The organism is Nonomuraea sp. NPDC052129, from assembly GCF_040680095.1.
GTDB lineage: Bacteria > Actinomycetota > Actinomycetes > Streptosporangiales > Streptosporangiaceae > Nonomuraea.
Genome location: NZ_JBFAVX010000051.1, coordinates 1 through 57,671 on the forward strand (window position 1 = coordinate 1; position 57,671 = coordinate 57,671).

General features: G+C 71.0%; 49 protein-coding genes, 1 pseudogene and 2 riboswitches (1 of these 52 running past the window's edge). Of the genes and pseudogenes, 28 read left to right on the top strand and 22 right to left on the bottom strand.

What is annotated here, in order from left to right; genetic code table 11:
• Positions 1–396 precede the first annotated feature (396 nt).
• Positions 397–1,815 carry a S8 family serine peptidase gene (locus AB0L53_RS55345; protein ID WP_364013891.1) on the bottom strand — a complete coding sequence of 473 codons (1,419 nt, stop codon included), beginning with the start codon at positions 1,813–1,815 and terminating at the stop codon, positions 397–399.
• A 1,650-nt stretch (positions 1,816–3,465) separates the two neighbouring features.
• Positions 3,466–3,855, bottom strand: coding sequence for a hypothetical protein (locus AB0L53_RS55350; protein WP_364013894.1), 390 nt, complete (start codon positions 3,853–3,855; stop codon positions 3,466–3,468).
• A gap of 253 nt (positions 3,856–4,108) precedes the next feature.
• On the opposite strand from AB0L53_RS55350, the gene AB0L53_RS55355 reads away from it, so the two are divergent.
• Positions 4,109–6,106, top strand: coding sequence for a transposase (locus AB0L53_RS55355; RefSeq protein ID WP_364013897.1), 1,998 nt, complete (start codon positions 4,109–4,111; stop codon positions 6,104–6,106).
• Between the two features lie 497 nt (positions 6,107–6,603).
• Here AB0L53_RS55355 and AB0L53_RS55360 read toward each other — a convergent pair whose 3' ends face one another.
• From AB0L53_RS55360 to AB0L53_RS55370, 3 genes are all read right to left on the bottom strand, one after another.
• Complete coding sequence (locus AB0L53_RS55360) at positions 6,604–7,422, bottom strand: NAD(P)H-binding protein (RefSeq protein WP_364013900.1); 819 nt, start codon at positions 7,420–7,422, stop codon at positions 6,604–6,606.
• Positions 7,423–7,579: 157 nt separating this feature from the next.
• Positions 7,580–7,813, bottom strand: coding sequence for a hypothetical protein (locus AB0L53_RS55365; protein WP_364013903.1), 234 nt, complete (start codon positions 7,811–7,813; stop codon positions 7,580–7,582).
• Positions 7,810–8,865 carry a LacI family DNA-binding transcriptional regulator gene (locus tag AB0L53_RS55370; protein ID WP_364013906.1) on the bottom strand — a complete coding sequence of 352 codons (1,056 nt, stop codon included), beginning with the start codon at positions 8,863–8,865 and terminating at the stop codon, positions 7,810–7,812. The genes AB0L53_RS55365 and AB0L53_RS55370 overlap by 4 nt, the downstream gene beginning before the upstream one ends.
• A gap of 69 nt (positions 8,866–8,934) precedes the next feature.
• Between AB0L53_RS55370 and AB0L53_RS55375 the strand changes: the two genes are divergently transcribed.
• Together AB0L53_RS55375 and add are read left to right on the top strand one after the other, a co-directional pair.
• Positions 8,935–9,909 carry a nucleoside hydrolase gene (locus AB0L53_RS55375; protein ID WP_364013909.1) on the top strand — a complete coding sequence of 325 codons (975 nt, stop codon included), beginning with the start codon at positions 8,935–8,937 and terminating at the stop codon, positions 9,907–9,909.
• Entirely contained in the window at positions 9,906–10,850 is a 945-nt protein-coding gene (gene add, locus AB0L53_RS55380; RefSeq protein ID WP_364013912.1) for an adenosine deaminase, read from the top strand. Before AB0L53_RS55375 ends, add begins: the two co-directional genes overlap by 4 nt.
• A 13-nt stretch (positions 10,851–10,863) precedes the next feature.
• On the opposite strand, the gene AB0L53_RS55385 is transcribed toward add, so the two are convergent.
• On the bottom strand, positions 10,864–12,003 hold the full coding sequence (locus tag AB0L53_RS55385; protein ID WP_364013915.1) for an NAD(P)/FAD-dependent oxidoreductase: 1,140 nt from the start codon (positions 12,001–12,003) through the stop codon (positions 10,864–10,866).
• A gap of 114 nt (positions 12,004–12,117) precedes the next feature.
• Between AB0L53_RS55385 and AB0L53_RS55390 the strand changes: the two genes are divergently transcribed.
• The 5 genes from AB0L53_RS55390 (at position 12,118) to AB0L53_RS55410 (ending at position 15,604) form a co-directional block, all read left to right on the top strand.
• A complete protein-coding gene (locus AB0L53_RS55390) occupies positions 12,118–12,816 on the top strand; it encodes a TetR/AcrR family transcriptional regulator C-terminal domain-containing protein (RefSeq protein WP_364013918.1) in 699 nt (232 codons plus the stop codon).
• A gap of 154 nt (positions 12,817–12,970) precedes the next feature.
• The gene (locus AB0L53_RS55395) at positions 12,971–13,423 is read left to right on the top strand and encodes a CBS domain-containing protein (RefSeq protein ID WP_364013921.1); all 453 of its coding nucleotides are present in this window, start codon (positions 12,971–12,973) and stop codon (positions 13,421–13,423) included.
• Positions 13,420–14,712 carry an ArsB/NhaD family transporter gene (locus AB0L53_RS55400; RefSeq protein WP_364013924.1) on the top strand — a complete coding sequence of 431 codons (1,293 nt, stop codon included), beginning with the start codon at positions 13,420–13,422 and terminating at the stop codon, positions 14,710–14,712. Before AB0L53_RS55395 ends, AB0L53_RS55400 begins: the two co-directional genes overlap by 4 nt.
• 176 nt (positions 14,713–14,888) lie before the next feature.
• The gene (locus tag AB0L53_RS55405) at positions 14,889–15,356 is read left to right on the top strand and encodes an ATP-binding cassette domain-containing protein (RefSeq protein WP_364013927.1); all 468 of its coding nucleotides are present in this window, start codon (positions 14,889–14,891) and stop codon (positions 15,354–15,356) included.
• On the top strand, positions 15,278–15,604 hold the full coding sequence (locus AB0L53_RS55410; RefSeq protein ID WP_364013930.1) for a hypothetical protein: 327 nt from the start codon (positions 15,278–15,280) through the stop codon (positions 15,602–15,604). Before AB0L53_RS55405 ends, AB0L53_RS55410 begins: the two co-directional genes overlap by 79 nt.
• Here the strand turns inward: AB0L53_RS55410 and AB0L53_RS55415 are convergent.
• The 6 genes from AB0L53_RS55415 to crcB form a co-directional block, all read right to left on the bottom strand.
• Positions 15,552–15,980: a DUF1232 domain-containing protein gene (locus tag AB0L53_RS55415; protein WP_358543334.1), complete on the bottom strand. Its 429-nt coding sequence runs from the start codon at positions 15,978–15,980 to the stop codon at positions 15,552–15,554. The two genes, AB0L53_RS55410 and AB0L53_RS55415, sit on opposite strands and share 53 nt — an antisense overlap.
• Entirely contained in the window at positions 15,977–16,627 is a 651-nt protein-coding gene (locus tag AB0L53_RS55420) for a Chromate resistance protein ChrB (protein ID WP_364013933.1), read from the bottom strand. Before AB0L53_RS55420 ends, AB0L53_RS55415 begins: the two co-directional genes overlap by 4 nt.
• 177 nt (positions 16,628–16,804) lie before the next feature.
• On the bottom strand, positions 16,805–17,626 hold the full coding sequence (locus AB0L53_RS55425; protein WP_364013936.1) for a sulfite exporter TauE/SafE family protein: 822 nt from the start codon (positions 17,624–17,626) through the stop codon (positions 16,805–16,807).
• A gap of 5 nt (positions 17,627–17,631) precedes the next feature.
• On the bottom strand, positions 17,632–17,994 hold the full coding sequence (locus AB0L53_RS55430) for a CrcB family protein (protein ID WP_358543928.1): 363 nt from the start codon (positions 17,992–17,994) through the stop codon (positions 17,632–17,634).
• 8 nt (positions 17,995–18,002) lie between these two features.
• Positions 18,003–18,356 (bottom strand): DUF190 domain-containing protein, encoded by a 354-nt coding sequence (locus AB0L53_RS55435; protein WP_364013939.1) that lies wholly within the window; start codon positions 18,354–18,356, stop codon positions 18,003–18,005.
• The gene (crcB, locus tag AB0L53_RS55440) at positions 18,353–18,832 is read right to left on the bottom strand and encodes a fluoride efflux transporter CrcB (RefSeq protein ID WP_364013942.1); all 480 of its coding nucleotides are present in this window, start codon (positions 18,830–18,832) and stop codon (positions 18,353–18,355) included. Before crcB ends, AB0L53_RS55435 begins: the two co-directional genes overlap by 4 nt.
• Before the next feature lie 360 nt (positions 18,833–19,192).
• On the opposite strand from crcB, the gene AB0L53_RS55445 reads away from it, so the two are divergent.
• The 8 genes from AB0L53_RS55445 (at position 19,193) to AB0L53_RS55480 (ending at position 28,312) form a co-directional block, all read left to right on the top strand.
• Positions 19,193–20,686, top strand: coding sequence for a phosphoesterase (locus AB0L53_RS55445; protein WP_364013945.1), 1,494 nt, complete (start codon positions 19,193–19,195; stop codon positions 20,684–20,686).
• Between the two features lie 197 nt (positions 20,687–20,883).
• Complete coding sequence (locus tag AB0L53_RS55450) at positions 20,884–22,422, top strand: M28 family peptidase (protein ID WP_364013948.1); 1,539 nt, start codon at positions 20,884–20,886, stop codon at positions 22,420–22,422.
• 37 nt (positions 22,423–22,459) lie between these two features.
• A riboswitch (cobalamin riboswitch) is annotated at positions 22,460–22,589 on the top strand.
• 34 nt (positions 22,590–22,623) lie between these two features.
• Positions 22,624–22,812 carry a CbtB-domain containing protein gene (locus AB0L53_RS55455; protein WP_357960438.1) on the top strand — a complete coding sequence of 63 codons (189 nt, stop codon included), beginning with the start codon at positions 22,624–22,626 and terminating at the stop codon, positions 22,810–22,812.
• Positions 22,813–22,820: 8 nt separating this feature from the next.
• Positions 22,821–23,558: a CbtA family protein gene (locus AB0L53_RS55460; RefSeq protein ID WP_364013951.1), complete on the top strand. Its 738-nt coding sequence runs from the start codon at positions 22,821–22,823 to the stop codon at positions 23,556–23,558.
• Positions 23,559–23,564: 6 nt separating this feature from the next.
• Positions 23,565–24,170, top strand: coding sequence for a histidine phosphatase family protein (locus tag AB0L53_RS55465; protein WP_364013954.1), 606 nt, complete (start codon positions 23,565–23,567; stop codon positions 24,168–24,170).
• Positions 24,171–24,189: 19 nt separating this feature from the next.
• The gene (locus AB0L53_RS55470) at positions 24,190–26,316 is read left to right on the top strand and encodes a VWA domain-containing protein (protein ID WP_364013957.1); all 2,127 of its coding nucleotides are present in this window, start codon (positions 24,190–24,192) and stop codon (positions 26,314–26,316) included.
• 2 nt (positions 26,317–26,318) lie between these two features.
• The gene (gene cobO / locus AB0L53_RS55475) at positions 26,319–26,921 is read left to right on the top strand and encodes a cob(I)yrinic acid a,c-diamide adenosyltransferase (protein ID WP_364013960.1); all 603 of its coding nucleotides are present in this window, start codon (positions 26,319–26,321) and stop codon (positions 26,919–26,921) included.
• A complete protein-coding gene (locus AB0L53_RS55480) occupies positions 26,921–28,312 on the top strand; it encodes a cobyrinate a,c-diamide synthase (protein WP_364013963.1) in 1,392 nt (463 codons plus the stop codon). Before cobO ends, AB0L53_RS55480 begins: the two co-directional genes overlap by 1 nt.
• On the opposite strand, the gene cobN is transcribed toward AB0L53_RS55480, so the two are convergent.
• Entirely contained in the window at positions 28,267–31,890 is a 3,624-nt protein-coding gene (gene cobN / locus AB0L53_RS55485) for a cobaltochelatase subunit CobN (protein WP_364013966.1), read from the bottom strand. The two genes, AB0L53_RS55480 and cobN, sit on opposite strands and share 46 nt — an antisense overlap.
• Before the next feature lie 34 nt (positions 31,891–31,924).
• A riboswitch (cobalamin riboswitch) is annotated at positions 31,925–32,113 on the bottom strand.
• Positions 32,114–32,141: 28 nt separating this feature from the next.
• On the opposite strand from cobN, the gene cobG reads away from it, so the two are divergent.
• The 3 genes from cobG to AB0L53_RS55500 are packed head-to-tail and all read left to right on the top strand — an operon-like array spanning position 32,142 to position 35,600.
• A complete protein-coding gene (cobG, locus tag AB0L53_RS55490) occupies positions 32,142–33,455 on the top strand; it encodes a precorrin-3B synthase (protein ID WP_364013969.1) in 1,314 nt (437 codons plus the stop codon).
• A 37-nt stretch (positions 33,456–33,492) separates the two neighbouring features.
• Positions 33,493–34,113 (top strand): precorrin-8X methylmutase, encoded by a 621-nt coding sequence (locus tag AB0L53_RS55495; RefSeq protein ID WP_364013972.1) that lies wholly within the window; start codon positions 33,493–33,495, stop codon positions 34,111–34,113.
• A 5-nt stretch (positions 34,114–34,118) separates the two neighbouring features.
• Positions 34,119–35,600 (top strand): precorrin-2 C(20)-methyltransferase, encoded by a 1,482-nt coding sequence (locus AB0L53_RS55500; protein ID WP_364013975.1) that lies wholly within the window; start codon positions 34,119–34,121, stop codon positions 35,598–35,600.
• On the opposite strand, the gene AB0L53_RS55505 is transcribed toward AB0L53_RS55500, so the two are convergent.
• The 4 genes from AB0L53_RS55505 to AB0L53_RS55520 form a co-directional block, all read right to left on the bottom strand.
• A complete protein-coding gene (locus AB0L53_RS55505; protein ID WP_364013978.1) occupies positions 35,591–36,400 on the bottom strand; it encodes a cobalt-precorrin-6A reductase in 810 nt (269 codons plus the stop codon). The genes AB0L53_RS55500 and AB0L53_RS55505 overlap by 10 nt on opposite strands.
• A 73-nt stretch (positions 36,401–36,473) precedes the next feature.
• Positions 36,474–37,229: a precorrin-4 C(11)-methyltransferase gene (cobM, locus tag AB0L53_RS55510; RefSeq protein WP_364013981.1), complete on the bottom strand. Its 756-nt coding sequence runs from the start codon at positions 37,227–37,229 to the stop codon at positions 36,474–36,476.
• Positions 37,230–37,260: 31 nt separating this feature from the next.
• The gene (gene cbiE, locus AB0L53_RS55515) at positions 37,261–38,583 is read right to left on the bottom strand and encodes a precorrin-6y C5,15-methyltransferase (decarboxylating) subunit CbiE (protein ID WP_364013984.1); all 1,323 of its coding nucleotides are present in this window, start codon (positions 38,581–38,583) and stop codon (positions 37,261–37,263) included.
• Entirely contained in the window at positions 38,580–38,966 is a 387-nt protein-coding gene (locus AB0L53_RS55520; RefSeq protein ID WP_364013987.1) for a pyridoxamine 5'-phosphate oxidase family protein, read from the bottom strand. The genes cbiE and AB0L53_RS55520 overlap by 4 nt, the downstream gene beginning before the upstream one ends.
• Positions 38,967–39,029: 63 nt before the next feature.
• Here AB0L53_RS55520 and cobF point away from each other — a divergent pair, with 63 nt between their 5' ends.
• Positions 39,030–39,788, top strand: a complete 759-nt coding sequence (gene cobF / locus AB0L53_RS55525; RefSeq protein ID WP_364013989.1) for a precorrin-6A synthase (deacetylating) — start codon at positions 39,030–39,032, stop codon at positions 39,786–39,788.
• Between the two features lie 57 nt (positions 39,789–39,845).
• On the opposite strand, the gene AB0L53_RS55530 is transcribed toward cobF, so the two are convergent.
• The gene (locus AB0L53_RS55530) at positions 39,846–41,384 is read right to left on the bottom strand and encodes a xanthine dehydrogenase family protein molybdopterin-binding subunit (RefSeq protein ID WP_364014051.1); all 1,539 of its coding nucleotides are present in this window, start codon (positions 41,382–41,384) and stop codon (positions 39,846–39,848) included.
• Between the two features lie 23 nt (positions 41,385–41,407).
• On the opposite strand from AB0L53_RS55530, the gene AB0L53_RS55535 reads away from it, so the two are divergent.
• Positions 41,408–42,022: a DJ-1/PfpI family protein gene (locus tag AB0L53_RS55535; RefSeq protein ID WP_364013992.1), complete on the top strand. Its 615-nt coding sequence runs from the start codon at positions 41,408–41,410 to the stop codon at positions 42,020–42,022.
• 352 nt (positions 42,023–42,374) lie between these two features.
• Positions 42,375–43,547, top strand: coding sequence for an MFS transporter (locus AB0L53_RS55540; RefSeq protein ID WP_364013995.1), 1,173 nt, complete (start codon positions 42,375–42,377; stop codon positions 43,545–43,547).
• Between the two features lie 480 nt (positions 43,548–44,027).
• Here AB0L53_RS55540 and AB0L53_RS55545 read toward each other — a convergent pair.
• From AB0L53_RS55545 to AB0L53_RS55555, 3 genes and pseudogenes are all read right to left on the bottom strand, one after another.
• Positions 44,028–44,547 (bottom strand): annotated as a pseudogene (locus tag AB0L53_RS55545) (response regulator transcription factor); the annotation flags it as partial.
• Positions 44,548–44,839: 292 nt separating this feature from the next.
• Positions 44,840–45,688, bottom strand: a complete 849-nt coding sequence (locus AB0L53_RS55550; RefSeq protein WP_364013998.1) for a MauE/DoxX family redox-associated membrane protein — start codon at positions 45,686–45,688, stop codon at positions 44,840–44,842.
• Positions 45,685–47,589, bottom strand: a complete 1,905-nt coding sequence (locus AB0L53_RS55555) for an ABC transporter ATP-binding protein (RefSeq protein ID WP_364014001.1) — start codon at positions 47,587–47,589, stop codon at positions 45,685–45,687. The genes AB0L53_RS55550 and AB0L53_RS55555 overlap by 4 nt, the downstream gene beginning before the upstream one ends.
• Positions 47,590–47,881: 292 nt before the next feature.
• Here AB0L53_RS55555 and AB0L53_RS55560 point away from each other — a divergent pair, with 292 nt between their 5' ends.
• From AB0L53_RS55560 to AB0L53_RS55585, 6 genes are all read left to right on the top strand, one after another.
• Positions 47,882–48,058 (top strand): SflA family class IV lanthipeptide, encoded by a 177-nt coding sequence (locus AB0L53_RS55560; RefSeq protein ID WP_364014004.1) that lies wholly within the window; start codon positions 47,882–47,884, stop codon positions 48,056–48,058.
• Positions 48,059–48,173: 115 nt separating this feature from the next.
• Positions 48,174–50,933 carry a class IV lanthionine synthetase LanL gene (gene lanL / locus AB0L53_RS55565; RefSeq protein ID WP_364014007.1) on the top strand — a complete coding sequence of 920 codons (2,760 nt, stop codon included), beginning with the start codon at positions 48,174–48,176 and terminating at the stop codon, positions 50,931–50,933.
• A gap of 554 nt (positions 50,934–51,487) precedes the next feature.
• Positions 51,488–52,909: an alpha/beta hydrolase gene (locus AB0L53_RS55570; RefSeq protein WP_364014010.1), complete on the top strand. Its 1,422-nt coding sequence runs from the start codon at positions 51,488–51,490 to the stop codon at positions 52,907–52,909.
• Between the two features lies 1 nt (position 52,910).
• Positions 52,911–53,987 carry a sensor histidine kinase gene (locus tag AB0L53_RS55575; RefSeq protein WP_364014013.1) on the top strand — a complete coding sequence of 359 codons (1,077 nt, stop codon included), beginning with the start codon at positions 52,911–52,913 and terminating at the stop codon, positions 53,985–53,987.
• A complete protein-coding gene (locus tag AB0L53_RS55580; RefSeq protein WP_364014016.1) occupies positions 53,981–54,682 on the top strand; it encodes a response regulator transcription factor in 702 nt (233 codons plus the stop codon). The genes AB0L53_RS55575 and AB0L53_RS55580 overlap by 7 nt, the downstream gene beginning before the upstream one ends.
• A gap of 150 nt (positions 54,683–54,832) precedes the next feature.
• Positions 54,833–55,549, top strand: coding sequence for an alpha/beta hydrolase (locus AB0L53_RS55585; RefSeq protein ID WP_364014019.1), 717 nt, complete (start codon positions 54,833–54,835; stop codon positions 55,547–55,549).
• Positions 55,550–55,601: 52 nt separating this feature from the next.
• Here AB0L53_RS55585 and AB0L53_RS55590 read toward each other — a convergent pair whose 3' ends face one another.
• On the bottom strand, positions 55,602–57,671 hold the 3' portion of the coding sequence (locus tag AB0L53_RS55590) for a BTAD domain-containing putative transcriptional regulator (RefSeq protein ID WP_364014022.1). 789 nt of this gene lie beyond the right edge of the window; 2,070 of the gene's 2,859 nt are visible here — the last part of the coding sequence; its start codon lies off the right edge, out of view; its stop codon occupies positions 55,602–55,604.

The following is a 57,671-nucleotide window of genomic DNA, read 5'->3' on the forward strand; positions in this document are numbered from 1 at the left end:
GAGTCGAACTCCCAGCAGCCCGCCGGCTGCGACCATCAGCCTGCCGTACTCGACGCAGCCGCGTAACCCCCGAGAGATTTACGCAGATGACCACTAAGCCTCAGAGGCCAGGCTCGCGGTAAGGCCCGGGTTCCGAGTCCGGATTCGCCTTCACGGGTATGTCGATTGCCTCCAGCCTGGCGGAGAGATCATGCGGCCCTCGGGCGTACACGACCTTCTCGCCTGGGCCGAGCGGCACCGGGTCAAGGTCACGTAGCGTGCAGCCGACTGCGGATAGTCTGGCCGCTAGGCTGTCCAGGTCGGTGTCGGCGGGCACCGTCAGAAGCCAATCCATAGTCAGCATCCCCTCATCGCGCGGCCCTCGGAGGGTACGGCGCCACCCTTGTGATCCAGCCCTCAAGCCTTCTCCCGCAGCATGTACGAATAGGATGCCGCCGCGTTCAGGATCCCGTGCCCGTAGTCGCGGTCCCAAGGCCTGCCCGTCGTGTTAACCAACCCGGCCAGCAGAGCCGCGCGCAGCTCCGCTGGGGTCAGCTCGGGAAACGCGGACAATAGCAGTGCCGCCACACCAGCCGCGACGGGCGTCGCCGCCGAGGTCCCGCTGTCGAAGGGCGCCTCCTCCGCCCCACCGGGACGGTCCGGCCCGAAGTTGCCGAAAAAGTGAGAGTACGCGGCGAAGTCCGGTTTGTTCGCCTCGAACATACCGGGCCCCTGGGAGGAGTACCCGATGCGCTCGTTTCGGCTGTTGACTGCGGCGACGGTGATGACCTCGACGAGACTGTTGGAGCCGTGGACGGATTTCCCCGGGCCGATACTGCTCAGGTCGCAGTTGGGAGTGGGGCACGGGGTACCGCAGTTTCCCGCGGCGAAGAACACTGCCGCGCCGGAGGCCACGACCTCGCGCACCTTGCGGTGGAGCGGGTGGTCGATGTCCCAGACCTCGTGCCTGGGAGCCTCCTCGCGGGAGGGTGCGCCGTAGAACCCGTAGCTGTTGGTGGTTAGGTGCGGGGTCCCGTCGACCCTCCGCTGGTCGAGTACCGCCTGGAACATCGCCAGGGCGCCGCCGGAGTTCGGCACGCCGAGGAAGGGGTAGTCGTACAGCCGGGCGGCGGGAGCTGCGAGGAGGACGTCAGCGGCGCACATGGAGCCGTGGCTGGTGACGGGGGCCGCGCCCGGCTGGAGTTCGGCTGCGGGACGGGCGAACCCGCCGGAGACCGGGTAGACCCCGCCGTTGACGCCTTCGTCGATGATGCCTACGGCGACGTTCTGCCCGCGGAAGCCGTCCTGCCATACTTTGGAGACCCCGAGCAGGGTCCGGATGACGTCGAGGGCGACCCCTGGCCGGAACGGCCTGCAGTCGGTTGCCACGCGCGAGCGGGCGAGGTCGAACGGCGCGAAGTCGGCGGCCTCCGCCGGGTCTAGCTCTCCCAGAATCTCCCAGTGCCCGTACAGGTACTGCCGCGAGTTCAGCCACACGGTGACACCGTCGCGTCCGCGCAGATCCTCCAGCCTGGTGTGGTCGACCTCCACGGGCATTACCACCGTGGTCGGGGCCATGTCTTCGTTCGTCTCCGAGGAGGCGAACTCTCTCAGCTCGGGCATCGGCTCGTAGGTTCCGTCCGCCGCTCGGTGGGCGGCGAACATCGGGACGGGCACCAGGTTCTCGTCCGGTTCGACGCCGAGTCCGGCGACCGCGTCCAGGACACGGTCCGCCTGGCCGTACGCTTCGGTTTCGGAGCCCAGCGCCGCGCGGAAGGCTCCGAAGCCCTCAACACGGGGCGCCTCGACCTCCAGAAGTACCTTGACCTTGGCCATCTCTGCTGTCCATTCCTAATCGGTCACATATGGTGACGTGGATGGTCTAGATATCGCCGCTTGTGATCTCGACCGGTCCCGGAGGGGCCACGGGGACAAGTAGCGCCTGGCGGGGACATCACGGTTGATCGGTGGTTCGCTGCGGGCTTCCTGTCTGTCCTTAACGATTTCTGCCTCGTTCTCCGCCAAACCCGCATGAGGGTTTCATCACCCGTCCCCCGGTGTAGCAGCATGCGGGCTACGTCTGCCGTACGGCCACGGAGCTATGAGGAGGCGGCCGGTATCGAACGTCCCAGGGGACTTCGCCGAGGGCTTCTCGTCGTCCTCCCCACACCTGTGGGGGGTGAGCCGGAAGCCGGAAGACGGCCAACTTCGTCGTCGCCGATCTCGATGGCCTGGTTCGCATCGTGAAACGCAGGCTAAAAAAAGATCAGGTACCGGTCGTATCTGCCCGATGGATTCCTTGCCGCGACCGGGTTGACCATAAACCATGGTGATCGCTGAAGTGGACCCTCCGAATACCACTAGAGTGGCCTTCAGAAAACGGGCGCAGGTCTTTCTGCCGCCCGAATTTTGTTCGGTTCACACGGCAACCTACGCCCGCTGTCTTTTGCGCCACATCTCGAACGCCATTCATGATCTTGAAGGTCACACTTGTTCGTTTACTTCTATGGTTGCCGCGGCGTATCGGCCTCATGTCCTGAACCGGGCACCATGCTCGTCAACGCAAATTTGCCCGGAGCCCTGCCGGTCGGTGCTGATATATTCAGCACCTGCCGAAACACTGTTGCAGGATACGTTCTCCTGCAACTGCTATGCTGACGCAGGCACCTGTTGGAAACCCCCAAAAAGTGCAGATGCTCAGGCATGCCTGAGCGGCAGTGCCGTTTGGGACGTGGACGGGGAGCCGGAAGCAGTGGCTTCCCATCCCTAGCGGAAGGTTCAGGCATACTCGGTTGTTTCGTACGGTGACGCTAATGCACCCAGCTGAGACACTGAGTTCACTTACTGACGTCAGGGAGATTTCACCATTCCCCTGCGGTTGCATTCCCGAGTGGTTTTCCCTTGCCGCCTCGAGGGCATGTTGGACTCCCCCTTCGTCAAACGAGTGGTAATCGGACTCGGATACGGACTCGGACATGGATATTCCTCCTTTGACGGGAAGCCGCTCGTTGATGTAAACGGCTATCGACTTAAATGGATCACCGTACGGGCCGATCGGATGATGCTCGCACGCGTCAGCATTATTCCCTGCCGCGAGTCGCCTCTAAACGGGTTGTTTCATGTGAGATCTAACGGTAAGAGGCGATAGGGTGAAACGGTTCTAAGTGCGAAAAATTACGCCAGAATCCGGCAAAAGACAGGAGAGTGAACGTGATTCGCCAACATTGTTTACCGGACTCACGATGATAACTTTAGGATTGAGCCATTGTCTGTAACGCTCAGTTGCTCTATGTGGTGCCGCCATGCGTCGGCGTACGACCTCATGTGCAGAGCCAGGTACGGGCAAACGGGCTCTGTCGCCGATCTTGTGACGCGAGCGGCTTCGATCGATGATCATTTCCGGGGTGGTTCCTGGATGCGTTGAGGGTCTCCTGCCTCATCTGGCAAGCGTGGTGGTGGAGCGGGTGGAACGAACAGCAGGCGTCGTTACGCGGCATGCCCGATCTCAAGCCGCGCCACCTGCTTCGGGGTGACCCCGACATGAGACTTGAACTGCGCGGCCAGGTGCTTGCCGCTCACCCCGGCGGCATCGCCTAGCGCATGGACCGGGACCACGCCGTGGGAGGTCTCCAACCGCCCGCCTGTGTGCTGGACCAGGTCGAGACCGCGCGACGGTGCCTCGGCGAATCGCGATCGCAGCTCCGCCTCCACTACCCGCAGTGTCTCGGTGGCCAATGCGATGTCGCCGACCTGGTTGCGAATCCGGTCCAAGGACCGTTGCCAGACGGCGTCGACCGGCACCCATCGGTTCCGCAGCTCGTTCGCCGGCATGTCGGCGAACGACGAAATCCCCCAAGGGTATGAACCGTTCTTCATGTTCGCTATGAAAACCTGGGATTCTGCTCTGGGCTCGTAGGCCGTGTTGTGCCGGTGGAATGTGATCCGCGGGATGGATCGGTATCCGGCGGGCGTGTATCGCTCACGTGTTCTACCCAAAGACCCCAACTCTTGGTAGCGTTGCGGTCGCACATCGTGGTGGCGGGGGTGGGCGGGGTGCGGGTTTGGCTTCAGGCCGTGCGGTACACGCGTCGATGCCGGCTGCTCATCCATGACCTGATGGGGGCGGTGGGTGAGTAGGCTCACCGCGACGGCCTCCTGCACCGCTTACGCGGCGGTGGTGGAGGCGAGCGGTGAGGTTGTTTCGCAGGGTCTGCTGGTGCGGCGGGTGGCCTGGTTGACCGCTCTGGCACGCGATGTGACCGCCCGTCTGGTGGTGGCCCGGTGGAATGCGGCTGATCTGGACGCTTTGGGGTCCGGGGTGGGGCTGGACGGGCGGGTGTTGCCGTCGAAGGGCTGGATGGCGCTGCGCAGGCTCGGCTGGGCCGCGAGCCCGCCCTCGGGCGTGTACGTCTGTGATCGGGTGATGCGGTGCGCCCAAGAGCAGGCCGCCCGCTTGTTGCGGCTGGCGTTGCACCGGCGCCGTCTGGTGGCGGCGATCGTGGCCACCTGGCCGCAGAATACGGGTGCACGTACGGGCGCCGAGTGGCAGGCGCTGCGTGCGCTGCTGCCGGACGGGGTGACGGCGGCCGACATCCGGAACCGGACCCGGCAGCTTCGCGCGTATCGCGACGAGCATGAGGTGTTGCCGGCCGATCTGACCGAGTTGGAGGAGCCGCCGAACGTTGCGGCGCAGGTGGTGCTGGCGGCGGCCGACCGGCAACTCATCACCCTGCAGCGCACCGGCGACGACGGCGCCCGGCTGCGGGTGCGGCTTCCGCTGGTCGAGTCGCCCGCGTCTTCTCGGGACTGGGCGTGGCATGTGGTACCGGTCGCGCTGCCGCCGACCGTGCCGGCTGAGGCGGCGTTGTGCGCCCCTACCGTGCGGGGGGTCAAGGGCCGGGTGCGGGTCGATCTGCCGTTCCAGATCCCGGTCGGCTTCGCGCCCGCTACCGGTCATCGCATCGGGTGCGGGTTCGACTGGGGCCTCAACGGGCTGCTGGTCGGCGTGACGGGGCGTCTGGCCGATGTGGCCGATGGCCGGGTGATGAGCGATGGGCGGCCGCTGATCTACGACGCGAGCGGCGTGTCGGCCAAACTGCACCGGCTGCGCGGCGAGCGTGAACACCTGGCCGCCAAGCACCGGCACCTGGAAAGGCTCCTAGCCGGGATCACGCCCGCCGATTCCCGCTACGCCACGCTGAGCGCCGTCTGCCAGACCCTCGGTGTCGAACATGAGCGGCTGTGCGCTCGCATCCGCAATCTGAACAAGGCACTGACCTGGTCGGCGGCGCGGTGGGCGGTCGATCAGGCCGCCGCCGCGGGGGCGACGGTCATCTATGTGGAGGATCTGGCCACCTTGGAGGCGCGCGGGCGCCGAGGCAGCGCGAATGCGCGACTGTCGGGGCAGGTGCGCGGCCGGATCGTCGAGGCGATCCGGCATCTGGCGGCCAAGTACGCCATCGCGGTGGTCACGGTCGCGGCGCGTGGGACCTCCCGGTACTGCCCCCGGTGCGGGGATGGCACGTCGGTGCTCCAGCATTGCCCGGCCCCGGACCGGCTCGCCGAGCGGGGCTGGAGGTGGGCCTACTGCCCGGCCTGCGGCCTGTCGTGTGATCGGGACCGGGCAGCGGCCGAGCGGATCGTCTCCCGCGGCCTGCTCGGCCAGCACGCCACCCGCACCCATCGTTCCACCGGGGCGCGCACCATCCACGCCATCGTGGAGGGGAATGTCGCCCGCGCCCGCCGCACTCGCAGGCCCACCCGGGCGGCCCGCCGCGCCCGCCGCACCCGAACCGATCTGCACCCCCGACCGGCAGCACGCGACAGAGCCAAGAGGCGCCCCACCCCGAAACGGCCCACCCGCACCCCGGCCAACCCGCGAAACAACTCGATGACGTCCAGCCGTGTGCCCGACCGGCGCACGGTGCCCGCCCCACCGCCCACCGGCGGCGGACAGCGTCCGGCGGGCCATGCACCCAAGCCGGGACGGCACCAGCCGTACCAGACAGGGCATGTCAGGAACTCTCACCATCGGACCGGCTTCCACCACGCCAAAGCCACCCCCGTGCTCACGCACAACGAGCACCGGGGCGGCCCAGGCCAGGCCACGCCCGTCCGAGTTGCCTGATTCCTTCAGAGAACCACAGAGAATTCAAGACGCTTGAAGTGCACCCCGACGAGTCGCACCCGTGCGGGGTACTCGACGAGGAAACGCCTGGTCCACACACCCATGAACCACCCGTCGGCGGCACCGAAGGGTCGGAGTCCCACAGGCGGGCGGGTTCGCCCAGGTTGACGAACAGGTGTGCCGACGGCATCGGCGGGATGTTCATCCGGCGGTGGCGCGGTACCCCGGTCAGTGAGTAGATGTCGTCGATGAACCGGTCGAGCGGCGGGGCGGGCACCCGGCCGAGGTATCGCATGGAGTCAGTGTGGCCGATGAGGGATCCATGATGTCGGACCGCTCTCCTGCCCCTCATCCGACTGAGCTTGGCCGGTAGAGGCCGGAAAGCACGGCCGCCCTGTCCCCGGACCGTCGAGCGGAGGTTTCCTCGCCGCCGTCCACACAGGCCGCTGACCACTCCCGGTCCTGCATGACCTGTCCGAGCAGGACCCTGAAGGTGGTCAGCGGAAGTCGGCAGCGTGGTCGCCCGCCCATTCCGCGAAGGTCTGGGCAGGGCGTCCGGTGAGTTTCTCGACGATGACGGAGGTCTCCGGGACGGTCTCGGCGCCGGTCGACCACGCGCCCATGATCGCCTCCACTCCCATCGCGGGCATCGTCCTGCCCAGGTCGGCCCGTGCCTGTTCGGGTGTGACCACCTCGATCGGGATCTCCCTGCCGATGGCCGCGCCGATGTGCCCGACCTGCTCGCGCAGGGTGAGCGCCTGCGGCCCGTACAACGTGTACGCCTGCCGCCCGTGCCCGCGCTCGGTCAGCGCCGTCACCGCGAGCGCGGCCATGTCGCGCTCGCTGACGGGAGCCGTCATCGCCTCCGGGTACGGCAGTCGCACCGCCTCCCCGCCCTTGATCGCCCGCGTCCACCACCATCGGGCGTTGGTCGCGAACATCCCCGGCCGGAGGAAGGTCCAGGACAGCCCGGACTCCTCCAGGGCCGACTCCACGATGCGATGGTCCCGCGCGATCGGATTACGGTCGGCGCCGGGCTGCACGACCGCCCCGGACGAGAGCAGCACCACGTGCCGCACCCCCGCCGTAAGGGCAGCCGTCACGAAACCGGCGATGCCCGCGGGCTTGGCATAGAGGAAGACCTGCGAGGCGCCTTCCAGCGCGGCGGACAACGTTTCCGGCGCGTCCAGATCCGCCGCTATGTGGGAGCTGTCCGGCGTCCTGCTCGTCAGCCGGACCGGCCTGCCCAAAGCGGTCAGACCTGCGGCGACATGGCGGCCGACACTCCCCCGGGCGCCGAAAACAACCGTGACCATTGTGTGGGGCCTCCCCTGAACCTCGGTGAGCATGCCATCCCTTTGGCGACATGCCGCACATACTACTCAATCAATTAATTGAATGAACCTTCGCGTCGGAGTATGGGACGAGGTGGACGCCCGGACCCGTGAGCAACCTTCCCCAGGCGAAGTGTGATCACGCCGGAGGATGTGCACTCAGCCAGGCTGCCGCTCTGCGCGCTGACGCACGGGACAGCCACGCGTCCTGGACCACCTCGGCCAGCTCGTTGCGGGTGAGTTCACCGATCCGGCCGGCCCGCAGGAGTACCGACGGGTGACCGTTGAAGTGCGCGGTGGTGAAGAACTGCGACGCCTCGTCCTGCACCAGCGCCTGCTTGTCCGCCTCGGACTCGACCCAGAAGACGATCACATCCGGATAGCGTTCCCCGGTTTCGGGGTCGACCGCATCCGGCCGTGGGTTGCGGAAGAAGCCGCACAGCCGCAGCTGCGCCTGACGACCAACGGGGCATGCGCGGCAAGCGCCTCGGAAATATCGCCGAACAGCAGCTCGACGGCCTGCTCCGCCATGGCCCGCAGCGGCTGTTGGGTAACGGTCAGCGCCGGAGCGGTGTGGGCGCTCTCCGGCGTACCGTCGAGGCTGATCAGCGCCAGCCGGTCGGGGACCGCAAGCCCGCGGGCCCACGCCCCGGACAGGACCCCGATGGCGTGCTCGTCCGTGGCGGTGATCAAGGCGCGCGGCATGGTCCCTTCGGCGATGAGGTGGCGGGTCAAGGCGTCCGCGGCGCCGCGCGAGTAGTCGCAGCGCAGGAGTACGGCGTCCGGATCGCCGGACACGGCCGTGGCCCAGGCCTCGCGGCGCACTCCCACGGGTCCTTCATCGGTGGGGCCGGACAGGAAGGCGAGGCTCCGGTGCCCGTGCCGGCGCAGGTGTCCGACGGCTTCGCGCACGGCGGCCTGGTTGTCGGCCGCCACCACCTGTCCGTGCCCGCCGGCGTGCCCGTGATGGACGTACACGGCCGGTACGCCTGCCGCCTCAGCCTGGGCCGCCACATCTCCCCCGCCGTCCGCGGCGACGATCACCAGCCCGTCGACCTGGGCGGCCAGGAAACGTTCGGTGAGATGCCGCTGGCGATCCGCTGAGTATCCGGCGTTGCCGACCAGCGTGAGGCGGTCGCGCTTCTCGAGCGCTTGCTCGATGTGTCTGGCCAGGGCGCCGAAGTAGGGATTGGACGCGTCGGCCAGCACCAGGCCGACCACGCCCGTCGTACGCGAGCGCAGTGCCCTGGCAATGCGGTTGGGCCGGTAGCGCAGCTCGGCCGCGGCCGCCAGGACGCGTTCGCGCGTCGCGGCGGCGACGGGACGCGGACCGTTGTTGATCACGTAGCTCACCACCGCCGTGGAGGTCCCCGCTCGGCGGGCGACATCGGCGAGCGTGATGGGCTTGTCTGCGCGTTTCGTCATAGCAGTTTACATTCTGCCATCTAATCGATTAGATAGCCGTGGTCTAACCGATTAGATGAAAGGTGAGCAGTGTCGGCTCTTCCCTTGATCATCGACACCGACACCGGGTCGGACGACGCGGTGGCGCTGCTGCTGGCCGCCGCCAGCGGTCTGGGCGACATCCGCGCCGTGACCACGGTGGCGGGCAACGTACCCCTGGCGACGGGGACCCGCAACGCGCTCTTTTCCCTGCAAGTGGCCGGGCGCGTCGACATCCCCGTCCACCCGGGATGCGAACGTCCGATGACACGTCCGCTGTCCACCGCCCAGCAGGTGCACGGCCAGGACGGGATGGGCGACATCGGCTTACCCGACCCGCTGCGGCTCGCCGAGGAGCGGCACGCCGTCGAGGTCCTGCTGTCCTCCCCGCGCGATCACCCCGGTGAGCTGACGCTGGTCACGCTCGGCCCGCTCACCAATCTCGCGGCCGCGCTGGTCCGCGACCGCGATCTGCTGACCCGCTACCGGCATGTGTACTGCATGGCCGGCGCCGCGGACCTGAGCGGCAACATCACGGCCACCGCCGAGTTCAACGCCTGGGCCGACCCCGAGGCGGCCCGGGTGGTGTTGCGGAGCGCCACGCCCGACAAGGTGACCTGGATCGGCTGGGACGTCTCCCGCCGGGACGCCGTCATGACGCCCGAGGACCAGTCCCGGCTGGAGCGAATCGGTACCCCGATGGCCACCTTCGCCCACCGCGTGAACCGTACTCTCGCCGACTGGGCCCGCGACGTCACCGGCCTGGCCGGCTATGACCTCCCTGACCCCATCGCCATGGCCGTGGCACTGCGGCCCGAACTGATCACTGAACGGGAGCGGGCCCATGTGGACATCGCCCTCGGCGACGAGACCCGCGGCCAGTTGATCATCGACCGCCGCCGCGCCGCCCCGCCGCCCAATCTGACGCTGGTCCGCCGGGTCAATGAAGCCGGCTTCAAGGACCTGCTGTTCACCACCTGCGCCGGAATCCACCAAAGCCGATATGACCTGAAAGAGCACCAATGATCGCCGCTTCCGTACCGCGTCACGAACTGCACTGTCACCTCGACGGATCGGTACGCCCCGGCACGGTCGCCGACCTGGCACGCCACCAGGGCATCGCCTTGACCGCCCCCGTCGAGCGGCTGGTCACGGCACCCGCCTCCTGCGGCAGCCTGACCCGCTTCCTCACCTACATCGACCTGCCGCTGCGAGTACTCCAGACCCCCGACGCCCTCCACCGGGCCGCCCGCGAGCTGGTCGAAGACTGGAGCGCCGACGGCGTGGTCTATGGCGAGGCGCGCTTCGCCCCGCAGTTGCACGGCCATCGCGGCATGACTCAGGACGAGGCGGTCCAAGCGGTCTCCGAGGGGCTGGCGGCGGGGCGGCAGGGCACCGGCGTACGCACCGGGCTGCTGCTCTGCTGCCTGCGACACCAGACGCCCGAGGAGAGCCTCGCCGTCGCCGAGACGGCGCTGCGGCACCGCGACAAGGTGGCCGGACTCGATCTCGCGGGCGATGAGCGACTCCACCCCGCTACCCCGCACCGGGCCGCCTTCGATCTCGCTCACGCGGCGGGACTCCCCTGCACGGTCCATGCCGGTGAGGCGGCGGGCGCCGACAGCATGTGGGAGGCGATCGACGTGCTCGGCGCGCGCCGGATCGGCCACGGCGTCAGGTGCGCCCGCGAGCACGCGCTCCGCGAGCGGCTGCGGCGCGACGGTATCGCCTTGGAGATGTGCCCGACCAGCAATGTACTGACCGGCGCGGTCTCCAGCCTCCAAGCGCATCCCGCGGCCCGGCTCCTGGCCGACGGGCTGGCCGTCACCATCAGCACCGACGCGCGCACCACCTCGGGGACCACCCTGTCCCAGGAGTTCGACCGTCTGCGCGCGGCGGCCGGGTGGACGGCTGAGCAGGAGCGGTTCGCGCAGGATCACGCGGCCGCCGCGGCCTTCGCCCCGTGATCGACGGTGTGGCTCAGGGCTTGGGATCACCGTTGACGAGGTCGATGAGTCCGAACGGTGCGCGGTCGCCGAGGCAGAGGTCCAGCATCTCGTGGGCGTCGGCGTAGAAGCCCTCGGTACGCGGGAACAGCTCCTTCTCGTAGGCGGTGAGTGCCGCTTCGACGTCGCCGGGGTGCGCGGCGATCGCCTTGGCGAGTTCGGCGCCGTCGAACATCGCCAGGTTCGCGCCGTCTCCTGACGGCGGCATCAGGTGCGCGGCATCGCCGAGGAGCGTCACCCCGGGCACGCGATCCCATCGGTGTCCGTCCGGGAGCGTGTGGATCATGCGCGCGACCGGAGCGGTCTCGCCGTCGGTGATCAGCGCGGTGAGTTCCGGCGCCCACCCGTCGAACTCGGCCGCGACCCGAGCGGTCACGGCGGCGGCGTCGGTGAAGTCGAGGTCGACGATCCACTCTGCGGGGCGGTTCAGCTCGACGTACGTGTGCAGGATGTTCCCCGCCTCGCGATGCGCGATGATCCCCTTTCCCGGGGTCAGCGCGTACATCGCGCCGGCACCGACCGCCTCGGCCGTCGCGGGGTGCCGCTCGTCGGCGTCGTAGAGGTAGGTGTCTATGAACGTCGTGCCGATGTACTCGGGCTCGGCGTCGGACAGCAGCGGGCGGATCTTCGACCAGGCGCCATCGGCACCGACGAGCAGGCCGCTGGTCACGCTCGCGCCGTCGGCGAAGGTCAGCTCGTGCCGGCCATCGCCGAGGGGCCGGACACCGGTGACCTTGCGCCCCCACTTGACCGTCTGGCCGGGCAGGGAGTCGAGCAGGATTCGGCGCAGGTCTCCGCGGAGCACTTCGGGACGCCGCGCCTTGCCATCATCCGGGGCGTCGAACAGCAGCTTGCCGTGCTGGTCGAGCACGCGCAGCGCCTCAGCGCCTTCGTGGATGATCGCGCGGAACTCGGCGGTGAGACCGGCGTCGGCGAGCGCGCGCTGCCCGTCGTCCTCGTGGATGTCGAGCTGGCCGCCCTGCGTACGGGACTTCGCCGAGGGGTCGGCCTCGTAGACCGTCGCGGGGATGCCGTGGACGTGCAGGACCCGGGCGAGGGTCAAGCCGCCGAGGCCGGCGCCGACGATGGCGATCGGGGGGTGGCTGGTGTTCATGGGCTTCCTCGTTCCCGTACGGGCGGAGCGCCGGGCGGCTGCCCGGACGCCTATATGGATCGGCGTTCCATAAGTAATATGGAACGCCGGTCCAGGATGTGTCAAAATGAGGTCATGCCACGGACACGCGGAAGAGCACCCACCGGGGGACGCGCCGGCGCCCTTTCGCGAGAGGTGATCGTCGACGCGGCCGTCACGCTGCTGGACGAGCACGGCGAGCGGGGACTCACCTTCCGGCTGCTGGCCAAACAGCTGAACACCGGACCCGGCGCGCTTTATTGGCACATGACGAACAAGGACGAGCTCGTCGCCCTGGCCGCCGATCAGGTGCTCGGCCACGCCTTCGCCGCGGTTCCGCGTCTCGAGGAAGGCGCCGGCGCCGGGCTGCGCGCGCTCGCCATCGCCGTCTTCGATGCCCTCGATCGGCATCCGTGGGCGGCCTCCCACGTCACCGCGCCGGCCACGCTGGCGAACGCGCTGCGCCTGCTCGACCGCATCGGCACCCTTGTCGCACGGACCGGGCTGCCCCCCGAACGGCATTTCGCGGTCTCCACCGCGATCTCCTACTACATCACCGGCGTCAGCGCCCAGATCATCACCCCACGCGCCACCCTCGACGCGGCCACCAGCCGGGACGCCTACCTCGCGCAGACCGCCGAAAGCTGGGCGGAACTCGACCCCGCCGACTACCCCTTCCTGACGCGCACCACCACGGACCTGCGCGAGCACGACGACCGCGACCAGTTCATCACCGGCCTCGACCTGCTCCTGGACGGCCTGAACACGACCGCGGCCCCGCGCCCGCCCGCGTGATGCCGCGCTTCAGGCGATGCGGAGTCGACCATGGCACCTCCTCCCCGGCCTGTGCGATCTTGACGGCTCTTGATACGTTTCCTACAGGTGCGCCGGGAAGTCTGGTCGGCAGGTCCTTGTCTCGTTGACCCCGAAGTCCCGTTGATCCCGAAGGATGTGCCCGGTGCGTGCCCACGACCTGCTCGCCGCTTTTCCCGTGGTCGGTCTCGACTCTCCCGTGATCGATGCGGCCAGGATGCTCGCCGAGCAGGATCTGCCCGGCATCATCGTGGTGGATGACGACGGCGCGCCGTTCACGATCCTGCCCGGCACCCAGGTGCTGCGGCTGGCCGTGCCCGGCTATTGCCAGGATGATCCGGCGCTGGCCCGGGTGGTGGACGAGGCGCACGCCGACGCCTTCCTGAACGCGCTGGAGGGCCGCACCATACGCGAGGTCCTGCCACGAGACCGGCGCGAGTTGCCGGTCACCGACCCCGATGCCACCGTCCTGGAGCTGGCCGCGTTGATGGCCCGCACCCACAGCCCGCTGGTCGCGATCGTCGCCGATGGGCGCCTGCTGGGCGCGGTGACTCTGCAGGCGCTGCTGGACCGGGTGCTCGCGGCGTGAATGTGCTGGCTTGGGTGAGCGTGGCGGTGTTCCTGGCCGCGTACACATTGATCGCCACCGAGAAGGTCCACCGGGTCGCCGCCGCGCTCGGCGGCGCCGGGATCATGCTGGCCGTCCACGCCACGGGCGCGAAGGCGGCGTTCTTCTCCGAGCACACCGGGATCGACTGGAACGTCATCTTCCTGCTGCTCGGCATGATGGTCATCGTCGGCGTACTGAAGGAGACGGGCGTCTTCGAGTACCTGGCGATCTGGGCCGCCAAGCGCGCTCGCGGGCGGCCGTTCCGGCTGATGGTGCAGCTGGTGCTGATCACCGCCGGCGTGTCGGCGCTGCTCGACAACGTGACAACAGTGCTGCTGATCGCGCCGGTGACCTTCCTGGTGTGCGAGCGGCTCGCCGTCAACCCGGCGCCGTTCCTGATCGCCGAGGCGATGGCCTCCAACATCGGCGGCACGGCCACTCTGGTCGGCGACCCGCCGAACATCATCATCGCCAGCCGTGGGGGCCTGAGCTTCAACGACTTCCTCCTTCACATGGCACCCATGGTCATCGTGCTGATGGCGGTGTTCGTCGGGCTGTGCTGGCTGATGTTCGGCCGCTCGTTCCGCTACGACCCCGAACGCGCCAGCGAGATCATGGCGCTGGACGAGCGGGAGGCGATCGCCGACCACAGGCTGCTGTGGCAGTCGCTGGCCGTGCTGGCGCTGGTGATGGCGGCGTTCGTGCTGCACCCCGTGCTGCGCTACGAGCCGTCGGTGGTCGCACTGCTCGGCGCGGGCGTGCTGGTGGCCGCGACCAAGGTGACCACCGAGCAGGCCATCGCCGAGGTGGAGTGGCCCACGCTGGTGTTCTTCGCCGGGCTGTTCGTCATGGTCGGCGCGCTGGTCGACACCGGCGTCATCGGCCGGCTGTCCCAGGCCGCCGCCGCGGCGACCGGCGGACAACTGGAACTGGCCACCATGGGCATCCTGGGCGCCTCGGCCGTGCTGTCGGCCATCGTCGACAACATCCCCTACGTGGCGACGATGAGCCCGATCGTGTCCGACCTCGTGCAGGCAAGCGGCGGCAACGGGCCCGGACAGGTGCTGTGGTGGGCGCTGGCCTTCGGCGCCGACCTGGGCGGCAACGCCACCGCCGTCGGTGCCGCCGCCAACGTGGTCGTGCTCGGCATCGCCGCCCGTAACGGCACTCCCATCAGCTTCTGGCAGTTCACCAAGTACGGCCTGATCGTCACCGCGGTCACCGTCACGCTGGTCGCCCCTTACCTGTGGCTGCGCTACCTCATGTGACAAGTCCGGCAGCGCCACTATTCGGGGTGAACCGAGAGGGGTACGTTGGCAGCAGGTGAGCCGGGAAGTCTGGTCGGCACGTCCACTCCGTATCGAGTGAAGGATGTGCCCGTGTGCCCCCGAAACCCGTACCCCCACGACTTGATGACGGCGCCTCTCAGCCCGCGCCCCCGGCCATGAGCGCGGCAACCCCGGTCATCGAGATCGCTCACCTCAGCAAGCGCTATCGCGACGTGGCAGCCGTCGACGACGTCAGCCTGCGGGTGCAGGCGGGACAGATCTACGCCCTGCTCGGTCTCAACGGCGCCGGCAAGACCACCCTGATCCGCATGCTGCTCGGCATGATCGCACCCACCGCCGGTGGGGTACGGGTCCTGGGCGCCGACGTCACGGCCGGCGACCGCACCGCCTGGGCCAAGGTGGGCTACCTGGTGGAAGAGGCCGCCGCCTACCCCGAGCTGACCGTACGCGAGAACCTGGAGGTGGTCCGCCGGCTGCGCCGACTACCTGGCAACGCGAGATCCGCGCCCTGCTCACCGACCTGGCCCACCAGCACGGCACCACCGTGTTCCTGTCCAGCCACCTGCTGGCCGAGGTCGCCCGCCTGGCCACCCGCATCGGCATCCTGCACCACGGCCGCCTGATCGGCGAACACGACGCCGACCACCTGGACCGGCACCGCCGCCGCCACGTGCGCCTGGCCACCCGCGACGACCACGCCGCCTGCGCGGTGCTCCGCGCCCACGGCTACCGCCCCGAGCTTGGGCCGGCCGGCCTGCTGCTCACCGATTCCCGCGCCCTGCCCGCGGTCGGCAGGATGCCACAGGCTCTCGCGAGACTCAGGACGCCGAGCCGCGCTCGGCCAGGCCGGTCAGGCGGCACAGCGCGGTGAACCCGTCCTCGGTGCCGGGCCAGTGGCGGCGCACCGCCTGCAGCCCGGCGCGGCGGACCACCGAGCGCAGCACCGCCGTGACGATGATCGCGTCGTCGGCGTAACCCAGGACCGGGATGAAGTCGGGCACAAGATCGAGAGGCATGGCCAGGTAAGCCAGCAGCAACCCCAGACGTACCCGCACCCCGCGTGGCAACTCACGGTCGGCGGCCAGGCGGCGCACCAACCGCAGCACGTCGGGCAGCAGGCGCAACGCCTCGCGCAGCAGCCCGCCGCGCGGCCGGAGGACTGCCAGCGCCGCGATCAGCGCCAACCAGGTGACCAGCAGCGCGACGGCGATCCCGATCAGCAGATCCCATCCCCACCAGCCGGTCATGACCGCTCCCCCGTTCCGTTCTCCGCCACGCGGAGACCGCTCTCGGTGGCGGGCACCTCGGACGCGGCCCGCGCCCCCACGGTGAGACCGCTCTCCGTGGCCGGTGACTCGGCCGCGAGCGCGTCCTGCTCGAAGGCGGCCAGGTCGGCCGCGGCCTCCTCGACCCCGGCTCGCGCCGCCGCGCCGGCCGGGGCGGCGAAGTAGTCGCGGGCGGCGATCTTGGCCAGCCAGGAGCGGAAGCGCTCCAGGTCGGCCTCCGACTCCTCGACCTCGGCGTAGGTGGCCCTGCCGCGCTCCCGCTCGCGCGCCAGTTCCTGCCGGAAGGCGGGCAGGCGCTCCAGTACTTCGGCGTACTCGGCGTCTCGGGCGGCGTTGAACTCGCCGGTGACCTGCCGCTCCTCGGCCTGATCGGTCAGCGCCACGTGCAGGAGGCGGCCGGTGCCGCCCTGCTGACGTACCCGGTCGAGCAAGCGGCGCACCTGGCGCAGGGTCTGCTCACGTTCAGGCAGCAGGCATACCGACTGCTGCAGATACAGCGCGCCCAGCGAGCGCAGCTTGCGCCACACCTGCACCCGCAGCGTGGGGGCGGCTCCCGCCGTGGACACGCTGATCAACAACCAGCCCTGCTCGTCCGCGCTCTCCGTCACGCGCCCATGTTACATCCGTAACAATCGGCGGCAACGAATAGCTCCGGCGAGATGAGGTCCGGCGTCACGGCTGGCTCTCCCTGATCGCCGATTCGCATCACCGCCGCCATTCGCGGCCATTCGCGGCCAGGCCGACACCAGCCGTTGAAAGCCGCCACCACGAGAATCCGCCCCAGGTCAGAGACCGATCAGCAACAACACGCCGGCCACCACCAGCCCGGCCTCCACCGCCACGACGAACACCCCGTCGCTGACCCGGGCGACGATCTTCTTGCCCAGCCAGGCGCCGGCCAGCGTGGCCGGGGTCAGGGCCGCGCCGTAGGTCAGGACGCGCCAGCCGAGCAGATCTCCGGCACCATAAGCGGCGATCTTGGCCAGGTGCATGACCAGGGCGCTGGCCGCTTCGGTGCCGATGTAGGCGGCTCGCGTCAGGCCGTACGCCAGGAAGAACGGCGCGGTGAGCGGTCCGACCGAGCCCAGCAGCGCCGAGCCGAGACCGGAGGCCGCCCCGACCGCCGCGAAGACCGGGTCGGCCGGCGAGCGGGGATGGGGGCGCAGGCGCCGCCAGGCGACCACGACCAGCAGGAATACGCCCAGCAGCCGCTTGAGCGGCCCCAGCGGAGCGTGCGCCAGCAGCAGGCCGCCGGCCACGGCCAGCGGGACGGCACCGAGGGCGAACCAGCCCACCAGCGACCAGCGCAGCTCACGCCGGTTGAACACGACGCGAGAGCCGTTGCTGGCCAGTTGGGCCAGCGTCAGCATCGGCACCGCCACGCGTAACCCGAACAACGCGGTGAAGACCGGCAGCAGCAGCACCCCACCACCGAACCCGGCCACCGCCGAGACCACCGCCAGCACGAACGCCGCCGCGCACGCGGCGGCCAGCGTCGGCGCGAACCTGGCATCGATCACCGACGTCAGCGCGAACGTGCCGTCGATCACCGACGTCGGCACGAACGCCGCATCCGAGGCCGACGCGTACACGGCATCGATCACCACCGGGCTCAGCCCGTCACTGCATGGGCCAGCGCGAAGCCGAACACGCCCGCGCCCAGGCCGCCGGCCACGCTGGCCACCACATTGGCCCAGGCGACGAAGCGAGCGCCGTCCTGGGCCAGCCGCAGGGTCTCATAGCTGAAGGTGGAGTAGGTGGTCAGCGCGCCGCAGAACCCGGCGCCGGCGAAGGCCAGCACCGCGCCGTCGGCGGGCAGTCCGGCCAGGAAGCCCAGCAGCGCCGATCCGGCCAGGTTGACGCTGAAGGTGCCCCACGGGAACAGGGAATCGTGGCGCGCCTGGACGAACCGGTCGGCCAGGTAGCGCAGCGGCGCGCCGATCGCCGCGCCGAGAACGACCAGCGCCACTGTCAGCGGGCCGCTCACCGGGCCTGCCCGCTGCTGGGGCGGCCGACGTAGCGGATCACCTCGACCTCGTCCAGGATGACCAGACCCTCAGAGATCAGCTCGTCCAGCTGTGGCAGGAAGGCCCGGATCCGTTCGGCGGCATCGACGATGACGACCGACACCGGCAAGTCCCCCGACAGCGACAGGATGCGTGAGGTGTGGATGTGGTTGGAGGCGCCGTAGCCCTCCATGCCGCGAAACACGCTCGCCCCGGCCAGCCCGGCCGCATGCGCACGGTGGACGATCTCGTGATACAGCGGCTTGTGGTGCCAGGAGTCGGTGTCGCCGACGTAGATGGTCAGCCGTAGCGCCGCTCCGGTCAGTTTCATGCCCGCCTGCTCCTTCCGGCGCACCAGCGGGCCGCGGCGCTGCCCGCCCACACCGCGGTCAAGGCCAGCACGGGGGTCAGCGCCAGGTACGCCAGCGCCATGCGAGCGGCGTCGTCCGCCAGCAGCTGGCTGGTCTCCAGGATGTACGTGGAGAAGGTGGTGAACCCGCCCAGCACGCCGACGCCCAGCAGCGGGCGCACCCATCCGGGCGCGGACCAGACCTCGGTGATGGCCACCATGAGCACTCCGATCAGCAGACACCCGACGGTGTTGATGGCCAGCGTCGTCCACGGAAAGGCCCCGGCCTGGCGCGGAAAGGCCACGCCCAGGCCGTAGCGGGCCAGCCCACCCGCCGCGCCGCCGAGCGCGATCACCCCCAGCGTCGCCCACGGAGCCCGGCGCAGCTCGGCCCGCTGGGCGGCCACGCGCAGGTCGACATCGGCGTCCACGGGACGCTCCGTTTCGGGACGGGACATGAAGATCCTCCTACCAGCAGCACAAAACAACCTCTGGTAGGGACCGTTGGCGGCTGGGTGCCACGGTTACCCGCCACCGGATCGGCGGCGAGGCGGTGGGCCCCACCACCGCGACCTCCTCCAAGGAGGTTCCCTCAACTATACCGATCGGCCCGAACAGGACCTGGCGGCGACCTCTCGGGCCTGCCCCTTTCAGCGTCGACAACGGCCGTCCTCGCACCAGCGGCCCCGGGTTCGGGCGGGTTCCGGATGGGATCAACGCAGTGTTCTTGCTCGTCCCGAGCGGCGTTCACATGGCGTTCAGCCGGCTCTTCGAGGCTTGCGGGTCGGCACCCTACCTGCACCGCGAAAGGCTTCATCGTGAGGAACAACAAGGACGAACAGGCCGAGTCGGCCGGGCTTTCCCGGCGGCGGCTGGTCAAGTACGCCGGTGTCGGGGCGACGCTGGCCGCCGCGGCACCCCTGGTGGGCGGCACCGCCGCGCAGGCCGACGACGAGCGCTCCTTCGGCAACGGCGCCGCCAACGGCCGGATGTGGCGGGCGGGCGATCATCATGTGCACTCCGAGTACAGCGGTGAGTTCGACACCAAGACCAACCCGCCGACCTTCCACAAGGGCGCCGACGCTGTCTACCCGATCGTCACCAACGCGATCATGGCCAAGTATTTCGGGTTGACCTGGGCGATGTGCACCGACCACGGCGGCCCGACGCATTCCAAGGTGAACCTGGAGCAGGCTTACCCCGACCTGCTGCGCTCGCGCGTGCTCGTACCCGAGGTCCTGCAGTTCTGGGGCATGGAGTTCGACGCGCCGGCGCTGGACCACCACACATTGATGATCCCGCACCACGCCGACGAGGCGCAGCAGCTGTTCGAGCTGGAGAGTCGCTTCGCCAAGCACGACGCCTTCCCGGCCGACGCCGGCCGCGACACCGAGGCCAAGATGGTGGAGTTCCTCAAGGCCGCCCGCGACATGCGGCAGAAGCCGCTGGTGATCGCACACCACGCGGCGCGGTCGGCGACCGGGCTCGGCGTGTGGGGGCAGGACACTCCGCGCGAGTTCCGCAACGGCAACAACACCGCCCCCGACGTGTACGTGGGATTCGAGGGCGCCCCTGGCCACCAGGCCGGCCCGCTGAACGGCGGCGCCCGCGGCGGGTACGGCAACCACCCCACCTACGGCGGCTTCGACCAGATGACCGCGCGGGTCGGCGGCCTGTGGGACTCCCTGCTGGGCGAGGGCCGGCACTGGTGGATCACGGCCACCTCCGACTCGCACGTGCACTGGACCCGCGGCGGTTCGGACTTCTGGCCGGGCGAGTACAGCAAGACGTACGTGATGGCCCGCCAGGACTACGGCGACATCATGGACGCCCTGCGCAACGGCCGCATCTTCGTCGCCACCGGGGACCTGATCACCGCTCTCGACGTCACCGCCGGCAACCAGGGCCGCCAGGCCACCGTGGGCGAGACGCTGGTGGTCAACCGGCGCAACCGCACCGACGTCGAGGTCGAGATCCGGTTCCGGCCGCTGGAGGGCAAGAACGGCAACGGCGACCGCCCGGAAGTGCGGCGCGTCGACCTCATCACCGGACAGGTGAGCGGCGTGAGCGCCAACCTGGACGCCGACACCAACCCCACCACCAAGGTCGTGGCGCGCTTCGGCCCGGGCGACTGGCGCCGGCAGGGCCGGGACTATGTCATCCGGCACACGCTGCGCGACGTGCAGACCGACAGCTACCTGCGAGTACGCGGCACCAGCACCGACGAGATGGAGCCGGCGGCCGACGGCAAGGAGAGCCCGTGGCAGGACCTGTGGTTCTACTCCAACCCCGTTTTCATCCGCGTCCGCTGACCCGCTAGCCCCGCCAGCCCGCTGATCTGGGGCGGTCCCGAGTACCACGCGGGGCCGCCCTCTCTTCGCACCAAGCGTGGCGCCGGGGGTCTTTCAACTGGGGGTCTTTTCAACGGTACGGGGCCGGGTTACGTTCGCGTTCGGCGAGACTCGGGGATCGTCTGCCTTCCCGTTCCTGTCCCACAGGGGGAATCCGAATGCGCAGAGTCATCACCATCCTGGTCACCGCGCTCTCCTTGACCATCGCCATCGCCATGGCCGTGCCCGCCAACGCCGGCGGCCTGGACGACGTCTTCGCCAAGCTGCTGGTCAAGCAGGTCAAGGGGACGAACGTCGCCAAGCACCTGCAGGCCCTGCAGGACATCGCCACCGCCCACGGCGGCATCCGCGCGACCGGCACCGGCGGCTACGACGCCTCCCGCGACTACGTGGCGGACAAGCTGCGCAAGGCCGGTTACAAGGTCACGCTGCAACCGATCAACTACGTCAAGAGCTGGGCCGAGAACAGCCCGCCGACGCTGGCGCTCACCGCGCCGAGCGCGAAGACGTACGTACCGAACGAGGACTTCTTCACCTTCCAGCCCTCCCCCTCGGGCGAGGTTACCGCGCAGGTCCAGGGCGTGGACCTCACGCTGCCACCCACCCCGACGCCGACCTCGACCAGCGGCTGCGAAGCGGCGGACTTCGCCGGGTTCGTGGCCGGCCGTATCGCGCTCGTCCAGCGCGGCACCTGCCCGTTCGTCACGAAGGTGCAGAACGCGGCTGCGGCGGGCGCGACCGGGCTCATCATTTTCAACGAGGGCCAGCCGGGTCGTACCGACGCGTTCCCGCTGGACATCGGCGAGTGGCGGGGCGGGATCCCCATGGTGTTCGCCGACTTCGCCGTGGGCAACGAACTCGCGAGCACGCCGGGCGCGACCGTACACCTCAAGGTCGACGCCAACCTCGTGCTCGGCAGCACGGACAACGTGATCGCCGAGACCCGCTTCGGCGACCCGCGCGACGTCGTCATGGTGGGCGCGCACCTCGACAGCGTGACGGCGGGGCCCGGCATCAACGACAACGGCTCGGGCAGCGCGGCGATCCTGGAGGTCGCCGAGGAGATGGCGCTCTACCCGGTCAAGAACAAGGTCCGCTTCGCCTTCTGGGCCGCCGAGGAGATCGGGCTGCTCGGTTCCGATCAGTACGTCGGGTCGTTGTCGCAGGCGCAGCGGGACCGCGTCCGGGTGTATCTGAACTTCGACATGGTGGCCACGCCGAACTACGCCTACAAGCTGTACGACGGGGACAACTCCGACAACGTCGGCTCCCCCGCCGGTCCGCCCGGTTCGGCCGAGATCGAGAAGCAGCTGGCGGCGTTCTACGGCTCCCGTGGCCTGCCCACGGTGGGCACGGACTTCGACGGGCGCTCGGACTACGGGCCGTTCATCGCGGTCGGGATCCCGGCCGGCGGCATCTTCACCGGCGCCGAGGGGATCAAGACGGCCGCGGAGGCGGCGCTGTTCGGCGGGACGGCCGGGGTCGCCTACGACGCCTGCTACCACCAGGCGTGCGACACCATCGCCAACATCAACGCCACGGCGCTGGACGTGGACGCGGACGCCATCGCCGACTCCGTCGCCCGATACGCCTTCAACCTCCGCTCCATCCCGCCGCGAGTGGCACCCGCCATCAGCCGTGCGCGCTTCACACCACCAACGTCTGACTTCCTCGATGTGTTGACGCGAACAGGTTGACGTGAACAGGTTGACGGAAACAGGTTGACGGAAACAGGAGGAAGGGATACGTTCCGGTAGATTTCACGGTTGTCCAAGGGAAATCCGGTGAGATGCCGGTGCGGACGCGCCACTGTATCCGGGACGTAGATCCCGGGAGCCAGGTCGCTTGGGCCTCCGTGACCTCATTTGTTGGGACGCGTCATCCCTGAGGAGGCACTGATGAGTGGTCTGTCCGCTCCTACCGTCATTCCGTTCCCCCGTCTGCGGCTGTGGTTGCTGGCCGTACCGGTACTGCTGCTGGTCGCCTACCTGGTGCTGATGGACAACGGCGCCATCTCGCAGACGGGGGCGTACCTGCACGAACTCATGCACGACGGGCGTCACCTGCTCGGCGTGCCCTGCCACTAGACCCCAGCATGGTACGCACCCTGCTGGTCAGGGGCCTGCTTCTGGGCCTGCTGGCCGGATTGATCGCGGGCGGCTTCGCCTTCGCCTTCGGGGAACCGCAGGTGGACAGTGCGATCGCACTGGAACAGGCGCACGCCGCGCAGGAACCTGGCCATGACCACGGCGAGGAGGAGCTGGTCAGCAGGCCGGGCCAGAAGGCCGGGCTCTTCCTCGCCACCGGCCTGTACGGGCTGGCCGTGGGAGGGGTCTTCGCCCTGGTGTACGCGGGTCTGCGGGGCCGGGTCGGTCCACGGTCGGAGGGCGGGCTGGCGCTCGCCGCCGCCGGGTCGGCGTTCGGGGCGGTGATCCTCGTACCGTTCGTGAAATATCCGGCTAATCCGCCGGCTGTCGGAGACCCGGAAACGATCAACAGCCGGACCGCCCTCTATGTCGTGATGATCCTTGTCGGCCTGGCCGCGATCGCGATCGCGGTGGCGACCGCGCGCCGGGTGACCGCCGGGCCATGGGCGCGGTGGGTCGCGGCCGGGGTCGCGTACCTGGTCCCGGTGGTCGCCGCGTGGCTGCTGCTGCCGACCGTGGACGAGGTGCCCGAGGGCTTTCCTGCCACGTTGCTGTGGCAGTTCAGGCTCGTGTCGTTAGGGACGCAGCTCGTTTTCTGGACGGCCTTCGGTGTGCTGTTCGGGTGGGTGAGCGACAGGGCGGCGCGGCGGGCGGCCGTACCCGCGACCGCCGTCTCGCCGGGCTGAGCCGGCGTGCTGTTCGTCCGGCACGCCAGCACGCCGGGAATGCGGACCGCCTGCTTTCCCGGGGCCGATGAGGACGCCGACGCGGCGAGCCTGGCCAGAGCACACGGCCTGGCCTCAGCGGTGGCTCGCTCAGCGGTGGCCAGCTCAGTGGTGGCCGGCTCTGTGGTGGCCGGGGGCGGCTCGGCGTGGGTCGCTCCCAGTGTCGCGGCGCGGCAGACCGCCGCCGCGCTCGGCCGGGAAGCGTGCGTGGTCACCGCGCTCGCGGAGGCCGATCACGGCCGGTGGCGCGGCCTGCCGTACGGACGGGTCGCGCGGGAGGAGCCGGACGCGCTGGCGAGCTGGCTGGCGGATCCGGACGCGGCGCCGCACGGCGGGGAGAGCCTGACCGTGCTGGCGGCGCGGGTCGCCGACTGGCTCGACTCGGTACGCGGGGAGCCCGAGGCGGTCGCCGTCTGCGACGCGGGCGCCATCCGGGCGGCCCTCGGCCATGCGCTGGGGCTGGACCCGCTCCGCGCCGCCCGGTTCGATCTCGCGCCGCTGTCCATCACCGAACTGACCGTCACGCGAGGCGGCTGGCGGGTCGCCCACGTCAACCGGAAGATCCTTTCTTGAACGTACGGAAGGTCCTGTCTTGATCGTCTCGTATCCGTTCAGCGCCGTCGTCGGGCTCGACGACCTGAAGCTGGCGCTGGTGCTCAACGCCGTCTCGCCACGGGTGGGCGGTGTGCTGGTACGGGGTGAGAAGGGCACCGCCAAGTCCACCATCGTGCGCGCGCTGGCCGCCCAGCTGCCCCCGGTGAACGTGGTGCCCGGCTGCCGGTTCGCCTGCGATCCGGCCACGCCCGACGCCGAGTGCCCGGACGGCCCGCACGAGCCGGACGCCCAAGGGCTTCACCGTCCGGCCGCGTTGGTGGAGCTACCGGTCGGCGCGTCGGAGGACCGCCTGGCCGGCTCACTCGACGTGGAGCGGGCGCTGACGGAGGGGGTGAAGGCGTTCGAGCCGGGCCTGCTGGCGGCCGCGCACCGCGGCGTCCTGTACGTGGACGAGGTGAACCTGCTGCACGACCACCTGGTCGACCTGCTGCTGGACGCGGCGGCCCTGGGGACCTGCTACGTGGAACGGGAGTCGGTCTCGGTCCGGCATCCGGCCCGGTTCCTGCTGGTCGGGACCATGAACCCGGAGGAGGGTGAGCTGCGGCCGCAGTTGCTGGACAGGTTCGGGCTGACGGTGGAGGTGAAGGCGTCCAGGGATCCGGTGGAGCGCGCCGAGGTGGTACGACGCCGGCTGGCCTTCGACGCGGACGCCGAGAAGTTCGCGGCCAGGTGGGCGGCCGAGGAATCGGCGCTGGCGACCAGGATCGCCCAGGCCCGCGGCCGGGTGTCCGGCGTGCGACTGCCCGACGCGCGCCTGCGGCAGATCGCGACGGTGTGCGCGGCGTTCGAGGTCGACGGATTGCGGGCCGACCTGGTCACGGCGAACGCCGCCATCGCCCATGCCGCCTGGCATGGGCGCGAGAGGGTGACGACCGAGGATGTACGGGCGGCGGCCCGCCTGTCGCTGCCGCATCGGCGGCGGCGCGACCCCTTCGACGCGCCGGGACTGGACGAGTCGCTGCTCGACGAGCTGCTGGAGAGCACGGCGGAGGATGATGATCCGGACAATCCGGAGGGTCCCGGTGGCGGGGGTCCTGACGCCTCCGGGCCTTCTGACGCCTCCGGACCTGCTGACCTTTCCGAGCCTGGGGAGGACGGCGGTCCAGCGAACGCCTCGCCACCGGCCGGTGACAGCGAAACGCCGACGCGAGATCAGCCGACCGGTCCCTCTGATGGCCGGATGCCGAATGACGGCCGCGTACTGGATGCCGGATGGATGCCGGACGACGAGGGGTCGGCGAAGCAACCGGCCGATGCCGGGCAGTCACCGGACGCCCAGGGCACACGCGAGCAGGAGCCGCCAGGCCGCGTGGCCGGGCTGGCGGCGCCGTACCGGGTGCCGTTGCTTCAGGTGCCCGGGATCGGCGAGGGCGTGGCGGGGCGGCGCTCGCGCTCGCGCACCACACGCGGCCGGGCCACCGCCTCACGCCGCCCCGGCGGACGGGTCCGCGATCTCCACGTGATGGCGACAATGCTGGCGGCGGCGCCGCACCAGGTGAGGCGCGGGCGTACCGGTCCCGGGCTGGTGCTGCGCCAGGACGACCTGCGCGAGGTGGTGCGTGAGGGCAGGGAGGGCAACCTCGTGCTGTTCGTGGTGGACGCCAGTGGCTCGATGGCGGCTCGCCGGCGGATGAGCGCCGTCAAGACGGCGGTGCTCAGTCTGCTGCTCGACGCCTACCAGCGGCGCGACAAGGTCGGTCTGGTCACCTTCCGTGGCGCGGGCGCCGTGCTGGCGCTGCCGCCGACCTCGTCGGTGGAGGCGGGCGCGGCCCGGCTGCGCTCGCTGCCGACCGGCGGCCGTACCCCGTTGGCGGCGGGGCTGGTGCGGGCGGCGGAGGTGCTGCGCGTGGAGCGGCTGCGCGACCCGGCACGGCGGCCGTTGCTGGTGCTGGTGACCGACGGGCGGGTGACGGCGGGCGGCGATGTGGAACGGGCCGCCGCCCTGCTGGACGGCACGGCGAGCGTGGTCGTGGACTGCGAGAGCGGCCCGGTGCGGCTGGGCCTGGCGGTCCGGCTGGCGGTACGACTGCGGGCGCGCCTCGTCTCGCTCGACGCGCTCTCCGACCTGAGTTCGGTCGTACGTGATCACCGGAAGGCGGTCTGATCATGCCGCAAGGGAAGCCCGCCACCGTGCCCGACGACGGTCTCACGACCCGGCAGCGCCGGACGCGGCCGCTGCTGATCGTGCACACCGGGCCGGGCAAGGGGAAGTCGACGGCCGCGTTCGGGATGGCGTTGCGCGCCTGGAACCAGGGGTGGCCGATCGGGGTGTTCCAGTTCGTGAAGTCGGCCAAGTGGCGCATCGGCGAGGAACGGGCGCTCAAGGTGCTCGGCGACACGGCCGAGGGCGGTTCGGTGACCTGGCACAAGATGGGCGAGGGCTGGTCGTGGATCCAGCGTCCCGGCACCGAGGAGGATCACGCGGCCGACGCCCGTGAGGGCTGGGCGCAGATCAAACGCGACCTGGCGGGCGAGACGTACCGGTTCTACGTGCTGGACGAGTTCACCTACCCGCTGAAGTGGGGGTGGCTCGATCTGGACGATGTGCTGGAGACGCTCGCCGGGCGGCCGGGCAACCAGCACCTGGTGATCACCGGCAGGGACGCGCCCGAGCGGCTGGTCGAACTCGCCGATCTGGTGACGGAGATGGGCAAGGTACGTCATCCCATGGACGCCGGGCAGAAGGGCCAGAAAGGCATCGAGTGGTAATGCCGCGGCTGGTGATCGCCGCTCCTGCGTCGGGCAGCGGCAAGACGACCGTGGCCACCGGGCTGATGGCGGCGCTGCGGGCGCGCGGGCTCGCGGTCTCGCCGCACAAGGTGGGGCCCGACTACATCGATCCGGGCTATCACGCGCTGGCCGCCGGGCGTCCCGGGCGCAACCTGGATCCGTGGCTGGTGGGCGAGGAGCGCGTGGCGCCGCTGTTCCTGCACGGTGCGGCCGGGTGTGACGTGGCGGTGGTCGAGGGCGTCATGGGGCTGTTCGACGGTAAGGGCGACGGCGACTTCGCCTCTACCGCGCACGTCGCCCGGCTGCTGGACGCGCCGGTGGTGCTGGTCGTGGACGCGGCCCGGCAGAGCCGGTCGGTGGCGGCCGTGGTGCACGGGTTCGCCACATTTGACCCGCGTGTACGGGTGGGCGGGGTGGTGCTCAACCGGGTCGCCTCGGACCGGCACGAGGAACTGTGCCGGGCCGCTCTGGGCGCGGCGGGCATGCCGGTGCTCGGCGCGATCCGCCGCGACGACGCCGTCTCCACACCTTCCCGCCATCTGGGTCTGGTGCCCGCCGCCGAGCGTGAGGCCGAGGCGGTACGGGCCGTGGAACGGCTCGGCGCCCTGGTGGCGCGCTCCTGCGACCTGGACGGACTGATGCGGCTGGCGAGGACGGCGCCCGCGCTGACCGCCACGGCATGGGACCCCGCGACGGCGGCGGCCTCGCTCGTCGGCCCGGTATGGGACCCGGCGAAGGAGAGCGCGCGCGTCGAGGAGACAGCGCGCGTAGGAGAGGGTGTCGTCGTGGCGGTGGCGGGCGGGGCTGCCTTCACGTTCGGGTACGCCGAGCACGTCGAGCTGCTGCGCGCGGCCGGCGCGGACGTGGCGACCTTCGACCCGTTGCGCGAGGAGAAGCTGCCGGACGGCACCGCCGCGGTGGTTCTCGGCGGCGGCTTCCCCGAGGTGTACGCCGCCGAGCTGGCCGCCAACGAGCAGCTCCGTGACCAGGTGGCGGCCTTCGGCGGCCCGATCGCCGCCGAGTGCGCGGGACTGCTCTACCTGTGCGCGGAGCTGGACGGGCGGCGCATGTGCGGGCGGGTGCCGGGCCGGGCGCGGATGACCGGCAGGCTCACGCTCGGCTACCGGGACGCCGTGGCCCTGAAGGATTCGCCCCTGACGAGGACGGGCGAGCGCTTCCACGGGCACGAGTTCCACCGGACCACCGTCGAGCACGCGGGCGAGCCGCTGTTCCGGAACCGGGGCGGCGGCACGGACGGACACGGCGACCCGCTGGTCACCGCGTCCTACCTGCACCTTCACTGGGCCGGATCGCCGGCCCTCGCTCACCGGCTCGTGTCGTCCTCCAGGTCCCCTTCGGTCTTGAGATAGACCTCCTGCAGACCGCGCAGGATCTCCGGGTCCGGGTGCTCCCACATGCGCCGCTCGGCGGCCTCCAGGAGCCGTTCGGCGATGCCGTGCAGCGCCCACGGGTTGGACCGGGTCATGAACTCCTGGTTCTCCGGGTCCAGCACGTACGTCTCGGCGAGCTTGTCGTACATCCAGTCCGCCACCACGCCCGTCGTGGCGTCGTAGCCGAACAGGTAGTCCACGGTCGCGGCCAGCTCGAAGGCGCCCTTGTAGCCGTGGCGCCGCATCGCCGCCAGCCAGCGCGGGTTGACCACTCTTGCGCGGAAGATCCGTGAGGTCTCCTCCGACAGGGTGCGGGTGCGTACGGCGTCGGGGCGGGTGCTGTCGCCCACGTACGCGGCCGGGGCCCGGCCGGTGAGCGCGCGGACCGTGGCGATCATGCCGCCGTGGTACTGGAAGTAGTCGTCGGAGTCGGCGATGTCGTGCTCGCGCGTGTCGACGTTCTTGGCGGCCACGGCGATCCTGCGGTAGGCGTCCTCCATCTGCGGGCGCGCGGCCACGCCATCGAGGTCACGGCCGTAGGCGTAGCCGCCCCAGACCGCGTACACCTCGGCCAGGTCGGCGTCGTCGCGCCAGTTGCGGCTGTCGATCAGCGGCAGCAGCCCGGCCCCGTAGGCGCCCGGCGCGGAGCCGAAGATCCGCATCGTGGCGTGACGTTCCTCGCCACCGGTCGCGGTCACGTGGGCGCGTACGTAGTTGTGCTCGGGCGGCTCCTCCAGCCCGGCGGCCAGCCGTACGGCGTCGTCCAGCATGGCCACCACGTGCGGGAACGCGTCGCGGAAGAAGCCACTGATGCGGACGGTCACGTCGACGCGCGGCCGGCCCAGCTCGGCCAGCGGGATCGGCTCCAGGTTCGTGACCCGGCGGGACGCCTCGTCCCATGCGGGGCGGATGCCGAGCAGGGCCAGCACCTCGGCCACGTCGTCGCCGGCCGTACGCATGGCGCTGGTGCCCCAGACGGACAGCCCCACCGAGCGCGGCCAGTCGCCGGTGTCGGCGCGGTAGCGCTCCAGCAGTGATTCGGCCATCGCCTGGCCGGTCTCCCAGGCCAGGCGGCTGGGCACCGCGCGGGGATCGACGGAGTAGAAGTTGCGGCCGGTCGGCAGCACGTTGATCAGGCCGCGCAGCGGCGAGCCGCTCGGCCCGGCGGGCACGTAGCCGCCGTTCAGGGCGTGCAGGACGTGGTCGAGCTCGTCGGTCGTCCGGGCCAGACGCGGGACCACTTCGGTGGCGGCGAACGCGAGCACCCGCGTGACGAGCTCGCGCCGATCGGCGGGCAGCGCGTGGGCGACCTCCTCCGCGACCTTCTCCGCGATCTCCTGCGCCACCTCCTCGGCCGCCTCCGGCGCCCAGCCTCGCTCCTCCATCGCCTCGACCAGGGCGCGAGCGGTCGCCTCGGCCCGGTCCATCTCAGCCAACCCCGCCGTGCCGTCCTCGGCCAGGCCGAGCGCCTCACGTAAGCCGGGCAGGGTCTCGCGGCCCGACCACATCTGCCTGGCGCGCAGCATGGCCAGCACCAGGTCCACCCTGACCTGCCCGGTCGGCGCCTGGCCGAGCACGTGGAGGCCGTCGCGGATCTGCGCGTCCTTCACCTCGCAGAGCCAGCCGTCCACGTGCAGGATGAAGTCGTCGAACTCGGTGTCGTGCGGCCGATCGGCCAGCCCGAGGTCGTGGTCGAGACGGGCGGCCTGGATCAGTGTCCAGATCTGGGCGCGGATCGCGGGCAGTTTGGCCGGGTCCATGGCGGCGATGGTGGCGTGCTCGTCCAGGAGCTGTTCCAGCCGGGCGATGTCGCCGTACGTCTCCGCCCGCGCCATCGGCGGCACCATGTGGTCCACCAGCACCGCGTGCGCCCGCCGCTTGGCCTGGGTGCCCTCGCCCGGGTCGTTCACCAGGAACGGGTAGATCAGCGGCAGGTCGCCGATGGCCGCGTCGGTCCCGCACGAGGCGGACATGCCCGCCGACTTGCCCGGCAGCCATTCCAGGTTGCCGTGCTTGCCCACGTGCACCATCGCGTGCGCGCCGAACTCGGCCGACAGCCAGCGGTAGGCGGCCAGGTAGTGGTGGCTGGGCGGCAGGTCGGGGTCGTGGTAGATGGCGATCGGGTTGTCGCCGAAGCCGCGCGGCGGCTGGACCATGACCACCACGTTCCCGGCGCGCAGCGCCGCCAGGACGATGTCGCCGTCATGGACGAACAGCTCGCCGGGCGGGGCTCCCCAGTGCCGCTCGATCCCGGTGCGCAGGCCGTCGGGGAGCGTGCGGTACCAGCGTTCGTAGGAGGCGGCGGAGATGCGTACCGGATTGCCCGCCAGGTGCTCCTCGGTCAGCCAGTCCTGGTCCTGGCCGCCCGCGGCGATGAGCGCGTGGATGAGCGCGTCGCCGTCCTGCTCGGCCACGCCGGGGAAGCCCTCGCCCAGGTCGTAGCCCGCTTCGGCGAGCCGGGCCAGCAGCCGTACGGTGCTGGCGGGGGTGTCCAGGCCGACGGCGTTGCCGACGCGCGAGTGCTTGGTCGGGTACGCCGACAGCATCACCACCAGCCGCCGACCGCCGGGTGGGGTGTGGCGCAGCAGCCCGTGGCGTACGGCGATGCCCGCCACCCGCGCGGCCCGCTCGGGGTCGGCGACGTAGACGGTCAGCCCGTCCGGATCGATCTCCTTGAAGGAGAACGGCACGGTGATGATCCGCCCGTCGAACTCGGGGATGGCCACCTGCGAGGCGGCGTCCAGCGGCGACAGGCCGTCGTCGTTGTCCTCCCACGCCTGCCTGGAGGTGGTCAGGCACAAGCCCTGCAGGATCGGCACGTCGAGCGCGGCCAGCGCGCCCACGTCCCACGCCTCGTCGTCCCCGCCCGCGCCCGCTGTCGCGGGACGCGAGCCGCCCGCCGCCAGCACGGTCACCACCAGCGCGTCGGCGGCCCGCAGGGTGTCCAGCAGCTCGGGTTCAGCGGTGCGCAACGAGGAGCAGAACACCGGCAGCGCCCGCCCGCCCGCGTCCTCGACGGCGGCGCAGAGCGTCTCGACGAAGGCCGTGTTGCCCGCCATGTGGTGCGCCCGGTAGTAGAGCACCCCGATCACGGGCCCCTCGTGTGACCGTGCCTCGCGCTCCAGCCGCCCCCAGGACGGGGTGGGCTCCGGCGGCGCGAACCCGCGCCCGGTCAGCAGGACGGTGTCGGACAGGAAGGCGTGCAGCTCGGTCAGGTTGGCGGGCCCGCCGTGCGCCAGGTACGCGTGCGCGTCGGCGCAGACGCCGCCGCGCACCGTGGACAGCTCCATCAGCTCCGCGTCCGGCGCCTGCTCGCCGCCCAGCACCACGACCGGACGGGGCCCGGCCAGCAGCGCGTCGAGCCCCTCCTGCCAGGCGCGGCGACCGCCGAGCAGCCGTACGACGACCAGGTCGGCTCCCTCCAGCAGGCCAGGCAGATCTTCGGGGGCGAGCCGGGCGGGGTTGCCCAGGCGGTAGGCGGCGCCACAGGCACGCGCGCTCAGCAGGTCGGTGTCGGAGGTGGAGAGCAGCAGGACGGTACGGCTGTCGCCAGGCACGGCGCGATCCTCCCTCGGGGTCCTCGCCCCGGTCGTGGGTGTCGCGACGGCAGGAGTCTCCTGGCTCCCGGATCAGCGCTCACCCCGGCCTTCCCACCCGTTGCCGGGCAGTGGCCTGCGGTGGGGTTCGCTCCCCGGTCACAGTGGCGGGACCGCGCCGGATTCGCACCGGCTTCCTCCCTTTGCCATCGCCTACCCAGGAGCCTACGGCAGGAGCAACCTCCACCAGAAGTGGCGTTACCATCCTCATCGTGTCCATAGCCGACTTTTCCGGACGGGTCCGGCCCGACGCCTGTCCGGGAGCGCTCCAGGTGCACGACGCCGCCGACGGCCCGCTGGCCCGGGTCCGCCTGCCCGGCGGCGCGATCTCCGGCGGGCAGCTCCGCGAGCTGGCGGCCTGCGCGGCGGAGCTGGGCTCCGGGGTGGTCGAGCTCACGTCGCGGGCGAACGTACAGGTGCGCGGCCTGCGCGCGCCGGCCGCCTTCGCCGAACGGATCGCCGCCACCGGGCTGCTGCCCTCGGCCGCGCACGAACGGGTACGCAACATCGTCGCCTCGCCGCTCGGCGGCCGTGGTCCCTCGGGTTTGGTGGACACGCAACCCCTGGTAGAGGCCCTGGACCTGGCTCTATGTGCACGTGCCCGGCTGGCCGGGCTGCCAGGACGCTTCCTGTTCGCGCTGGACGACGGCACGGGTGACATGCGGCAGCTGGCCGCTGATGTCACTCTCGTGCCGTCGGCCGCGGGCGGTGACGCCTGCGCGACACTGCCCCACAGCGCGGTGGCGGGCGGTGACGCCTCGGCGACACTGCTGCTGGCGGGCGTGGACACCGGGCTTGTCGTGCCCCGTGACGCGGCGGTCGGGCAGATGATCGCCGCCGCCGAAGCGTTCCTCGACGAGCGGGAGCGCGGGCTTTCCGATCGTGACCGGGGCGCGTGGCGGATCGCGGAGTTAGCGGACGGTCCTGCCCGGATCGCCACCGACCTCGGCGTGGCCGACGTGCCTGCCCAGGTCGCGGCCCACCTGGGCTCGGCGGACAGTCCCGCCCACGCGGGCGTGGCGGATGACCGAGCGACGACCGCACCGGATGACTCCCCTGCCTGCTCGGCCCACCGCCCCGGACCTGTCGATCAGCGGGACGGCCGCGTGGCGCTGGAGGCCGTGGTGCCGCTCGGTCGGCTGTCCGCCGCTCAGGTACGCGCTGTCGCCGACACCGCCGACGACGGTGGGGCGGTTCCGGTGCGGCTGACGCCGTGGCGGACGGTCGTCCTGCTGGACCTGTCCCCCGCCGCGGCCGAGCGGGCAGTGCGGCAGCTGTCCGCGGCAGGGCTGGTGACCGATCCGGTCTCTCCCTGGGTCGGTGTGAGCGCCTGCACCGGACGTCCCGGCTGCGCCAAATCACTCGCGGACGTGCAGGAGGACGTACGGCGGTGGGTGGCGACCCTGGACGCGCCCGCTGCGACGCCGGTGCACTGGGCCGGTTGCGAGCGGCGCTGCGGGCTGCCCCGCGGCCGGGTGGTCCAGATGGTGGCCACCGCCGACGGATACGAGGAACGGCTGCCGTAATAGCGGCTGGCTTCGACCGATACGAGGAAAGGCAGCAGTGACCGACTACCTGCGCGACGGGGCCGAGATCTACCGGCGTTCGTTCGCGACCATCCGTGCCGAAGCCGATCTCACCGGGATGCCCCCGGATGTGGCCCAGGTGGCGGTGCGGATGATCCACGCGTGTGGCATGACCGACCTCGTCGCCGACCTGGACTGGTCGCCTTCGGTGGTCGTCCGGGCCCGCGAGGCGCTGCGGCGCGGCGCGCCCGTGCTGTGCGACGCGCAGATGGTCGCCTCCGGCGTCACCAGGCGCAGGCTGCCCACCGACAACGACGTGGTGTGCACTCTGGGCGAGCCAGGCGTGCCGGAGCTGGCCGAACGCCTCGGCACCACACGCAGCGCCGCCGCCCTGGAGCTGTGGCGCGACCGGCTGGACGGCGCCGTGGTGGCGATCGGCAACGCCCCGACCGCCCTGTTCCGGCTGCTCGAACTGGTCGCCGAGGGGGCCGGCAGGCCGGCGGCGGTGCTCGGCGTGCCGGTCGGCTTCATCGGCGCGGCCGAGTCCAAGCGAGCCCTGGCCGACAGCGACCTGGAATACCTGGTGGTGCACGGACGCCGCGGCGGCAGTGCGATGACGGCGGCGGCGGTCAACGCCATCGCGAACGAGACGGAGTGACGGCGATGACGGGACGGCTGTACGGGGTCGGACTGGGCCCGGGAGACCCGGAGCTGGTCACGGTCAAGACGGCCCGGCTGATCGGCGAGGCGGACGTGATCGCCTACCACGCCGCCAGGCATGGCCGCAGCATCGCCCGCTCGATCGCCCTGCCTTACCTGCGGGAGGGGCAGATCGAGGAGCTGCTGCTGTACCCGCTGACCACGGAGACCACCGACCACCCCGGCGGCTACCAGGGCGCGCTGGACGACTTCTACGCCGACTGCGCCGAACGGCTGGCCGCCCACCTGGACGCGGGCCGGACCGTGGTCGTGCTGAGCGAGGGCGACCCGCTGTTCTACGGCTCCTACATGCACATGCACAAGCGGCTGGCCCACCGCTATCCGACCGAGGTGGTGCCGGGCGTGACCTCGGTCAGCGCCGCCTCCGCCGTCCTGGGGCGGCCGCTGGTGGAGCGGGACGAAGTGCTGACCGTACTGCCCGGCACGCTGCCCGCCGAAGTGCTGGCCGAGCGGCTGCGCGGCACCGACTCGGCGGCGGTGCTGAAGCTGGGCAGGACGTTCGAGAAGGTCCGCGACGCCCTGGCCGAGGCCGGGCGGCTGGACGACGCCTGGTACGTCGAGCGCGCCACCATGGGCGCCGAACGCGTCGCGCCGCTCAAGGACGTGGACGCCGACGGCGTTCCGTACTTCTCGCTGGCCCTGCTCGCCAGCCCGGCCGAGCGCACCTTCGTCCCCGAGCCCTCGTCGACCGAGGGGCGCGGCGAGGTGACCGTCGTCGGCCTCGGCCCGGCCGGGCGGCCGTGGCTCACGCCGGAGGCGCAGGATGCCCTCGCCGCGGCCACCGACCTGGTCGGCTACGGCCCGTACGTGGACCGGGTGGCGCCCAACCCGCGCCAGCGCCGCCACCGTACCGACAACCGGGTGGAGGCCGAACGCGCCAGGCACGCGCTGGAGCTGGCCGCGGCGGGCGCGCGGGTGGCCGTGGTGTCTTCCGGCGATCCCGGGGTGTTCGCCATGGCGAGCGCGGTGCTGGAGGAGGCGGCGGCCGGGTTCCCCGACGTGCCGGTGCGGATCGTGCCCGGTCTGACGGCCGCGCAGGCGGTGGCCAGCAGGGCGGGCGCGCCGCTCGGCCACGACTACTGCGTACTGTCGCTGTCGGACCTGCTCAAACCGTGGGACGTGGTGGCCGACCGGCTGACCGCGGCGGCCAAGGCCGACCTGGTGCTGGCGCTGTACAACCCGGCCTCGCGCAGCCGTACCTGGCAACTCGCCGCCGCGCGTGACCTGCTGCTGGAGCATCGCGACGCGGCCACTCCCGTGGTGATCGGCCGTGACGTCGGCGGCGCGCAGGAGAGCGTCACCGTCACCACGCTCGGCGAGCTCGACCCGGCCCAGGTGGACATGCGCTGCCTGCTGATCGTCGGCTCCTCGACGACCCAGGTCACCGCTCGCGGCGTCGTCTACACCCCCCGCCGCTACCCCTGAGCCCAGAGCGCCGCCGCGTTCACGGTCTCCACCAGGCGGACACCCGTCGGCAGCGGCGGCCGGTCCACCATGATCACCGGTAGCCCCAGCTCGCGGGCCGCGACGAGCTTGGCGGCCGTGAGCTGGCCGCCGCTGTCCTTGGTGACCAGCACGTCCAGACGGTGCTCGCGGATGAGGGCCAGCTCGCCCTCGACCGTGTAGGGCCCGCGGTCGAGCAGTACGTGTACGTGAGGCGGGACCGGCGGTTCGGGCGGATCGACGGACCTGGCCAGCAGCCACACCCCGGCCAGCCCACTGAAGACGGGCAGACTCCGGCGCCCGGTAGTGAGGAACACCCGCACCGGCCCGGTCGGCTGGGCAGTGCCCTCGGCCGGCTCGGCCAGCTCGACCGGCTTGGCGATGGCCAGGCGGGCGGTGGCGGCTTCGGCCAGGCGGGTGGCGGCGGCCTCCAGGGAGCTGACGCGCTGCCAGGTGTCGTCCGGTCCCTGCGGCCAGCCCGGTCGGCGCAGGACGAGGAGCGGCACGCCCGTGCGCACCGACGCCTCGGCCGCCGAAGCCGTCATCCGCGCCGCGAACGGGTGGGTGGCGTCCACCACGGCGTCGATCCGCTCGGCGGCCAGCCACGTGGCCAGCCCGTCCGGCCCACCGAACCCGCCCGCACGCACCTCGCCGACCGGCAGCCTCGGGTTCGTCACCCGCCCGGCCAGCGACGACACCACGTGCACGCTCGGGATGTCGGCCAGCTCGGCGGCCAGCGCCCGCGCCTCCGCCGTGCCGCCCAGGATCAGAACCCGTCTCATGCCGCGATCCTGCGCGCCCGCGCTGTGCCGCTCGCCCTGCGGCACCGCCTTCCTTGCCACAGGGGCAGCGCGATCAGGTCCCGTCGCATGATCGCTCCCGCTCCGCGCTGTACAGGTGGCTGTCGGGAAACTGGGTCGCCGACAGCGCCCGGCCGACGACGATCACCGCAGTGCGGCGGATCCCCGCCTCCTGGACCTGCTCGGCGATGTCCGTCAGCGTGCCGCGCAGAACGACCTCATCGGCCCGGCTCGCCCGCGCCACCACCGCGACCGGGCAGTCCGGCCCGTAGGAGGGCAGCAGCTCCGCCACCACCGCGTCGATCCGCTGCACGGCCAGGTGCAGCACCATCGTGGCCCGGCTGGCACCAAGCGTGGTCAGGTCCTCGCCGTCGGGCATCGGCGTGGCCCGCGCCGACGTACGGGTCAGGATGACCGTCTGGCCGACACCGGGCACGGTCAACTCCCTGCCCAGCGCGGCCGCCGCCGCCGCGAACGCCGGAACGCCCGGCACCACCTCGTACGGCACGCCGAGCGCGTCCAGCCTGCGCATCTGCTCGGCCACCGCGCTGAACACCGACGGGTCCCCCGAGTGCAGCCGCGCCACGTCCATGCCCTTGGCGTGGGCGGCGGTCAGCTCCGCGACGATCTCGTCGAGCGTCAGGTTCGCGGTGTCCACCAGCCTGGCGCCCGCCGGGCAGAACTCCAGCAGTTCGCGGGGTACGAGCGAGCCCGCGTACAGGCAGACCGGCGACGATTCCAACCGCCGCAACCCCCGCACCGTGATCAGATCCGCGGCACCGGGCCCCGCCCCGATGAAGTACACGGTCACGGCACGTCCTCCCTGACGATCGACCACACGGTCACGACACGTCCTTTCTGGTGATCGACCACACCGTCACCGGCATCGCGGCCCGCCAGCCGGTGAACCCGCCGACGGGCGCGGCCCGCTGCACGGACAGGCGCACCAGATCGCCGCCCAGCCGGGCGTACCATCCAGCGACGACGGACTCCGACTCCAAGGTCACGGCGTTCACCACGAGCCTGCCGCCGGGCCGCAGCGCCGCCCAGCAGGTCTCCAGCATTCCGGGCGCGGTGGCGCCGCCGCCGACGAACACCGCGTCCGGCGCGGGCAGGCCCTCCAGCGCCACCGGCGCTCGCCCCTCCACGACCCGCAGGGCGGGAACCCCGAGCCGGTCGGCGTTGCGGCGGATGGCGGCGACGCGATCGGCCCGGCTCTCGACCGCCACGGCGGCGTTCGACGGGTGGGCGCGCAGCCATTCGACGGCGATGCTGCCCGCGCCCGCGCCCACGTCCCACAGCAGTTCGCCGGGCAGCGGCGCCAGCCGTGACAGGCTGACGGCCCGGACCTCGCGCTTGGTGAGCTGCCCGTCATGCTCGAAGGCCGTGTCCGGCAGTCCGGGCACGCGAGCGAACGGCTCGGCGCCAGGTCCGGCGACGCACTCGACCGCGATCACCTGCAACACCGACGGCGCGTTCCGGGCCTGTCCCGAACCGGATGGCGCCTGCTGCGGCCATGATGGCGCCTCTTCCGGCCCGGACGGCACCTGTTCCGGTCCGAACGGCTCGGCCTCCGCCCGTGTCACGGCCATTTCCGCCCATTTCTCGGCCGTTCCCGTCCGGACGGACTCCGACGCCGCGCCCAGGTCCGACAAGACCGTCATCGGGCTCGCACCGTACCCGAGCCCGGCCAGCAGCCCCGCCACCAGAGCCGGAGCGTCCCGACCGGCGCCCAGCACCAGGACCCGGCGCCCGGGAAGGACCGCCGCGTTCAGCGCGGCCAGAGGGCGGCCCACCAGGCTGACCACATCCACCTGCTCGACCGGCCACCCCAGCCGGGCGCACGCCAGCGACAGCGACGACAGATGCGGCAGCACCCTGATCCGGGCCGCGCCGAGCAGCCGCACCAGGGTGGTGCCGATGCCGTAGAACATCGGATCGCCGCTGGCCAGCACGCACACCTGGCGATCGGCGTACCGCTCCATGAGCTCGGGCAGCGCGGGCAGCAGCGGCGAGGGCCAGGCCACCCGCTCCGCACCGGACCGAGGCACGAGGCCGAGTTGGCGGGAGGCACCCATGAGCACCTCCGCCGCCTCCAGTACGCGTCGCGACTCCGCCGACAGGCCGTCCCAGCCATCCGCGCCGATGCCGACGACGGTGATCACACGTTGCCCAGCACGCGCGTCACCTGGATCTCCACGACCACCCGCGCCGGGTTGGGCCGGGGCGGCTTGTAGCGGGCGGTGTAACGGCGCTCGGCGTCGGCCACCTGCTCCGGCTCGGTACGCACCACGGCCCGCCCCTCCAGCGTCGACCACCGCCGGCCGTCCACCTGGCTGAGCGCGACCAGCGCGCCGTCCGCACCGATGAGCCGGGCTTTGTACGAGGTGCCGGAGGTGATCACCCGGGCGACGCCGGTCTCCAGATCCAGCGTCGCGCCGACCGGCACCGCGTGCGGCGGCCCGCCGGAACGCGCCGTTGAGAGCGTGCACAGGTGCCGTTCCTGCCAGAACGCGGCGAAAGCGGCGCCCTGCTCGACCAGATTCACGTGCCTCCTCGAGGGAATTGCGGAGGCATATCGTATATCCGGCTCTCTGGCAGACTCGTGCGGGTGAAGCGGCTACTCATCATCGGCATCGGCGCCGGAGATCCCGACCATCTCACTCTGCAGGCGGCCAAGGCCATCTCCGCCACGGACGTGTTCTTCATCGTCGACAAGGGCGAGGTCAAACAGGATCTCGTACGCCTCCGGCTGGACCTGATCGACCAGCACGGCCGCCCGCCGTACCGGATCGCCGAGGCCCGCGACCCCGAGCGCGACCGCACCACCCCCGCCTACACCGCCGCCGTCGAGAACTGGCGCTCCCGCCGCGCGCTGGCCTGCGAGGAGCTGATCCGCGAGGAGCTGAAGGAGGGCCAGACGGGGGCGTTCCTGGTGTGGGGCGACCCGGGCGTGTACGACAGCACGCTGACCATCGTCGAGGAGATCCTCCAACGCGGAAACGTCACCTTCGACTACGAGGTGATCCCCGGGGTCAGCAGCGTGGCCGCGCTCACCGCCCGCCACCGCACCAGCCTCACCCAGGTCGGCCGCCCCGTGCACCTGACCACCGGCCGCCGCCTGGCCGAGGACGGCCCGTCCGCCGACGACGTCGTGGTCATGCTGGACGCCCACTGCTCCTTCGCCGGCCTCGACGACTTCCACATCCACTGGGGCGCCTATCTGGGCAGCCCCGACGAGATCCTGGTGTCCGGTCCGGTGGCCGAGGTCGGCGACCGGATCCGCGAGCTTCGCGCCGAGGCCAGGGCTCGCAAGGGCTGGATCATGGACACCTACCTGCTGCGCCGCCTTCCCCGTACGGACATCTGAAGCGCTCCCGCACGCCGGCGCGGCCCGCGTGTGGGAGCGGTGGCGCGGCGCACGTGGTCAAAGCAGCGCATCGGCGGTGATGGGCAGCTCGCGGACGCGGCGGCCGGTGGCGTGGAAGACGGCGTTGGCGATGGCGGGCGCCACGCCGGTGTACACGACCTCGCCGAGACCCTTGACGCCGATGGGGTCGGCCTCGCGGTCGTCACCGTCGAGGTAGATCGCGCGCAGGGAGGGCACGTCGGCGTTGACGGGGACGAGGTAGTCGGCGAGGTTGGCGTTGACGATCCGGCCGTCGCGAGGATCGGTGACCGTGTGCTCCAGCAGGGCGGCGCTGATGCCGCCGACCATCCCGCCGATCGCCTGGCTGTCGGCGAGCTTGGGACTGATGATGCGTCCCGCGTCGTAGACGCCGAGCATCCGCCGGATACGGACCAGGCCGAGACGGTGGTCGACGGCGACCTCGGCGAACGTGGCGTTATAGGCATACATCGAGAAACGACTTGCTCCTGGGGTGAAGGAGCCGAGCGTTTCGAGGTGGGTGCGGTTGTTACGGGCAAGGAGCCGCTGGTACGTCTCCCCGCGCGCGGAATCGCCCTTGACGTGCAGCCGGCCGTCACCGGCCACGACGTCACCCGCGTCGACGCCGTGCAGGGGCGACCGCTCGTCCCCGACGGCCAGCTCGACGGCCTGGCGGCGCAGCTTGTCGCAGGCGTCCTGGACGGCGGAGTCGACACTGGCCATGGTCATGGAACCGCCGTGGGGCGGGGTCGGCGGCATGATGGAGTCGCCGAGCCGGAAGGTCACGGCGCTCACGCTCAACCCGAGGGCGTCGGCGGCGACCTGGGTCATGGAGGTGTACGTGCCCGGTCCCATGTCGCTGGACGCGGCTTCGACCAGGGCGCTCCCCCGGGCGTCGAGCCTGGCCCGCGCCTGGGCCGCGCCGCGGTGGGTGTCATAGACGCCGGCTGCCATGCCCATGCCGATCAGCCAGTCGCCGTCGCGGGTGGAGCGCGGCTTGGGGTCGCGCCGGTGCCAGCCGAACTGGCGGGCGCCGACGGTGTAGCACTCGCGCAGCCGCCGGGTGGAGAACGGCCGCCCGGTCGCGGGGTCGTCGTCGGGTTCGTTGCGCCGGCGTAGCTCGATCGGGTCGAGGCCGAGCTCGTGGGCGAGTTCGTCCATCGCCGACTCGACGATGTAGGAGGTGGTCGAGTGGCCGGGGCCGCGCATGTACAGCGGAGTGTTCACATCCAGCGGCACCCTCTCGTAGGTCTGCGAGACGTTGGGCATGCGGTAAAGCATCTGCCCGGTCGTCAGGACGCTCTCCTGGTAATCCTCGTACGTGGAGGTCTCGGCCCTGATGTCGTGCGTCATGGCGAGCAGGCGCCCCCGCCGGTCGCCGCCCAGCCGCACCTTGTACTCGTAGGCGGGCCGGTAGCCCGTCCCGAAGTACTGCTGCCTGCGGGCGAGGACGAGTTTGACCGCACGGCCGGTCTCGCGGGCGGCCGGGACGCCGTGACGCGCGAGCAGGACGGCGCCACCCAGCAGGAGCCCGGCCTGGCTGTCAGGCGTGAGACTTGTACCATATGAGCTTGTTATGGAGAGCTGCGCAGGGAGGGAGCTTGCAGGTCGCGGTCGTCACCTTTGACGGATTCAACGAGCTCGACAGCTTTATTGCCTATGGGCTGATCAATCGCGCTCGCGTGCAAGGTCAGGACGTGACCGCGTACATCACGACACCAGCGCCCGTCGTGACCTCGATGAACGGCCTGGAGGTGACCGGTCAGCGGCCGTTGGACTTCATCACCGAGGCCGACGTCGTACTCCTCGGCAGCGGCATCAAGACCCGTGATGTCGTGGCCGATGACACTCTGCTGACGCGTCTCCCCCTTGATCCCGCACGACAGTTGATCGGCTCGCAGTGCTCCGGAGCCCTGGTGCTCGCGCACCTCGGCCTCCTCGCCGGACGACCTGCCTGCACCGACACCATCACCCGGCCTTGGCTCGAAGAGCGCGGAGTGACGGTGCTGGACGCGCCGTTCCACGCGGAGGGCGCGATCGCCACCGCGGGCGGATGCCTGGCATCTGTCTATCTGGCGGCGTGGACGCTCCTCCACACGGTGGGCGAGGCCGCCGCCTGGGCCGCGATCGAGTACGCGGCGCCTGTCGGCGAGAAGCAGGAGATCGTCCGGCGCGTCATGTCCAGGGTGCGTACGGTCGAAGCGGCGCTGCGCTGACTGATCCCACGAGGACCCCAACGGGATAGGGGCGGGTCGGCTTACGCGGCTCAGGCGAGGCTCTCCAGGCCAGGCGCTGCCCGCCATCACCGAAGTAGTACTCCACCAGGACGAGGCCGGCCGTCGGGCCTGCCGCCGGCCAACCAGCGAACGCGGATGCCGTGGGCGCGGCAGCGAGCTCGGCCGACCAGCCGAAGCGAACGCGGATCCGGTGGGCGCGGCGCCGAGCTCGGCTAGCCAGCCGAGCCGCAGGTCGTTGAACTCTCACGGCGCCACCAGACGCCAGGAGGGCACCGGAATCGTCGGTGGCGTCTGTGAGGATGGCGTCTTTGTCGGCGTCTCGGGGGGTTCCATGTGGAGGTCGCTGCCGGTGGCGGCGCGGGTGCTGCTGTGGGTCCGCATTCTCAACGCGCTCGGCGCCTACGCGCTGTCGTTCCTGGCGGTGCTGGCCGGGCCGGAGCTGGCCGCGGCGGCGCTGGCCCTGTTCGGGGTGGCCGCGCTGCTCTCGCGCTGGGCGGGGGCGCTGCTGCTGGAGCGGTTCTCGCCACGCGGTGTGCTGAGCGCCGGGCTGGCCGCGACCGGCCTGGCCCTGTTCACGCTCGTCCTGGCGCAGGGCCCGGCGCAGGTGCTGATCGCCATCGCGCTGGTCGGGCTGGCCTTCGAGGTGTACGAGCCGCCCTCGCAGGAACTATTGGCGCGGGCGAGCGAGGGCGAGCAGCGCCATGCCACCTTCGCCGTCCTGGGAGTGGCGCTGTCGGCGGCCGGGGCCGCGGCGGGACTGCTGGCGGCGGTGCTCCTGCCGCTGGGAGTGCGCTGGCTGGTGGCCGCCGACGCGCTCACCTGCCTGGTCGCGGCGGCCGTCGCGGTGTCGTTCCTGCCACGCGATGATGCCCGATCCGACGAGTGCCGCGCCGAGCGGGAGACCAGGAAGATCGACCGCCGCGCCGAGCGGCACACTGGGCTGAGCGGACGCTGGCGGCCACCCGCCGCCTTGATGCGGCTGACCGTGGCGGGCACCGCGTTCGCGATCGGCTCTCTGGCGGTGATGATGTACGTGCCGCTGGCGCTGCTGGAGCGGGGCGCCGCATCGTGGCTGCCCGGCCTGACGCTGGCGAGCGCCGCCGCGCTGGCCCCCCTCACGCTGTGGGCCGCCCGCCGGCTGCTGGCCGGGCGCTCGCACGGGCTGATCCTCGGGATGGGCGCACTGCTGCTCGGGGCGCTCGCACTGGTAATGGCCGCCACCACCAGTGTGCCGCTCACCATCACCGCCTACCTGGGCTGTACCGTTGCCAACAGCGTCCTGCTCGGCCGCTGGCAAGCGGCGGTCGCCGATGCCGCGCCGGAAGACGACCGGCCGCGCTGGTTCGCCGTACAAGGATCGTCGTGGGGCGTGGCGCAGCCTATGGTCCCACCGCTGGCCGCGGCCGCCGCGACCGTCGCCGGCGCTGTCGGAGCCGGTGCTTTCCTGGCTGCTGGCTTAGCGTTCCTGCTGGTGCCATTGATGCTGCGGCGCCTGCCAGGTTGACGGCGAAGATCTGCCTGACGTATTCGGCACCGTTGTCGTGCTCGTCGATGGGTTGGATTTTTGCGGCACCACATGCTGCGCAAACCAGCGTTCAGCAGCGCAGGCAACGGGTGGCGGAAGCACACCGACAGCTGGAGGAGCAGGCCGAAGAGAACCGAAGTCGAGGCCCGGAAGGCTGGGCCAGAGCTGACGAGCGTGTCCGCCGGATGCTTTCCCGCGACCTAGCCACTCCCCGCCTTCCTGCCACCTTGGGCGGGAAGCCGACGGGCAGCCTTGAACGGGAAACCGCCAGGCAGCCTTGAGCTGGAAGCCGCCGCCGGAGTGATGCCACCACGTGCCACCACGTACGCGCACCGCCTGACACGATTGCCCTTCGCTGCCGGCACAGGAGGTTTTGTCGTTCTGCGGGTTCCAGACCGGTGGTGAGGTCGCCTATCCAACTGTCGTCAGTTCGGCAGTCCGGCCTGGGCGGCCGCTTGGTCAAGCCGTCTCCGGGGCGGCCTGCAGGTAGGCGAGCACGGCCAGCACCCGCCGGTTGTGGTCGTCGGACGGCGGCAGGCCGAGCTTGGCGAAGATGTTGTTGGTGTGCTTGCTGATCGCCTTGTCCGTGACCTGGAACCGGGCGGCGATCGCCATGTTGGACAACCCCTCCGCCATCAACGCCAGTACCTCCCGCTCCCGAGGGGTCAGCTCACCCAGCGGCTCGTCGCGGCTGTGACGGCTCAGTAGTTGCGGGATCACCTTGGGATCCATCACGGTGCCGCCGGCGGCCACCTGACGCACCGCGTCCACGAACCGGTCGACGTCACCGACGCGATCCTTGAAGCAGGTAACCCACCCCACCAGGCCGGTCGGAGAGCAGTTCGCGGGCGTACAACTGCTCCACGTATTGCGACAGGATCAACACCGGCAGGCCCGGCACCAGCCGCCGCGCCTGGAGGGCGGCGCGCAGGCCCTCGTCGGTGTAGCCGGGCGGCAGCCGCACATCGACCACGGCGACAGGAAGCGCGCAATCGAAGTTGGCAGTAGCGGCGTGTGCGGAAGGAGGTTCGGCCCGGGAGATGGTGGCGGTCTGGCCCCGGCGACTGGCGTTGGTGGTGGCACCGGCGTACGGCGAGTCGTTCGCGTCGTGGGTTGATCGGATGGCTCTATTCAGCCTGTCACAACATCTCACGAAGGATGTCAATTCGCCGACCAGGGCCGCCCCGCCTGTCACAATTCACTGAGACCGGACAACAGTGCTGGGTCGGGGCGGACGAGTATGCGCCCAGCACGACAGGCGTCCCCGCGTGTCAACGCCCGTCTCGGGGAGCGACCGCTTCGGCGCGAGACAGAACCTGCTCCAGTTGTGCCGGATCGGCCGCGCCGCCCGCCGACAGGACGGTGCCGGCGCGGTCGGTCACCACCACGTACGGCGGCCACGGGATGTCGTTGCGGTCGAAGACATCCGGGTCCACGACCACGGGCAGCCCGGCACCATCGTATCCCTCCACCGCGCTGACCAGCGCGACATCCAGACGGTCGGCTGTCGCGACGAACTCCGGCAGCATCGCCTTGCACAGTCCGCATGCCGGCGAGACCAACGCGTACATCGTCCGGTCGCCGGCCGGCTCCGGCTTGCCGTTGAGAGCGAAGCGCGTGCCGGGACGCGGCCCGGACGAGGCTCTCTCCACGCGTAGCAGCCGCGCGGGCAGGAAGGCCAGCCCCAGCAGGACCGCCGCCACCGGAAGCTGGACGGGCGCGAACGCGACCGGCCCGGTCAGAGCCGCCGTCACCGCGAGGACCAGCAGCAGGCCGGTACGCAGCAGCGTGCCGGCCCCGACGAGCTCACGGCCGCCGAAGCACCCGCAGTCCACGGCAATCCGGCGCCGCATCACGGAGGCCATGGCCGCCAGGAACGCGGCGAACAGGACTGCCGCCACCACGGCACCCCACCGTCGGCCGCCCGGAGCGAGCAGCAGCCCGCCGGCGGCCAGCTCGGCCACGAGCACGCCCACCGCGGCCGGCCTGGCCAGGCTGCCCGGCAGCACCTGATAGCCCGCCACCGACCGGGCGAAGCCGGGCACGTCCCGCAGCTTGCCCAGCGCCGCGACCAGCAGCGCCGCGGTCACGGCGAGGTACGCCGACTCGGCGACGATCATGGCACCGTCTGGTGGTAGGCCGAGGCCTGCAGCTCGTACAGGCCGGCGTACAGGCCGTCGCGTTCCATCAGTTCGGCGTGCGTGCCCTGTTCGGCGATCGCGCCACCGTCCAGCACGTAGATGCGGTCGGCGTAGCGGACGCTGGCCAGCCGGTGGGTGATGAGCACGACGGTGCGGCCGGCGGCGTGGCCGCGGATCCGCTCGAACAGGGCGTGCTCGGCACGGGCGTCCAGGGCCGAGGTCGGCTCGTCGAAGATGACCAGCGCGGCATCGTCGCGGTAGAAACCACGTGCCACGGCGATGCGCTGCCACTGGCCGCCCGACAGGTCGTGGCCTCCTCGGAAGCGGCGGTCGAGCAGCGCGTCGTAGCCGTCGGACAGCCGTGCCACCACCTCGTCGGCGCCCGCCGCGGCGGAGGCGGCGGCAAGCCGGTCCTCCTCCAGGGGGAGCCCCATGACGATGTTCTCGCGGACGGTGAGCGGCCAGCGCGTGTGATCCTGGGCGATCACGGAGATCCGCCGCCGCAACGCGTCACCGTCGAACGCGTCAAGGTCCACGCCGTCCCAGCGGATCGAGCCCTCCTGCGGCTGGTACAGCCCGGCCAGCAGCTTGGCCAGGGTCGTCTTGCCCGAGCCGTTCTCGCCGACCAGGGCGATGACCTCGCCCTGGCCGACCGTCACGCTGACGCCCGACAGCGCGGGCCGGTCGGCGCCGGGGTAGGTGAACGTGACGTTCTCGGCCGTCAGCAGGTGAAACGCCGCCGGCTCGGCAGGGGTTGCCGGTGGCGAGGGGACGCGCTCCCGGGCAGACTCGCAGAAGGCCAGGTAGTCGCCGAAGTAGAGGCCTGCCTCATAGAGCCGGTTCATGGTCTGGATCAAGGCGGTGAGCGACACCTGCCCGGCCCTGATCGCCAGCACGGCCGCGCCGGCCACTGAAAGCGGGATGACGCCGGCGGCCAGCAGCATGCCGAGCACCACGTACACGCCCGCCGTGGCCACGCCGGTCAGCAGGTCGCCGCCCGCCTTGGTGGCGGCCCGCCGCCGTGCCACGTCGAGCTGAACGTCCTGCTCCAGGTCGGCCACCTTGGCGTACTGGCCGAGCAGGAAGTCCCGGAGCGTGAACGTCCGCACTTCTGCGGCGGGCTGCCGCTCGGCCATCAGGTCCGACAGCATGAACTTGCGCCGCCGCGCGGCGGACAGCCGGTAGAACGCCTGGTAGCCCAGCCGCGCCATGCGTACCGCGGCCCATCCCACCGGCACGGCGGCGACCAGCAGCAACGGCATGAGGATCGGGTGCAGCAGGCCGAGCGCCACGGCCGAGGCCAGCACGCCCACCGCGCCGGTGACCACGGCGATCGTCGTCTCCACCACGGTGGCGGTGTCGGGCACGCCGCTGTCGCGGGCCCGCCGCATCGCGTTGTGGAAGTCGTGGTCGTCGAACGCGGCCAGCTCCACCCGGGTGGTCAGCTCGAACAGGCGGGTCTCAGCCAGCCGTTCGACCAGCGGCTTGAGCCGGGCCTGCGCCCATCCGGCACCTGCCAGCAGCGCTCCGCGTAACCCTGTGGCGGCGGCCACGAGCAGCAGCGAGGGCAACGCGGCCCATACCCGATCGAGTGTGGGACCGACGGCCAACAGTGAGGCCAGCACGTCGGAGGTGGCCACCAGGCCGAAGACCGTGAAGACGCCGGCCGCGAGGTTGCCCGCCAGGGCCACGACCGTGTCGCGAGGACTGGCCTGCCACGCCATCCGCAGTGCGGCGGCCACCAAGGACGGCAGCCTGCGGGCCATCGTAGCGAGGGTGGCGGTCAGCAGCTGCTCGTCGTGACTCTCCCAGTACGCGACCACGAGCCCCGATCGGTCGTCCGGGACGCTCGTCCTGCGTCCGCGCCGCCAGAGCCTCACGCGAGAGCACCGTTCCGAGACCGGCGCGCCGTAGATCCCCCCATCACGCACATCAATCTAGAAGATCGAACTCTCAGTGTAAAGATGCATGTAAACATATTTTTGGCTGTTACGGCTACCTCTGGACAGGCTTCCGGATATATGCACATAATGCGTCCGTTTGCTCGCAACGGGGGAACATCTAGCCCGGTTCCTGGTCGCGGGCAGGGCGCGGGAAAGGTGCCTACCGGCGCCATCCCGAGGCTCAGATCCCAACATCGGCCGCCCACAGGCGGCCAAGGAAGGAGCCCTTATGTCGGTCCTCGCACTGGAGCCCCGCGACGCCGGAGTTCTGGAGTACGAAGACCTCGCCGTCGACTTCGAAGGCGAGCTGAACAAGCTGCTCCACGGCCCTCAGGCCTGCCTCAACACCTGCAAGCGTACGGTCTGCAGCAGCTTCCCCTGCTGCCCGTCCATTATTGGAACCTGAAGCGCCTGATCCCACGCGGTGAAGCGTGGTGACGAGATGTGCTGGGGGAAAGGCCGTCGGCGATGCTCTGATGGCCTTTTTCTCATGTCAGACCGATGCGCTCCGTTATCGAGGGATGACCGTGGACTTCAATGTGCTCGACCGCCTTACCAAATTTGCAGATTCGAATGGTAGGGAAATATACGAGGACGACACGTGGATCAGCGTTCACGACCCTAGTCACGACGTTCCGTTGCAGGGCTGGAAAATCCACATTTCCGCACGTCCCGGCACCCTCAACGACACCCTTGACCGCGCGTTGTCAATCCTGGCCGGCACCGGCTGCGCCTTCAAGGTCGCCCGCTCTACCCACAGGCTCATGGAGCTCAACTCCGGCGACGTCGACCCGGGAGTCGTGGGCAAGGCCATGACGGTCTACCCGGAGCAGGATGCGGTGGTCGAACTGGGCCACGCCCTCGCCGACGCCCTGTCCGGGCTGTCGGCCCCGCGCATCGTCAGCGATCGGCGGGTCCGCCCTGATGCTCCGGTGTACTACAGGTATGCCCCGTTCGCCCCGCAGTACCGCGTGGACGAGAACGGCGACTTCGAGCTGATCGTGATCGGGCCGGACGGTGAGCAACTGCCGGGCGCGGCCGGCCCCGAGTTCACCTGCCCGCCCTGGGCCACCGACCCGTTCCGCCCCACGGAGCCTGCCGGGGCCGGCCCGTCGGAGCCTGATGAACGGCCGTCGCCGGGAACGCTGCCGCCCGCGCAGACAACCGGGCAGGCCGCCGACGGCGGCAGCGGGCGGCTCATCGGCGGCCGGTACCGCGTGACGTCCGGCGTCGTGCGTGGCCCGCGCGGAAACGTCTACCGCGCCACCGACGCCGCCGGGCGGCGGGTCGTGGTCAAGGAGGCCCGCGCGTACGTCGGGGAGAACGTCGAGGGCTGGGACCTGCGGATGTACCTCCGCAACGAGCTGCGCGTCCTGCAGGCGCTCACGGGCGTGGCAGGCGTACCGGAGCCGATCGACCACTTCCGGCACGGCGAGGACGAGTTCCTCGTCATGACCGACGCGGGCAGCCGCGACCTCAACCGATTCGTCGCGGAGAACGGCCCGTTCACCGGGGAACCCGCCACCGCCGAGCGCGACCTCGGCACACTCGCCGTCCGACTGCTGGAGGTGATCGACGCGGTGCACGCGCACGGCGTCGTCATTCGCGACCTGTCGCCCAAGAACGTCGTGCTCGGCGAGGACGGCCGCTGCACCCTGATCGACTTCGGCAACAGCAGGTACGACGGGCTGCAGTTGCCCGGCTGGAGCCGCGGCTACAGCGTTCCCGACCAGCACACCGACCGTGACTCCGTTCCTGCCGACGACTACTTCTCACTGGGTGCCACCCTGTTCTTCGCGGCCACCGGGATGAACCCGATCATGATCGGCCCGGACCCGGTCCGCAACGTCGAGCGCACACTCATGTGCCTGGCGGGGATGTTCCCGGACGTCACGACGGGCGTCCTCGGCATGCTGCCCGGCCTGCTGAGCCTCGACCCCGCCGACCGCACTGCCGCCGCCGCCGAGCTCAGATCCGCCCACGGACCGGTTCCTGCCGACCGGCCGCGCCCCGTGCCGGCCGTGACCGGCTTCGGCGACGGGCGGCCCGCCGCCGAACAGCCGCAGGTGAGACGGTGGAAGCTGCCCTCCCCGCCCAGGCTCACCGGGGAACTGCTGTCCAAGGCGCTCGACCACACCGTGCGCGAGTGCGCGGCCTTCGCGGAGCAGCTGATGGCCGCGCCCAAGGATGCCCGCCAGGAGAGCCCGCCGGTGACCAACGTCTACGGCGGCAGTGCCGGAGTCGGCATGGAACTGCTGCACCACCCGGAGACCAAGGCCGTGGCCGCCGACCTGGCTCGGTGGACGGCCCGCGTGATGCCGCCCGCCAAGCTCCCGCCCTCGCTGTACTTCGGCCGTACCGGCACCGCGCTGTTCCTGACCGCGGCCCGTCTGAGCGCCGCGCCGGAACTGGCGGCGCCGGCCCCCGTCACCATCGACGGCCCGCAGCGGGCCGACCAGACACACGGCGTGGCAGGCATCGGCTCGGGCCATTTGGCCCTGGCGGCCCTCGACCCCGGCGATGCCCGGCATCTGCGGATCGCCGCCGAGTGCGCCCGGCTGCTGATCGCCGGTGAGGTCACGCGGTCGCAGGACGCCGTGGCGCCCGCCCAGCCCGGCTCCGGCGTGTCGGTCGACACGGCGTACGCCCACGGCGACGCGGGCTGCGCGGACTTCCTGCTTTCCTACCACGAGGCCACCGGCGACCGAGCGGCGGGCGAGGCGGCCCGGGAGCGGCTGGCGGCGCTGGCCGTCCAGGCCGAGGCGCTGATCGGCGAGTTGCACGACCCTGATGCCCGGGCCATGGGAGCCTCCTGGTGCCAGGGCGTGTCGGGCATCACCGGCACGCTGGCCCGCGCGGCCCGCGCGTACGGCGAGGACCGCTACCTGGAGCTGGCCGAGCGGGGCGCGCGGGCGTGCCTGGTCGTCGCCCCGCAAGCCTGGGTGGTCTCTCAGTGCTGCGGCCTGGCGGGCATCGGCGAAGCGCTGATCGACCTGGCGATGGTCACAGGCGATGACGGCTACTGGCGCCACGCCGAGGACATCGCCGAGCGCATGCTGGTACGAGCCGGCGGCGAGCCGGCGCAGCCGGTCTTCCCCGGCAACGACCTCGACAAGGCGGCCTACACCTGGAGCACCGGCACCGCGGGCGTCCTGTCGTTCCTGCGCCGCCTCGACCGCCGCTCGGGCACGCGGCTGTGGACGGCCGACTGGCGGCTGCCCGAATCGGACCGGGCAGCGCACGCGGCGGTTGGATCAGCGGCGAGCGGGAGAGGGAACTAGAGGACGCCATCCCCGCCAGCGGCTTCCAGCTCAGCACCGCAGTCCCTGCCGTACCGGACCATCCGCCGCGGTCGGTGGTCAGCCTTCGAGAAACGAACCTGCCGCATCCGAACTTTCCTGCGCTGCCGCTCGCAGTGAGGAGAACGGGTCGAGACACCCCCGTCTGGAGGCTCCGTCGGCACCTTTCGGCCAAAATATTTCAAAGCCTGGAGCTATAGCCCTCAACTCACGCACACGCATGACGCTTGATCTTCGGCTGGGTACTGCCAACTTCGATGACGCGAACGCCGGTATTTCGAGATCCGTCGAAATGACAGTGCCCAGGTCAGCCGCAGGTCCCACTGTCATGTTCAGTGGCGCCAGACAGCGTGGACTCGAGCGGAGGGCGATACCCAGGGCAGGCGCGGGTCGCCGCGCTCGTCGGTGCTGGACCTGCCCGACAACACGACGGCCAGCACCCCCGGCGAATCGCAAGGTGATCGCCGGTGCGCACGCGTGAGGATCTATCGAAAGGTGGACGACCGGCAGCAGGCGGTCCGGCAAGGCTGAGGGTCATGAAGAAGACGATCCTCGCCGTGCTCGGCGCGATGCTGCTCTCCACGGTGGCGGCGGCACCGGCGACAGCAATGGCAGGCGCCGAGCTTTCCTGGCAGGACTGCGGAGACGGCCTGCAATGCGGCCGGCTCACCGTACCCGCCGACTGGGCCGCCCTCAAGGGTGCGCAGATCACGCTGGGGCTCGCCAAGCTGCCCGCCAGGGACCCGGCCGCCAAGAAGGGGACGCTCGTCCTCAACATGGGCGGCCCCGCCCAGCAGATCTCGATCCTGCGCCAGATAAAGGACACCTTCGCCGACCTGACCCGATGGTTCGACGTGGTGGTCTTCGACCCGCGCGGGTTCGAGGCGAGCACCGAGGTGCGCTGTCCCAACCCGGCGCCATATCCCACCAACGGGGAGTGGGTGTTCACCGACCGCGCCGCCTTCGCCCAGTACACCAAGCAGAACCGCCGCTTCGGCGTGGGATGCGCCGAAGCCGCCGGCCCGCTCGAGGGCAACCTGAACACCTGGCAAGGAGCCCGCGACCTGGAGGCGGTCCGGGTGGCGCTGGGCGAGCGGAAGCTGAACTATTTCGGCAACTCCTACGGCGGCGTCCTCGGCGTGGCCTATGCCGAGTACTTCCCGTCCCGTGTCGGCCGCATGTATCTGGACAGTCTGATCGACCACACCAACCGGTCGTGGACCGAGTGGGTCCTGGCCAGAGCGAAGATCAAGGAAGACAACCTGCACCGCTTTGCCGAGTGGTGCGCCACCGACCGGAGTTGCGCGCTGCACGGCCGCGACGTGCTCAAGGTGTGGGACGAGGTCATGGACCGCGCCGCCGAGCGGCCGATCCCCGCGCCTGGCGCCGGAGCGGATGCCACGGCCAGTGCGGCCCTGATCGCCTCCCGCGCGACTGTCTCCTTCGATGCGACGTGGCCCGACCTGGCCAAGTCCCTGAGCGAGGCGGACGCGGGTGACGCCACCCAGTTCGCCAAGCCGTTCGCCGGGGCGCCCGACCCGGACCTCAGCAGGATCACGATGTGCGCCGACTTCCCGTTCCCGACCACATACCGTGAGGTCAAGGCCATGGAGGCACGGCTGAGAAAGACCGCGCCGCGCATCGGCTGGACCACGGCCTGGCCGATGGCCGGCCTCTGCACCGGACTCCCGAAGAAGACGTCCTACCCGCCCCATCCGATTCGCCCACGCGGTCTGCCGCCGATCCTGATCGTCAACGGTGAGTACGACGACACGGCGACACCCGCGTACGGACGCCGGATCGCCGCGCAACTCGACGGTGCCCGCTACCTCTCGGCCAAGAGCGGTCACGCGCTCTACTGGCGCGGCATCCCCTGTGTCCGCGATTACGTTCACCGCTATCTGACCACCGGGCAACTCCCGCCCGCGGGCACGACCTGTGGTCCGGCATCATCGTGACATGCCCTGGCTGAGGGAGGTTCTGCTCGTCGCCGGCGCCGCGATCGCCGCGGCGCTGCTGACGGCGCTGAAAGGGCGGGTCCCGGGCGACGTCACCCTTCTCGTCGTCTTCAGCGTCGGTGTCAGTCTCCCTCTGCTCGTCCGGCGGGTGCTGCCGTTGACCGCCGCAGTGGCGTCCGCGGTGATCGCGCTGGCCGGGATGGTCCAGCTGCACCGCTGGGAGGGGATGCTGGTCACGATGGCCGTGTTCTGCACGGCCGTCTACCATCGGCCACGGCGTCCCGCCCTGGTGCTGGCGGTCTCCACGGCCTGGATGGCAGGCATCGGCATGGTGATCGGCGGAGCGGTGGTGCCGATGCTCACCGACATGGTGATCATGGCTATCGCCCCGGTGGCCACCGGCTACGCGCTACGGCTGCACCGGGACAGGGCCGACCAGTCGCTGCGCGTGCAGCGGGCCGAGGCGGAGCGCGTGCTGGCCGAGGAGCGCACCTGGCTGGCCAGGAACGTGCACGACAGCGTGGGCCACCACCTGACGGCGATCCGGCTGCAGGCCGCGGCGGCCCGGCGAACACGCGGCGAGACCTCGGCGACGCGGGCCCTGGAAGTGATCTCGAACCTGTCGCTGTCCGCGCTGACGGAGGTGCGTGACCTGCTACGGACGCTCAGCGAGCACCCGGCCGCCCTTCAGCCCGGCACCGCCGACCTGGAGCGGCTGGCCGGGCAGCTCACCTCCGCTGGCCGTACGATCACCATCCGCCGTACGGGGACGGCAGGCGTCCTGCCGCCCGCCGTCGACCACACCGCCTACCGGGTGGTCCAAGAGGCGCTGACGAACGTCGTACGCCATTCGACCGCGAGCGAGGTCACCGTCCGCCTACGACAGGACGACCGCGGGCTGCGCGTTGAGGTCCTCGACAACGGCGCCCCTGCGCCGGCGTCACAGGCTGAGGGCCAGGGCATCCGGGGCATGCGGGAACGGGTACGCCTGCTCGACGGCACACTGTCGGTGGGACCGGTCGATACGGGCGGCTGGCGGGTCCGGGCCGATCTGCCCAGGGAGGGGAGCGCGTGGTGACGATCCGGGTGCTGGTCGCCGACGATCAGGAGGCGGCGCGGGAGGCGCTGCGGTCCATACTCGACGGCGAACCCGACATCGACGTGGTCGCGACGGCCGCCGACGGCGCCGAAGCGGTGCACCAGGCGCTGTGGCGGCGACCGGACGTGGTGGTGATGGACCTGCGGATGCCGGGCATGGATGGCATCGCGGCCATTGACCATCTCGCCGGTGCCCAATCCGCTCCCCGCGTGCTCGCTCTGACCACGTTCGACCTCGACGAGTACCTGTTCGGCGCGCTGCGCGCAGGAGCGGCCGGTTTCCTGCTGAAGGACAGTGATCCCGACGTGCTCATCACGGCGGTCCGCGAACTGCACCAGGGCCGGGGGTTGATCGACCCGCAGGTCACCGGCCGCCTGATCAGCCGCTTCGCCGCCCTGTCCCCGCGCCCCGCCACACCCGAACTCGACCTGTTGACCCCGCGCGAACACGACGTGCTACGCCTCCTGGCCCGAGGACTGAGCAACGGCGAGATCGCCGCGGCATGCACCATCGAGGAAGGCACGGTCAAAACCCACGTCAACCGGATTCTCACCAAACTCGGCCTGCGGACCCGCGTGCACGCCGCGATCTACGCCCACGAACACGGCCTCGTCGCCCGCGACGCTCCCGGCCCTGGTGCCGCGTCAGGCATCGCTCGCCCTCGCGGAACGTGAGCGGCTCCCTTGTGATAACTTCGGCGGCGCCGTGCACCGCATCAAACCGCAGGAGGTGAGTCCGATCAACGCTGTGACAGGTCGGTGCTCCCTCCCTCGCATGGCCTAGGGAGCGCCCGCGCAAGGCATCCCGAAAGGCGTGAAACGCGCATGCGCTTCATCTCTCAGACGTCTACCGACGGCGTCACCGAACGACCCTTCACCCTTGGCGAGATCCCCGGCATACTGTGGACGCCGGACGACGCCGAGCCCCGTGCCCTGGTTCTCATCGGACACGGCGGCGGACAGCACAAGCAGGCACCTGGTGTGGTGGCCCGCGCCATCCGGCTGGCGGCCGAGTGCGGCTACGCGGCGGCGGCCATCGACGCCCCCGCCCACGGCGACCGGCCCAGGAGCGCCGAACACGAGCGGATCATCACCGAGATGCGCGCCCGCATGGCCGGCGCGGGCGACCCACTCCCCCTGCTGGCCGAGCTCCACACTCTGCTGGCCGCCCAGACCGTCCCGGAATGGCGCACCGTCCAGGACGCGCTCGGGGATGTCGGCCCAGTGGGCTACTGGGGCGTGTCGCTGGGCTGCGCTCTCGGCATTCCGCTGGTCGCCGCCGAGCCGCGCGTCCGCGCGGCGGTGCTGGGGCTGAGCGGGACGTCGCTCGCCTCGGCCGAGGCCGCCGCCGGGGTCACGGTGCCCGTGCGGTTCCTGGTGCAGTGGGACGACGAGCGGGTTCCGCGCGAGGATGCCCTGGCGCTGTTCGACGCCCTGGCTTCGAGCGAGAAGACGCTGCACGCCAACCCGGGCAAGCACGGGGACGTGCCGGCTTTCGAGGCCGACAGCGCGTTGCGCTTCTTCGCCCGTCATCTGGGCTGATACCGCCCTCTGTCCTCCGTGACAGACTGCCGGCCCCTTGGTCGAAGGCCGGTCACTTTCGGCGAGAGGTCTCCGGTGTGGGGAGGAGCTGGGCGATGGCCTCGCGGGCGCGCTTCTCCTCGCTCCGGTTGCTCAGCTCCACCGCCAGATCGAGTGCCGCGCTGTGCAGGCGTACGGCCTGGCCGAGGTCTCCCATGGTCGCCGCGATCTCGGCCAGGCTGTTGAGTGCCTTGGCCTCGCCTCGCCGGTAGCCGAAGAGCCGATACAGCTCCAGCGCCTGCTCGTGATGGTCACGTGCCTCGGTGAGCCGGCCCAGCCGGGTGCAGGCCACCCCGAGGTTGTCCAGAGCGTCGGCCTCACCGCCTCGGCTGCCGATCTCCCGGGACAGCTCCAGCGCCTGACGATGCAGGTCGGCCGCCCGCGCGTACCGGCCCAGCCGCTCGTGGACGATGCCGAGGTAATCCAGCGTCACGGCCTCCCCGAACCGGTCGCCGATGTCGCGGAACAGTTCAAGGGCGCGCAGGTTCGCCTCCTTGGCCCGCTCGTGGTCGCCTTCGTCCGTACTCACCCTGGCCAAGCCGAGCAGCGCCCGCGCCTGACCTCGCCGGTCTTCAGCTGTACGGCAGGCGGCCAGCGCCCGGTCGAAGTGCTCACGGGCGACGTCATGGCGCCCCCGCACCTGATGCACCCAGCCGAGATCGGTCAGCGCCCGCCCTTCGTCGGCCGGATCCTCACGGCGTCGGGCGGCCCGCAGTGCCTTGCTGTACAGAGTGAGGGCGTCGTCGTGGTGGGCGTGGTCGTAAAGATAGCGGTACAGCGTGGTGGCCAGCAGGCTGGTGTGCGCCACGTCGCGATCGGCGGCCAGGACGAGGTTGGCTCGTTCGGCCTCCAGCCACGCCAATGCCTGCGGCGCGTCATGGAGAGGGACCGGTGGGAGCGTGGCTCGTTCGATGCGCGGTCGCCGGTGGGCGCTGTCGGGGTAGAGCACCTCCATGGCGGCCGACGCCGTGGTCAGCTGGTGGCCGAGCAGCCGGGTCAGCGCCGCGTCCCTGGCCTGCGGCGGCTCCTGCTCGGCCACCAGGTCCGCGGCGTACCGGCGGAGCAAGTCGTGGAAGACGTACCGGCCGAAAACGCGCTGCTGAAGCATGTGCGCGTCCAGCAGGTCCTCCAGTACGTCCTCGGTACGCTCCATGGGGAGATCGGCGAGCGCGGCGGCAGCGTAGGGTTCGAAGTCGCGGCCGGGATGCAGTCCGAGCAGGCGGAAGAGCCGCTGCTGGTCAGCGGTGAGCTGGCGGTACGACAGGGTGAACGCAGCCGCCACGCCGCGTTCCGACCTGGCCAGCTCGGTGAGCCTGCGGCGCTCATCACGCAGGCGTTCGGCGAGATGGTCCACGCTCCAGCGAGGGCGGTGCCGCAGACGGGTGGCGGCGATGCGTACGGCCAACGGCAAGAACCCGCACAGCAGCAGAACCTCGGTGACCGCCTCGGGCTCGGCGGCCGCACGCTCGCCCACGATACCGGTGAAGAGCGCTAAGGCGTCGGGCAGGGGCAGTACGTCCATGGACAGGGCCCGCGCGCCATCCAGGTCGGTGAGCCGCTGGCGGCTGGTGATGAGCACCAGGCTGTTCGAAGCGCCCGGCAGCAGGGGCCGGACCTGGGCGGCGTCGGCGGCGTTGTCCAGCACCAGCATTACTCGGTGGCCGGCCAGCTCGGCTCGCCACAGCGCGGCCCGCTCCGTCATGGACGCGGGGATGCGCTCGGTCGGCACGCCGAGCTGCCGCAACAGCACCTCCAGCGCTTCCCCGGGCTCAAGTGGCCGCTGGCCCGCTGTGTGAGCGTGCAGGTCGATGAAGAGCTGACCGTCGGGGTATCGCTCAGCGAGCCGATGCGCGGCATGGACGGCCAGCGCCGTCTTGCCGATGCCGGCCATGCCGTCGATCGCGGAGATCGTCACCGCCTGGCCGGCGGGCTCGCACAACTCCTCCACCTGGACGGAGCGGCCGGCGAAGTCGGCGATGTCGTAGGGCAGGAACGCCGCCTCGGGCCGGGCCGTGACGGCGGCGGGCAGCACGGCCTCCGCGGGCCTCGCCGTGGCGAGTAGGTCGGCCGCCGCCGGCCGGAT

Bases quoted from the DNA above. Each gene is read 5' to 3' on its own strand.
- AB0L53_RS55345 (WP_364013891.1), bottom strand. From the start codon at position 1,815: ATGGCCAAGGTCAAGGTACTTCTGGAGGTCGAGGCGCCCCGTGTTGAG.
- AB0L53_RS55350 (WP_364013894.1), bottom strand. From the start codon at position 3,855: ATGAAGAACGGTTCATACCCTTGGGGGATTTCGTCGTTCGCCGACATG.
- AB0L53_RS55360 (WP_364013900.1), bottom strand. From the start codon at position 7,422: ATGGTCACGGTTGTTTTCGGCGCCCGGGGGAGTGTCGGCCGCCATGTC.
- AB0L53_RS55370 (WP_364013906.1), bottom strand. From the start codon at position 8,865: ATGACGAAACGCGCAGACAAGCCCATCACGCTCGCCGATGTCGCCCGC.
- add (WP_364013912.1), top strand. From the start codon at position 9,906: ATGATCGCCGCTTCCGTACCGCGTCACGAACTGCACTGTCACCTCGAC.
- AB0L53_RS55385 (WP_364013915.1), bottom strand. From the start codon at position 12,003: ATGAACACCAGCCACCCCCCGATCGCCATCGTCGGCGCCGGCCTCGGC.
- AB0L53_RS55390 (WP_364013918.1), top strand. From the start codon at position 12,118: ATGCCACGGACACGCGGAAGAGCACCCACCGGGGGACGCGCCGGCGCC.
- AB0L53_RS55395 (WP_364013921.1), top strand. From the start codon at position 12,971: ATGTGCCCGGTGCGTGCCCACGACCTGCTCGCCGCTTTTCCCGTGGTC.
- AB0L53_RS55405 (WP_364013927.1), top strand. From the start codon at position 14,889: ATGAGCGCGGCAACCCCGGTCATCGAGATCGCTCACCTCAGCAAGCGC.
- AB0L53_RS55415 (WP_358543334.1), bottom strand. From the start codon at position 15,980: ATGACCGGCTGGTGGGGATGGGATCTGCTGATCGGGATCGCCGTCGCG.
- AB0L53_RS55435 (WP_364013939.1), bottom strand. From the start codon at position 18,356: ATGAAACTGACCGGAGCGGCGCTACGGCTGACCATCTACGTCGGCGAC.
- crcB (WP_364013942.1), bottom strand. From the start codon at position 18,832: ATGTCCCGTCCCGAAACGGAGCGTCCCGTGGACGCCGATGTCGACCTG.
- AB0L53_RS55450 (WP_364013948.1), top strand. From the start codon at position 20,884: ATGCGCAGAGTCATCACCATCCTGGTCACCGCGCTCTCCTTGACCATC.
- AB0L53_RS55455 (WP_357960438.1), top strand. From the start codon at position 22,624: ATGAGTGGTCTGTCCGCTCCTACCGTCATTCCGTTCCCCCGTCTGCGG.
- AB0L53_RS55460 (WP_364013951.1), top strand. From the start codon at position 22,821: ATGGTACGCACCCTGCTGGTCAGGGGCCTGCTTCTGGGCCTGCTGGCC.
- cobO (WP_364013960.1), top strand. From the start codon at position 26,319: ATGCCGCAAGGGAAGCCCGCCACCGTGCCCGACGACGGTCTCACGACC.
- AB0L53_RS55480 (WP_364013963.1), top strand. From the start codon at position 26,921: ATGCCGCGGCTGGTGATCGCCGCTCCTGCGTCGGGCAGCGGCAAGACG.
- AB0L53_RS55500 (WP_364013975.1), top strand. From the start codon at position 34,119: ATGACGGGACGGCTGTACGGGGTCGGACTGGGCCCGGGAGACCCGGAG.
- AB0L53_RS55505 (WP_364013978.1), bottom strand. From the start codon at position 36,400: ATGAGACGGGTTCTGATCCTGGGCGGCACGGCGGAGGCGCGGGCGCTG.
- AB0L53_RS55540 (WP_364013995.1), top strand. From the start codon at position 42,375: ATGTGGAGGTCGCTGCCGGTGGCGGCGCGGGTGCTGCTGTGGGTCCGC.
- AB0L53_RS55550 (WP_364013998.1), bottom strand. From the start codon at position 45,688: ATGATCGTCGCCGAGTCGGCGTACCTCGCCGTGACCGCGGCGCTGCTG.
- AB0L53_RS55560 (WP_364014004.1), top strand. From the start codon at position 47,882: ATGTCGGTCCTCGCACTGGAGCCCCGCGACGCCGGAGTTCTGGAGTAC.
- lanL (WP_364014007.1), top strand. From the start codon at position 48,174: ATGACCGTGGACTTCAATGTGCTCGACCGCCTTACCAAATTTGCAGAT.
- AB0L53_RS55570 (WP_364014010.1), top strand. From the start codon at position 51,488: ATGAAGAAGACGATCCTCGCCGTGCTCGGCGCGATGCTGCTCTCCACG.
- AB0L53_RS55575 (WP_364014013.1), top strand. From the start codon at position 52,911: ATGCCCTGGCTGAGGGAGGTTCTGCTCGTCGCCGGCGCCGCGATCGCC.
- AB0L53_RS55585 (WP_364014019.1), top strand. From the start codon at position 54,833: ATGCGCTTCATCTCTCAGACGTCTACCGACGGCGTCACCGAACGACCC.